Source organism: Mycoplasma sp. AC1221 (assembly GCF_054353815.1).
The window spans coordinates 1-57,671 of sequence record NZ_JBTHHH010000004.1 but is presented as its reverse complement, the minus strand read 5'-3'; the positions used below and the strand labels follow the sequence as shown (position 1 = coordinate 57,671).

The 57,671-nt window shown below is 27.9% G+C and carries 32 protein-coding genes and 1 tRNA gene (1 of these 33 running past the window's edge); 21 read left to right on the top strand and 12 right to left on the bottom strand.

Going from position 1 to position 57,671, the window contains the following annotated elements:
• From ACXYRK_RS01195 to ACXYRK_RS01185, 3 genes are all read left to right on the top strand, one after another.
• On the top strand, positions 1-480 hold part of the coding region annotated (locus ACXYRK_RS01195; RefSeq protein WP_458617666.1) for an IS1634 family transposase (this coding region is incomplete at its 5' end). The annotated region extends 1 nt beyond the left edge of the window; 480 of 481 annotated nt are visible.
• Between the two features lie 331 nt (positions 481-811).
• Complete coding sequence (locus ACXYRK_RS01190) at positions 812-1,441, top strand: hypothetical protein (RefSeq protein ID WP_458617664.1); 630 nt, start codon at positions 812-814, stop codon at positions 1,439-1,441.
• Between the two features lie 43 nt (positions 1,442-1,484).
• Positions 1,485-1,757 (top strand): TaqI family restriction endonuclease, encoded by a 273-nt coding sequence (locus ACXYRK_RS01185; RefSeq protein WP_458617662.1) that lies wholly within the window; start codon positions 1,485-1,487, stop codon positions 1,755-1,757.
• A 31-nt stretch (positions 1,758-1,788) separates the two neighbouring features.
• Here the strand turns inward: ACXYRK_RS01185 and ACXYRK_RS01180 are convergent, their stop codons facing one another.
• Together ACXYRK_RS01180 and ACXYRK_RS01175 are read right to left on the bottom strand one after the other, a co-directional pair.
• The gene (locus ACXYRK_RS01180) at positions 1,789-2,550 is read right to left on the bottom strand and encodes a DNA-methyltransferase (RefSeq protein WP_458617660.1); all 762 of its coding nucleotides are present in this window, start codon (positions 2,548-2,550) and stop codon (positions 1,789-1,791) included.
• Between the two features lie 47 nt (positions 2,551-2,597).
• Complete coding sequence (locus ACXYRK_RS01175; protein ID WP_458617658.1) at positions 2,598-5,042, bottom strand: N-6 DNA methylase; 2,445 nt, start codon at positions 5,040-5,042, stop codon at positions 2,598-2,600.
• Between the two features lie 316 nt (positions 5,043-5,358).
• Between ACXYRK_RS01175 and ACXYRK_RS01170 the strand changes: the two genes are divergently transcribed.
• A complete protein-coding gene (locus ACXYRK_RS01170; protein WP_458617656.1) occupies positions 5,359-10,560 on the top strand; it encodes an MGA_1079 family surface serine endopeptidase in 5,202 nt (1,733 codons plus the stop codon).
• Positions 10,560-16,475 (top strand): beta-N-acetylglucosaminidase domain-containing protein, encoded by a 5,916-nt coding sequence (locus ACXYRK_RS01165; protein WP_458617654.1) that lies wholly within the window; start codon positions 10,560-10,562, stop codon positions 16,473-16,475. Before ACXYRK_RS01170 ends, ACXYRK_RS01165 begins: the two co-directional genes overlap by 1 nt.
• 179 nt (positions 16,476-16,654) lie before the next feature.
• Here the strand turns inward: ACXYRK_RS01165 and ACXYRK_RS01160 are convergent, their stop codons facing one another.
• The 5 genes from ACXYRK_RS01160 to ACXYRK_RS01140 form a co-directional block, all read right to left on the bottom strand.
• The gene (locus ACXYRK_RS01160) at positions 16,655-17,266 is read right to left on the bottom strand and encodes a hypothetical protein (RefSeq protein WP_458617652.1); all 612 of its coding nucleotides are present in this window, start codon (positions 17,264-17,266) and stop codon (positions 16,655-16,657) included.
• A 54-nt stretch (positions 17,267-17,320) separates the two neighbouring features.
• Positions 17,321-18,988: an IS1634 family transposase gene (locus tag ACXYRK_RS01155; RefSeq protein ID WP_458617650.1), complete on the bottom strand. Its 1,668-nt coding sequence runs from the start codon at positions 18,986-18,988 to the stop codon at positions 17,321-17,323.
• A 166-nt stretch (positions 18,989-19,154) separates the two neighbouring features.
• Complete coding sequence (locus tag ACXYRK_RS01150) at positions 19,155-19,493, bottom strand: hypothetical protein (protein ID WP_458617648.1); 339 nt, start codon at positions 19,491-19,493, stop codon at positions 19,155-19,157.
• A 145-nt stretch (positions 19,494-19,638) separates the two neighbouring features.
• Positions 19,639-20,346, bottom strand: a complete 708-nt coding sequence (locus ACXYRK_RS01145; protein ID WP_458617646.1) for a DNA-methyltransferase — start codon at positions 20,344-20,346, stop codon at positions 19,639-19,641.
• Positions 20,330-21,409, bottom strand: coding sequence for a DNA cytosine methyltransferase (locus ACXYRK_RS01140; RefSeq protein ID WP_458617644.1), 1,080 nt, complete (start codon positions 21,407-21,409; stop codon positions 20,330-20,332). Before ACXYRK_RS01140 ends, ACXYRK_RS01145 begins: the two co-directional genes overlap by 17 nt.
• Positions 21,410-21,640: 231 nt before the next feature.
• Here ACXYRK_RS01140 and ACXYRK_RS01135 point away from each other — a divergent pair, with 231 nt between their 5' ends.
• The gene (locus ACXYRK_RS01135) at positions 21,641-28,303 is read left to right on the top strand and encodes a beta-N-acetylglucosaminidase domain-containing protein (protein WP_458617642.1); all 6,663 of its coding nucleotides are present in this window, start codon (positions 21,641-21,643) and stop codon (positions 28,301-28,303) included.
• Positions 28,304-28,366: 63 nt separating this feature from the next.
• Here ACXYRK_RS01135 and ACXYRK_RS01130 read toward each other — a convergent pair whose 3' ends face one another.
• The 4 genes from ACXYRK_RS01130 to ACXYRK_RS01115 form a co-directional block, all read right to left on the bottom strand.
• Positions 28,367-33,550 (bottom strand): hypothetical protein, encoded by a 5,184-nt coding sequence (locus tag ACXYRK_RS01130; protein ID WP_458617640.1) that lies wholly within the window; start codon positions 33,548-33,550, stop codon positions 28,367-28,369.
• Positions 33,551-33,558: 8 nt separating this feature from the next.
• Positions 33,559-37,887, bottom strand: a complete 4,329-nt coding sequence (locus tag ACXYRK_RS01125) for a hypothetical protein (RefSeq protein WP_458617638.1) — start codon at positions 37,885-37,887, stop codon at positions 33,559-33,561.
• A gap of 254 nt (positions 37,888-38,141) precedes the next feature.
• Positions 38,142-39,224 carry a M42 family metallopeptidase gene (locus tag ACXYRK_RS01120; protein ID WP_458617636.1) on the bottom strand — a complete coding sequence of 361 codons (1,083 nt, stop codon included), beginning with the start codon at positions 39,222-39,224 and terminating at the stop codon, positions 38,142-38,144.
• Between the two features lie 38 nt (positions 39,225-39,262).
• A tRNA-Leu gene (locus ACXYRK_RS01115) sits at positions 39,263-39,346 on the bottom strand.
• Between the two features lie 223 nt (positions 39,347-39,569).
• Here ACXYRK_RS01115 and ptsP point away from each other — a divergent pair.
• The 10 genes from ptsP to ACXYRK_RS01065 all read left to right on the top strand — a co-directional run bounded on the left by ptsP (position 39,570) and on the right by ACXYRK_RS01065 (position 50,074).
• Positions 39,570-41,273 carry a phosphoenolpyruvate--protein phosphotransferase gene (ptsP, locus tag ACXYRK_RS01110; RefSeq protein WP_458617635.1) on the top strand — a complete coding sequence of 568 codons (1,704 nt, stop codon included), beginning with the start codon at positions 39,570-39,572 and terminating at the stop codon, positions 41,271-41,273.
• 105 nt (positions 41,274-41,378) lie between these two features.
• Positions 41,379-41,834: a transcription antitermination factor NusB gene (locus ACXYRK_RS01105; protein WP_458614548.1), complete on the top strand. Its 456-nt coding sequence runs from the start codon at positions 41,379-41,381 to the stop codon at positions 41,832-41,834.
• Positions 41,824-42,252, top strand: coding sequence for a hypothetical protein (locus ACXYRK_RS01100; RefSeq protein WP_458607213.1), 429 nt, complete (start codon positions 41,824-41,826; stop codon positions 42,250-42,252). The genes ACXYRK_RS01105 and ACXYRK_RS01100 overlap by 11 nt, the downstream gene beginning before the upstream one ends.
• On the top strand, positions 42,252-43,409 hold the full coding sequence (locus ACXYRK_RS01095; protein ID WP_458617633.1) for an aminotransferase class V-fold PLP-dependent enzyme: 1,158 nt from the start codon (positions 42,252-42,254) through the stop codon (positions 43,407-43,409). Before ACXYRK_RS01100 ends, ACXYRK_RS01095 begins: the two co-directional genes overlap by 1 nt.
• Positions 43,399-43,809: an iron-sulfur cluster assembly scaffold protein gene (locus ACXYRK_RS01090; protein WP_458607215.1), complete on the top strand. Its 411-nt coding sequence runs from the start codon at positions 43,399-43,401 to the stop codon at positions 43,807-43,809. The genes ACXYRK_RS01095 and ACXYRK_RS01090 overlap by 11 nt, the downstream gene beginning before the upstream one ends.
• A complete protein-coding gene (locus ACXYRK_RS01085) occupies positions 43,802-45,043 on the top strand; it encodes a Y-family DNA polymerase (RefSeq protein WP_458617631.1) in 1,242 nt (413 codons plus the stop codon). Before ACXYRK_RS01090 ends, ACXYRK_RS01085 begins: the two co-directional genes overlap by 8 nt.
• A gap of 3 nt (positions 45,044-45,046) precedes the next feature.
• On the top strand, positions 45,047-46,126 hold the full coding sequence (locus ACXYRK_RS01080) for a nicotinate-nucleotide adenylyltransferase (protein WP_458617629.1): 1,080 nt from the start codon (positions 45,047-45,049) through the stop codon (positions 46,124-46,126).
• 1 nt (position 46,127) lies between these two features.
• Positions 46,128-46,871 (top strand): pseudouridine synthase, encoded by a 744-nt coding sequence (locus tag ACXYRK_RS01075; RefSeq protein ID WP_458617627.1) that lies wholly within the window; start codon positions 46,128-46,130, stop codon positions 46,869-46,871.
• A 122-nt stretch (positions 46,872-46,993) separates the two neighbouring features.
• Positions 46,994-49,579, top strand: a complete 2,586-nt coding sequence (gyrA, locus tag ACXYRK_RS01070) for a DNA gyrase subunit A (protein ID WP_458617625.1) — start codon at positions 46,994-46,996, stop codon at positions 49,577-49,579.
• Positions 49,580-49,585: 6 nt separating this feature from the next.
• Positions 49,586-50,074 carry a large conductance mechanosensitive channel protein MscL gene (locus tag ACXYRK_RS01065; RefSeq protein WP_458597411.1) on the top strand — a complete coding sequence of 163 codons (489 nt, stop codon included), beginning with the start codon at positions 49,586-49,588 and terminating at the stop codon, positions 50,072-50,074.
• Positions 50,075-50,111: 37 nt separating this feature from the next.
• Here ACXYRK_RS01065 and asnA read toward each other — a convergent pair whose 3' ends face one another.
• The gene (gene asnA / locus ACXYRK_RS01060; RefSeq protein WP_458617623.1) at positions 50,112-51,092 is read right to left on the bottom strand and encodes an aspartate--ammonia ligase; all 981 of its coding nucleotides are present in this window, start codon (positions 51,090-51,092) and stop codon (positions 50,112-50,114) included.
• A 233-nt stretch (positions 51,093-51,325) separates the two neighbouring features.
• Here asnA and ACXYRK_RS01055 point away from each other — a divergent pair, with 233 nt between their 5' ends.
• The 5 genes from ACXYRK_RS01055 to glyA are packed head-to-tail and all read left to right on the top strand — an operon-like array spanning position 51,326 to position 57,618.
• Positions 51,326-52,561: a replication-associated recombination protein A gene (locus tag ACXYRK_RS01055; RefSeq protein WP_458617621.1), complete on the top strand. Its 1,236-nt coding sequence runs from the start codon at positions 51,326-51,328 to the stop codon at positions 52,559-52,561.
• 2 nt (positions 52,562-52,563) lie between these two features.
• On the top strand, positions 52,564-53,514 hold the full coding sequence (pheS, locus tag ACXYRK_RS01050; protein WP_458617619.1) for a phenylalanine--tRNA ligase subunit alpha: 951 nt from the start codon (positions 52,564-52,566) through the stop codon (positions 53,512-53,514).
• Entirely contained in the window at positions 53,504-54,217 is a 714-nt protein-coding gene (locus ACXYRK_RS01045; RefSeq protein WP_458617618.1) for a uracil-DNA glycosylase, read from the top strand. Before pheS ends, ACXYRK_RS01045 begins: the two co-directional genes overlap by 11 nt.
• Entirely contained in the window at positions 54,189-56,342 is a 2,154-nt protein-coding gene (locus ACXYRK_RS01040; RefSeq protein ID WP_458617616.1) for a phenylalanine--tRNA ligase subunit beta, read from the top strand. The genes ACXYRK_RS01045 and ACXYRK_RS01040 overlap by 29 nt, the downstream gene beginning before the upstream one ends.
• Positions 56,343-56,349: 7 nt before the next feature.
• Positions 56,350-57,618, top strand: coding sequence for a serine hydroxymethyltransferase (gene glyA / locus ACXYRK_RS01035; RefSeq protein ID WP_458597419.1), 1,269 nt, complete (start codon positions 56,350-56,352; stop codon positions 57,616-57,618).
• Positions 57,619-57,671 lie beyond the last annotated feature (53 nt).

Sequence of the window (57,671 nt, the reverse complement as noted above, 5' to 3'; positions counted from 1 at the left end):
AAAGGTGGTAGATATTATGATGCAGTTAGTAAATCCCTATATAGATTGAACACCAAAAAAGTAAAAGAGGATGAATTATTAGATGGGATATATGTATACGAAACAAATATAATGGATTTAGATGCACTAGAAATTTGTAGAGTTTATGCAGAACAATGAAAAATAGAAGAAAATTTTCGTAGTTTGAAGTCTGTTATCCAAATTAGACCTGTATATTTATCATTAGATGAACATATCATCGGACACAGTGTAATTTGTTTTATCTCTCTTGTTATAATGAAATTATTACATTATATGTTGATAAAAATAATCAAAATAACTTTTGCTGAAATGACAAAGGTTTTAACAGAATTAACATCTCTTGTTTATATAGATACAAAATCGAGAAAAATTATTTGAGAAAAAAGAAATAGAGAAGTTAGTGATTTCAATCTCTGAAAAACATATGATATGCTTGAAAAAATTACAAGTAATTTTTAATAATAAAAATTTTTCTTCCTAAAATATAGGGAGAAAAATTTTTTTCTTATTTATTTCCAGAAAAACAGGGCTGAAAATTAATCCATCTAATTTAAATAATGCAAAAAAATATGCTCTAGCACAATTAGAAAAATTAGATGATAAACAAGATTTTGCAAACAAAATTAATGCTTCCGATTTAACAGCTGATAAATTAAGTGAAATTTTAAAACAAATTAATGATCTATATAATGCGCAAGAGACTAAAAAATTACAAGATCAAAGAAATAAAACAAAAGCCTTAATTGATAAAATAAAAGACTTAAAGATAAAATCTGATTTAACTAACCAAATGTCAGATGCTGATAATATTATTGATTTACAAAAAATCTATCTTACAGCAGATGCACAAATAAAAGCAGAAGCAAAAGCACAAGCAGACTTTGATATATATAAAGAAAATATCAAAGGAATTGCAAATCAAATCTTAGATTCAACCAAGAAAGGTCAATTTATCGCTCAAATTGATGCTGCCACTACTAAGCAACAGCTAGATTCACTAAAAACTTTAATAGATAAAGAAATTAATGATGAAAAGCAAGCACAACAAGCAAAAGATGAAAAAGCTAAGGAGCAATTAGATCAAGCAAATTCAGATGTTGATGCATTAATCAAAAAACTTCCTGATAATCTGCAAGTAGCATATCATAATAAACATGAGCAAGTTAAAAATAACATTAATGATGTTAATGCATTAAAAGATGAAGTTCAAAAGAAAATTGATGAAATTAACAAAAATCAAGAATCTAAACCTAAAACACCTGAAAATCCTATACCAACTGAAAAACCAGCAGAGAAACCTAAACAACAAATCAAATCATCTAATGGTTGAAAAATAGCTGTAGGAGTTATAGTAGGAATTTTAAGTTTAGGTATCATTAGTGGGCTAACATACTATTTTATAAAGAAAAAACGTAAATAAAATAAGCATCTATGGATGCTTATTTTTGTGTTAAAATAACAATATGGATAATGCATTCAATGAATTTCTAGAATCGATAAACTTAGATTTATATCGCAGTAGATATAAAAATATCAAAATTATGGAAGCAGATATGCCAAAAGAAATCCAAGCACTTGATACTATATATCAAGTTTATTGACATAATAATAACATACTTGATTTTGATGATTGATATTTAAATTATTATTTAACCGACGATATGAAAGCAAAAATTCTAAATTTCAATAAAAATCATATTGGATTATGCGAATGTTGTTTATTTAAAGGTATATAAGCAAGGATATATCGAACCTGAGCATCAATTATTACACAAATTCAAGCAGGTTATTGTTGTCAAAGAGTTTTTGGTAAAGAAAATGTATTTCAATCAAGTGACTTAGATCGAAACGGTATCGATATTCTAATAGATTATAAAGGTGTCAAAATCGGGATACAAGATTGCAAAAAATATTATGTGTTTTACAGTAAAAATAACGCTCTTGCAACGCTTTTCCGCCTGCTAAAGTGGATATTTCAAAAACATCCTTAGGTAATGCTCCTTTTTCATGTGGGGTGTAATAGGATTGATAATTTGGATCACTATTAAAACGACACTTAGTTGAAGTTCGCTTTTTACCAGCAGAGTTTTTTATAAAATTTTCTGTATATGGAACACGAACATCATCAGTATTAAAGTGAGGTTTATCTTTTCAAAAACAAATTATACTTTCATGTGAACGCTGTCAAAATTTTAAACCTGGAGTAACTTTGTTAGTATAATGTCAAATTAGTCATCGTTGCTTTTTTAGATCTATTTGTGTTGAAATATGTGCTAATATTTCGCTAAAACCATAAATATAACCTAAACCATTTGGCTTTAATATTCGATAACACTCACTAAATCACTGCTTTGCTCAAGTGATATATTCATTAATATCCATTGAATCTTTATTATTACCAAAGTCTTTACCTATATTATATGGTGGATCAATAATAATTATGTCAGCTGATTCATCTGGGATATTTTTTAAACCATCTAAACAATCTTTATTTATAATTCGATTATTAAATTCATAAATTTTGTGCATTTTTACTTTCTTTATATAAATATACAAATTTTAAATTTGTATATTTATTATAATAATTCCGAAATTTTCATTCCTTTTATAAAACTTTGAATATATTCTCAATCTATTTTACCATCGGTTGTTTGTGGTAGCAGCAATATTGTTTCATCAAAACGCTTTGATTGTCAAGTTCTACCATAAGAAAACTTATAACGGTGCTGATCTAAAATTGTGATCAAAAACATTGCAGTATAGATATTTAAGTGTTTAGATCTTCCAATTGTAATAAACGAATTAGCAATAAAATCATCAGGATGATATAAACTATATCCACCTGAACCATCGCCACCAGTGATAAATCCAATGCAATTTCCTTTGGTAACTAATTCTTCATCATATTCAACTTTTTCTAAAACTCCGTTATTTGTCTTTTTAGCAGCTACATAATAAATATTATCGCCTTTTATTAATTGATGAGTTGTTTTTAATCTACCTTTTTCAAGTTTACATAGGTTATCAAAAACTTCTTTGATATTAAACTCTTTTCAACTACTTATATCAATTTTTTCATCTTTTTGATTATTTTTCAAATAAACTAACAACTTATCAAATTTTTGTGATTTAGATATATATCAAATTAAATCAAAATCTGATATTTCCTTTTCAACTATATCCATTTCTCTTTTGATTTGAAAAATCAAAAATTCTTTGATAGTTTTTTCAAAAGAGAATTTAGTTAAATTTGAATAATTTGTTTTTAGATGCGAATGCACATTTCATTCTGAATCAGGTTTAATAGGTACACTGATAGCTTTGGATGTATCAAAATAATTATTGAATAAAAAATCTAATAATTTTGCCTCATTTTCTGCATATTTTTCATATAAATCAATTCTTCCTTTTGCAGTGACAACTAAGCCATCATCAAAGTTATAAAACTTTACATCTTTTTTATAATCATGTGGTAGGTGTGTTTGAAAAACTGCAATAGCAGTATATGTTGACGCATTTGGTTTAAATAAATCAGATGGCATATTAATAACATATTTTAAAGTATGTTTATTTAAAATCATTTGTCTACGATGAGGATCTTTAAAATACATTGATAATGGAGCAATAATTATTCCATATCTGCTGCAGTTATCTAACATCTTAGTTAAAAATGTAATCTCTTTTGGTGTGGGATTACTTGAGCTTTCTTCACCTGAATAAGGTGGATTTATAAAACCAATAGTTGGTTTAACTTGTGCAATAATTTGATCACTTTTTTTATCATTTATAGAATCAATGTTATAAATTCTAGATTTACCATCACCACGGAATAACATATTAGAAATAGAACAAATAAACATTGTCGGATTAATTTCAAAACCCAAAAGTTGATTCTCTTTTATGTTATTTATTTTTGCTTCTTTGTCTGGTATATTACTATTTTCGATTAAATCAATTAATTTATTCATTGCTGCAATTAAAAATGCACCTGTACCACAACATAAATCCATAATCACATCGTTTGCTTTTATATCAACAAGTTTTGTAAATAATGTAGTGATATGTTTTGGGGTTAAAACAATTCCTTTTTTAACATTAGATACACCTGCATATTTTAAAAATTCTTCATAAAATCTACCAATAATATCATAGTTTGATTTAGAAGCAAATTGATTGTTAAACAAAGGGATAATATTATGTTCAATTTCTTCAAGTATTTTTATTAAGATATTAGTTTGTGAAAGTTCTTTAATTTGTTTATATGTTTGTATATAAGTTTTAAAAATTTCTATTTTTTCTTTAGAAATTCCTTGTGATTCTAAAATAGCTTGTATAGTGTAAAATAAACTATTTAAAATATCTATCCCTTGTTGTGCATATTTATATGTGATAGGAAAATTATTAAGGTAGTTTTTAGGTTTATATAAAGATATCATTAACATTGATAAAATTACAGGGCGTTGTTGACTATCGAGATTTCTTAATAATTTATTTATTTTCTTACTTGATTTTGTAATATTTGCAATAGCAACTTCTTCATCAAAATCATAAAATAATGATAAGAATTTTTCTTCACTAACAAAATTATTAATTTGCTTTTGATGTAAAATTTCATTATTTGCTATTTTAAAACAATCAAAATAATAAGAATTTTGAGTTGATAAATCACCACTTACTGCAATACCTAAAATTTTGTAATTGTCAAATAATGAGTTATTCAAGAACTTAGATAAATATCATTTTATCCCTGAAATAGCACCTTTTTTAATATCAGCATCATAATGATCTTTGATATTTGTTTTTTCTTCAACTAAAATTAATAAATTTGTTTTCTTATTAAAATAAATTCTATCCGGATAACCTGGTTGATTATTTTTGTTCTTTGACGCAGTATTAAGAACAAAAAGAATGTTTTGATCTAATTTTTTGTTAGTCTGACTATCATCTCAATCAGAAAGATTGTATCCAAGTTGCTGTAATTTATCAGTTACTGATGGTGTTATATTTTTATCTTTTCGCATTATTACCTCATATAAGTCTCATATACAATTTAGATATTAATTATACATTATCTAACAAGGATATTTTCATATTCTTATAATTTATTGTTATTTAGAAGATGAAGATATTCAAATTTACATCATATATTTAATAAAGATAATGAAAAAAATAAACTAAAAAAGGAATAAAATTTTATCAAAATTTGATAAAATAAATGTACTATATTTAGTTTGCTAATGTTATATTATGAATGAATAATAACCATAAATAACTACATAAATTTTTTATGAATTTATGTTTATTTCTCACCTAAAAATATTTTAATCGGAGATATCAATGAAAAAGAAATTATTTTCTATTTTAGTTCCCGCTTCTTCGCCTGTTATCTTTGTTGCGGCATGTGCAAATAGAAATAATAATGATGATTTCCCGAAGCAAAAATTTTATTTTTTAGATTCAGATGATTTTATGAATCTAAAGAATAAACTACAAAATGATTATCAAGCAAATAAAGAATTAATAACAAATAGAAATTTTATTGATAGTTTGTCAATAAATGTAATTTATTTTAAGGAGCTAAAATCACAAAAAGATGATGAGAAGTTAAGAGATAGTAATGATGTTAAAGATATGTATTCAGAAATTATCAAATTTCTTAATTCTTCTTCTTTTGATTATAAAAATATGAATAATTATTTTAGTAATTTACTTAGTGATTTAGACAATTTAATTAGGAAAATTAATAATGATAATGCTCAATCAGAATTAAGAAAGCAAATTACTAAAATTTTTAACGAAAATAATAATGATTCATTTAATAATATCAAACAACAAATTTTTGAATCTATGCCTGAAAATATTATCTTTTTTTCAAATAATAAATTTCAAGATGAACTCAATGAAAATTTAAAAACTTTTAATTCTAATTATAAGAATTTACAAAATTTAAGTAAATATAGTTTTCATAATGAAGAACAAATAAGTCAATCTGATTTTAATATTAATAATTTTATAAATTCTAAAAACCTTGATTTTAATTCACTTAATCAAAAATTTAACCAACTAAATCATATTCTTAGTAATCAATTAACACAAAAACAGAAGATATTAAAAAATAAATTAAAAAATTATGACAACTCAATTAAATCAATTAATATTGATTATAAATTTGATGCAAATTTAATCAATTATTTAAAAACTAAATCTAGTTCTTTGTTTGTCAATGCTCAAGATGAACAATTTTTATCAACTGTTAATTATATTAATCAGCAAATCAAAGAAATAGAAGAATTTCAAAAACAAAATTCCATTATTTTTAGTGATGAAATAAAAGACATTGTTAATAAATACTTTCTTTTAAAGAAGACTAATTTTGATTCAATACCTACATTAAATGAACTAAAAGATGAAGTTGAAAAAGTTAACAAATTAATTACATCCTTTATTATCTTAAATAACTATCGTTCTAAAGATATTATTAAATATGCTGAAGCATTAAGTCAAAAAATAAATTCAAGTAAATTTCTAACATCAAAACAAAAAGATGTTTTATTAAATCAAACAGAAAACCTTGCTAATACCTTACAAGTCCAATATTTAACAAATGAAATAAAAGCCCAAGAAAGTAATTTTGTTCACTTAAAGAAAGGTCTTATTAAGCAAATAAATGCAAATAACCAATTCAGTCCATCGATAAAAACTTATTTTAAAACACAAGCATATAGCAAAGATGGTTTGCAAGAATTTAATGAATTCAAAGATTATCCATTGCAATTTATATCGCTTTTAGCTAATCTTAAAAGAGAAATACAAGAAACAAATGATGCTATCGCTGCTAAACATGTAGATGCTAAAAAAATATTAGATTTCTTTTTATCTGATTCTGCAATCTTATTTAGCAAAATTTATAACAGTGAATCAAATACCTTAGAAGACTTTGATATTGAAAACATTGATACAAATGTGTTAAGATTAAATGATTTTTATTACACTTTAAAAAGGTTTAATGAAAAAAATATAGATGTAAACAAAACATATGATAATTTATCTTCATTATTATTAGATGAGATAGCAAAACATAACACTGTTTCGCTTGCTAAAGATCCAAATGGATATGATGTTAATCAATATTTGCATTCAGGTTCAATAAACTTAAATAACTATCGTGTCTTCTTAAACGAAGGTGATGATGATGTTTTTGATTTTGATGTAAGTAATTTAGAATTAAAACAAAATAATCCGAATATCCTTATAGTTACATTAAATGTATTTTTAAAAAGCAATCGTTTTATTAAAGCAGAAATTAAAAAAGAAATACCTTTTTCTAATGATATTAAACCTTTTATAAACAAAATTATATTAAACAATCTCGATCAATTTTACAGTGTCGATTATGAATCATTATCAAAATTATCCTTGGATGAATTTATCAAACTTACTGATAAAAAGGTGTTTTTTAAACCCAGAATCAATGGGATCGAAAACTTCTTTAACTTTGATATAGAAAGTTATCAAAAATATCAAGACAAGCATCTATACTTTAAATTTAATGTACTTTTTAATAAACAAATCATTAAGACTGCTATTATCCCAACATTGAATACTGTTGATTTTCTTGAAAATAATGCACCCACATCTCAACAAGATGCTAAGGATTTAGCAGAAATTCAAAAGATATTAAAAGGAAGCAAAGAATATTTTTATAGCATCTTGAAATTTAAACCTAATGCATATTATACACATGCACAATATTTAGCTTCAGATGCAATAAAAGCTTTTGATGATGTTTATGATTTACCAAAATTTGGTAAATATCAGATTTTTATCAAGGATGTAATCAATGTAGATAATTATAATGCAACTGCTGATTTAATTTTATGATATAAAATTAATGGTAAAGAAGCACCAATTAAGTTTTTAGGTGATTTATATGCAAATCCGATTCATATGATTAACTTTAAACTACAAGACTTTTTTGATATAAAACCCAAAAATGGTGACAATTTTACAGAAAGTGATTTTGATGGATATAAAGCAATTGATGCAAATGATGCCAGAATCTTCGATAACTTAAATGAAGCCAACATTCAGCAAGTAAGAGTCAATGGACAAGTATGAGGTAATGGTAATGTAAGTAATTATTTTAGTATCATCAATGCAAGAGATTTTATACAACAAAGACACTTTTTAGCAGCTAGTTATTTCTTTAAAATTGAATCAGGAAGTGCTTCAAATAAAACAGATAATAAGGATTTATCGACATATATTCCATTTGGAACAGGTAATTATGACAAAGATGTAGTTATATATCCGATTAACAATAATGATATCAATCGCATAAGAGATAGATATTTTACTTATTATTATGACTTTAAATTAGTTGGAAAAAGAGGTTTAAGTTTTAGAATCGGTTTTATTGATAAGCAACATCAAGATCGCAGATATTCACCAAATCAAACTTTTACCTTAATAAACTTTGTCAATGATTATCAACAACTGCATTATCCACAAATAATGCTTAATAACCTTACTTATGATGATATATCGGTTGATAATAATAAACTTGTAAAACACACTATTTCATACTATCAATCACACCTAGATGATTTAAATCAAATTATCAAGATTAAAAGTAATAACGGAATTTTAACCTATCGCAACTTTGATTTACCAGCCTCAGAAATAAGAATAGATGAAATTCAAGCAATTGATGCAACATCTGCTTATATTCGCTTCGGTGTTAATACTTTCGATGGAAGCAATGCTTCTGGTCATGTAAAATCATTAAGTTGATTTAAAATAAACGGTTTTCAAACAGAAAATCCAAGAAGTCCACATCAAAATCCTGTTTATTCAAATAATGATGCAAATTCATTAAGAACAATTTATAATGCACCTAATAATGTTCATCGCGAAAGGGTTCTTGAACTTTATTGAAAAGATGCATTGTGAAGTATAAATAAAGATACAAATACAATTTTTTGAACACTACAACACAAAATTCTTGATCCGATGTTTACGCAAAACACATCAAATCGTAAATTAATTCTTAGTTTCAACGGTGGAGCAATAATACAAAATGGATATAATATTAGTATTACAGAAAATCCTGCTTTTGATGTTGAATTTGATTATGATGAAATTAAAGAAAAGCAAATTGTAAATGTTGCTGTAGATGTAACTAAAAATAAAAAGAAATTTACATTTATGGTGCAAGCAAGTTGAAATAATAATAATATCGATTTTGCCTTATGAACCAAGAATCCAGCAAATAAAATTATAATTGATCCCAGAAATGCAACATCATCGGTAACAAAAGAGCTATCTGGATACAAGTTTTTATTTGCTAACGGTGCTGCTACTTTAAAAGTCAAATATGATTCAACACAACAAACTGAAGATTTTCATTGAAATACAAATGCATTTGATTATTCTAAAATAATGGCTAATACTTTTAATCAACCTTATTTATTCTATAACAAACCTGAATATCTTTTTGATCATAATATCTATAATCCAAACCAAAATGTTAGCTTTAAATTTCATGATGGGTATAAAATGCAACTTGAATCAATTCGATTAAAAGAATATGGAAAATACAGTGAATTAGTTCGTGCAATTATCGGTAGATCAATTGCTTATAGTCCTGGAGGAGCAATTGCTACTGCATCAATGCTTGGTAAGGTTAATAACGATCCAAACGATGGAAGATTTTATGTAATCACTAACCATCATGCCCAATCAAGTGGGATTTGAGATTTTTCGCTAATATCAGGTAAAAACTTATTCTTTAGAACTAGTGATATCACAATATCTGCTCCATTTTTACAAGAAGTTACATATGCAACACGTGGTCGCTATGGGTGAACCGATTATACAAGTGCAGGTGGTAATGAAGCAACCACCATATGAATTGGGATTCAACAATATAACAATAATGGTGATCCACTATTAAACACTAATCGTACCCCTGAACGACTCGATGCTACTATTATTATTGTAGATATTAATAAACAAATTGCAAAAGCAAGAAACGAAGGTAAATTTGATTTAGCCTTATATTTGGAAAACTGATTTAAATTAAATAATGCAAAAATTGATTACACCTGAAAATATAACAATATGAATTCACCTGTAACAAAAGATGTTGCATCAATCGGTTATCCGAGAGCAAATCAAACAGCTATTTTAGATCACCGTCCGGCTCGCTACTATGTTGATTTAACACTAGGAATGGATGTTGGATACCAACAAAATTATGCTCCATTTTACTCAGGTGCTGGAGCATCAGGAACTGGTAGATATATCGGTGATGATTCATTTGCTACCTTATGAAATTCTGGTGTTGGTTTTCTCTACTCGGTAAGTTGAAACTATGATGCATTAAATTACAACTATTTTGGGGTTAACTGAAATGGTGAACACCCATTTGAACTTAAAAACAAACACTCATTTGCTTCTCAAATTATTCGTGCAAATGCAGTGAATCCAAACAAATATGCTTTGCCTTGGTTTATGAAGCAAATAAAGGAGAAATAATGAAAATTCGTAAATTTAAAAAACTATTTCCATTTCTAGGACTTTCTTCTTTATTTTTTGTTTCTGCTTCGTATACACAAAATCATACATCGCATGTTAGTTATAACATTGAACCAGAAGTTAAAGAAATTAATTATTTATACAAAAATTATGTTTTGAACAATCAAATCAACTTGGTTGTTGAAGATGGTATTTCTAATGGTGCTATTGATTTATTGCAAAATTCTTTTAAAACTAAGAATTTTCAAGTTTCCTTAAGCAAACAAATTGAAGTTGGCAAAACTAATATTCTTATCGGAAATTCAGGTAATTCTGATAAATTAGTAGATAATATGATTGCAAATGATATTGATTTTAACAATGATATTCAATTTAAAAATGATGCGTATTTATTAACAAGTAGAGATAATATCATAACTGCTTTTGGTTTTAAACAAGGATCAGAATTTTATGCAGCCGCAACATTTACTCAAATCTTTAACCAACTACAAAACCGCACCATCGAAAGTTTTATCATTAAAGATTATTCAGATTACAAGGATCGCGGAATCATTGAAGCTACAGAAAATAACAACTGAAACAATAATCAACGTTTTAAATTCCTTGATTATGGTCAAAAACACAGACTTAATAAGTATTTTTATGGTAATTATTACGATCAATACCTTAATTCAGATTGAAAACAATTATATGATGATAAACAACTTAATGAATTTTTAATTCCTTTTGTTAACAAGAGTTTACAATCTAACATACAACCTGTTTTTGCTTTCAATATATTTAAAAAAAATAAGATGACTAGTGAATCATTAAGTAGTGATTTTGAGAACTTCAAAGCAAAAATACAGCAACTAATTGCTAATAAAATAACTAAATTTGGTTTTATTATTAATAACAGCAGTGAGATAAATTTAAATATATACCAAGAGTTCTTTAGTAGATTTAACGATTGATATCAAGGCTTACAGATAGATAATAGAGATATTTATATCTTACTTGATAACCTTAATATCATCGATAACTTTGCTAATAATGTTGCAAATTCTGCAGCTGATGTAACAAACTTTTTTGCAAATATTCCGAATGATTTTAAGATTATAACGACCACAAAAGATTCATATGATAAAGATTTTATTGATAATCTTGCTAATTTAATAAATAACAAAAATATTATTTTATGAAACAATTCTCTTAATTCAACATCTGCTCAAAATAATTTTGATCTAAGTGGATTTACAGGTAATATTGATAAATATAAAAATATTAAAGGGATTTTGTTAAATCCATCATTATTTTTTGAAAATGCACAAATTCCTTTATATATGTTAAGCAACTACTTGTGAAATGCTAATAATGCTGATTTTAAACAACTTTATAACACTGCTCTTGATGATATCATCGGTAATAAATTAGAAAACAAAGAACTTATCAAATTATTTAAAGATTTTGTTACTAATATCTTTATAAAAGATTGAAGCGATAATACTGATATAGAAAACAAACTAAAAAAATTTAAAAGTTTATTATCTTCTCAAAAATACAATATTGAAGATGTTTTAGATATCCAAAATTATTTTAATTCATTAAATGACAATTTAAAAAAATTAGCAAATTACTATTTTCAAAATTCTTTTATCACAACTTTTTCTCCTTGAATTAATGCATTTATCGACTTAAATAATGCTCTTATAAATGCTTTAAATGCATTAATTAATCTTAAAACTAATTCAGATAACCAGTTTGCTAATAACTTGTTTTTAGCACATAAAAACCTTATTAAAGCAAATATTAAACATCAAATTAATATAAATCAAACAACAATTAATCCTCAGATTAGTCCTAAAATTTTACAACCTTTTATAAATTATCTTTTATCTACCTTAGATGATATCCAAAATCAAAAACTTCATTTTCATCAAACAACTATAAATGATGTACAACAAACATTTATAACTAGTCGAACTGATACTCCAAATACTGGTGCTGGAAATATTTTTGATCCACAAAACAAAGATCAAATGTTATTTACTAACCCTAATAGAATTAATAAAAATGACTATTTTGGTGTTGAGTTCTCTAAACCATTAACTTTAAATTCTATTTATATACAAATGAAAGATGGTCGCGATCATTTCTTTTATTCTAAATTACAATATCGATCAATTAATGGTATCTGAACAGATGTTAATAATCAAATTTATCAAAGATTTCATGATAACATCGAACCTATTCAGTTAAATAACTTAAATATCAAAAATGTAAGTGCTGTAAGAGTTATTGCAACACAAAATAACCCCGAAGAGGCTTGATTAGGTATAACAAACTTTTTAGTTAACCAAGAGCAACTTGATGCAAATAAAAACAATCACAATGATTATACTGAAGATACAGCCGATGAATCAAGTGATTTATGAAAACGTGAAGGAAGCATCGATTCAATTAAGGATGATGATTTTAATACAAACTGAGCATTTTCGGCACATAGTAATACATCAGCATTCTTACAAAATCAATCTGTTGCATTTATGCTTCCAGAAAAAAGATTAATAACCAGAATCGATTTAATCCAAGGACAACCTAACGGTAGAGATCGTCTAAGTAACTTTAAAATAGAATATTATGATGATGCATCGCATTCATGAAAACTTTTTAGTTCAAAAAATGATTATGGTAATTCATTTAACATCCACGCTCACGGATATGCAATAACTAACAAATTTAGATTTGTAAATAACACTACTGTTAATAATTCTTGATGAAGAATTACTAGATTAAGGGTAGGTTATGACGACTCAAATCAAAAACAAGTTTTAACACCAGGATTCGAAGGAACTAGAATTTTAGGTCGCGAAAATGTTAGAAGTTCAAATCAAAACAATTCTATTGGTTTTATTACTGATAACACTGAATTTACTTCAGCTGTTTTAGCAAATGCTACAAATAATGGTTATATAAATGCAAATCAAGGTTTTAAAGTAGATTTTAAATATCCAAGCAAAGTTGCTTCAATAAGTATCTTACAAAATCCTAATAACAAACTTTCAAATGTTAAAGTTCAAGGGATTTTAAATGGAGAAACTGTTAATATTTTAGATAATGTATCTTTAAATGATGATTTGACAAAAATAAATTTACCTATAAATACAGGTATTTTGACTGGAATCAAAGTTTTATCAACTCAAAATACACAGAGTTTTTGAGAAATAAAATCTTTTGATGTCGAATTTCAAGGTGATAATACTAATCAGTATTTATATACATCATTAAAAAATTCTAATAATATTACAACTTCCGAATATAATGGAACATTTAGATTATTTTCCTTAGATACTCAAAGTCAAAACCATAATTATCAACTTAATAAAGGTGATTATATCGGAATTGACTTAAAGAAAAATTACCAAATATCAAATATTAATCTATATTGATCTGAAAACAAGGATATCAGTTTACTTACATCGGTTAACGGTATTGATTGAACTGAATATAGACCAAATACTGCTGCTAGATATATAATTTTATTTAACAATAGCGATAAAATTGCAACTGCAGCATTTAATCATATGGTTATTTACACACAAAACCAAGAACCTTTTGGCAGATTAATTGACACTAACATTAGCAATAATTCAACCGATACTTTCAAAACTAATGCTGCCTTTGATTCTGATTTTAATTCTGTTGTTAAAATTAGCAAAAACTTACGCAGACGCGACTTTTTAACCTATGATTTAGGTTCAAACATTAATTTACATTCAATAAAAATCTTTTCAGATTTGAATAATATCAACTGATTAAGAAATGCAGATATCCAAGTGTCAAACGATAATATAAATTGAACTACAATCTATTCAACACCAACTTATGATACTAAATTTACCTTTAATAAGTTATCTGATACAGATTATGGGTTCTATGATGCTAAATATCCAAATTATCGTTATTGAGGTGTAGATAAATTAAATATAAATGCCCGTTATATCAAAATCTTTATTAATGATAACTATCCAGAAAATCACGGATTAAACTTTAATGAAATAGTTATTAATGATGGTAAAAATATTTTAAATAATAAAATCGAGGGTTTTTCTGGAACAAATATAGATTCACAAAAAGATTATGGTGTTTTAAATCTACTTGACCAAAATTTAGATACTTTTTATAAACCTATTTCTGAAAATGGCAGCTTAACATACGATTTTAGTTATGATACATACACAAACAAAAATCTTGAAATTTTTGCTTTAACCCCTGCAAATGCACAAGTATCAGCAACCATTTATGATGAGCAAAATAAAACTAAAAATACGGTTATTTTAGGCAATTTACTTGCTTATAGCACCGGATTTATTTTACCTACTAATGAACATCATAAAATAATTTCAATCAAGATAAGTTGAAGCAATTTAATACCACAAATTTCTCAAATTGTCTTTGTCGATAAACCCGATACACCAATCAATGTTGATAAATCCAAGTTAGAAAAATTACTTGCAGCAAAAGATGTTAATTATCCAAAATGAACTAATGTAGATATGCAAGCATATGATGAAATATTTGCTAAAGAACAATTGGCAAATGCTTCGGAATACCTAAATCAAGATACTATTAATTATATGATTTTGAAACTTAATAATATTATTTCAAATGCTCATACAAAAGTGGATTTAAGCCAATTATCAACATTAATTTCTAATAAAGTTGATAATAACCAGCATCAATATACAAACTTATCATATGAGCAATATTTAACTATCTATAACAAAATTTTGGATATTATTAATAGCAAAACTGATATATCAATAAATGCAGCAAATGATTTGATAAATCTATATAATCAAGCAAAAGATAATTTAAAAAACTCCATTTATAATCAAGAAAATGTTCGTTTAGATTTAAGGGAATTTAAAAATTTAAATACCAATATTTATACAAAAGAAAGTTTAAATGAACTTAAGGATGTTGTTGATAATATTAATCAACAATTAAGTTTAAATACAAGTGAACAAGAGTATAAAGAGTTAAATAATACGTTTATCGATAAATATCAACAACTTAAATATAACCAAAATGGTAATAGTATTCAAACATATCAAAACAGTATTAAAAATAAATTTATTGATATTTTAAAAAATCAGTGACCAAATTGAATGCAGTTATCAAAAGATTTAAATAATGAATTTATAGTTAAAGATGCAATAATAACTGATCCAAATACATCACAAACTGCAAGAGATATTAATATCAATTATCTAAATAACTTGTTTAACAAATTTACACTAGATAAAAGTAATCAAATTCATTCATTGCAGCAAAAGTTATTTATCAATCCGAACTATAAATATATTTTTTCAAATGATGTAATAAAACAAATGGACGCTTTATCAAAAGATACTGATAATAAAATTAAAAATAATACCTTAAAATATGATGATATCGAAAAGATACTAAAACAATTAGATGTTTATAAAAGTAAAATAGACAAAGATGGTATAAATAAATTAGTAGATGAAATTACTTTTTCAGATGAGAAAAAACTTTATCATGACATTGTAAAAACTAAAAATTCATCAGAACAATTACTCGGGATAATAGATGCTATTAAAATGTCAATAAATACAGACAATAAAATGATGAATAATTTAGATACTCTAATCAATAAAGTAAATGATTCAAATAAAAAATCAGAATTTTTAAACAAAAAAGCTAATATACATACTGAATTACAATGAAATAACCTTTTAAATGATGTAAATAGCCAAATTATCAAAGAAAAACCTAATAATTTCTTGGATATTGGTTTACCAATCATTCTTGCTCTAATAATTACACCAACTATTTTATTTACCTACTACTTTGGTTATAGATATTTTTCAAAGAAAAATAATTCAAAATCTAGAAAATCAACATCCTAGGATGTTGATTTTGTGTAATTATCTTATGCATTAGCAAAGGCTTTGATAAATGTAGTTGATTACCTTGTCTATATTGCTTGTATCAAAGAAATTAATTGCAAATTCTTTTAAATTTTCAGCATTTTTAAGAATACTCTTGATTATATTTTTTTGTTCTAACTCAGTTCCGACATTTTTCTTTAAGCAACTGTGACAACAGGACATAATTTCACCAGATTATCTATGTTATCTAGCATCTGATTATTTGAAAGTGAAATATTATGATGAATTTCAAAATAATTTCTGCCTGTTTTCTTATGCATAAAAGTTCTATGTTCAAGTGGATATCGATTGATGCACCCATAACAAACATCAGGAGTATTCAACAAAATGTAAGATACTAATTGTTTGTTACGGTTTACTTTTATATCTAATGATTCGGTTTTAAATAATTCATTTCTTAGTTTTTTAACATCATATGATGATAAATCTTTATCTAAAACCAGAGAAATAAAGAAATCAATTACAGAATTTAATTTATTAGGTTTATTCTGATATGACAACTGACATTCAATAAAATTTAATTCATCTATTTTTATAGCTTTACCAAACGAATAATTACTTAAAATGATTTTAAATTTATAGTTATTTATAATCCTGATTTGATTTATATATCACTTTAAATTAATTCTTAATTGTGTGTTTCGTCGATTAATATTTTCAACAAACTGCTTTTGTAGTTGTCTAAAATTTATGTTTAAAACTGATATCGGAATATTAAATACATCAGTTAATAATCCTGAATTTCCCACTTTAATGTATTAAAAAATCGTTTAAGCCTTAAACATAGGCAAAAACGAATTTTTTTAATAATTTTTTCTTACTGTTTCACAGTAATCATTAAAAAGTGTTCAACCTTCTTCGAAATTAAATCCTGTAATTTCGTTTCTTATACTTTCTATAACTTCATTTGTGTATATATCAACTTTGTTTGAAATCGAAACATTAGAAATAAGATTTATTAATTTTTCTTCTGTTATTTCATATGAAATACCTGTTTTCATATGAAATTCTTTGAAAAGATAAACAAGAAATTTCAATATTACTAATGATGCAAAACATATTAACATATGTCCGATGATATGTTCTTCAACTCAAACATAAACAGGTCTTATTTCTAAATAAGTCTTTAAACTTCTAAAATTTTCTTCAATTTTTCATTGATTTTTATAAATATTCATTATTTTATCTACTTTTTCATCCATTAAGTTAGTTTCATAAACATAAATTCCATCAAATTCTTTATGTCTGTTTACTTTATCTACATCAAGTTCAAACTTTAGATTTGATACTTGTCTGAAAAACTGGCATTTATAACTTGAAATCATTTTACTTGGATCTATATATCCATTTTTATCAAGTTTCTTTTGAAAATCTTCTATCATCTTGTCTCGGTCAACTTTATCTTTTTTAGCTCTTTTTATACTATATGTAATGATTTTTCGACGAAGATGTCCATTAGGTCGTTTTTTATGAAAAGTTGAAATTGCTATTTCTTCTTTATAAACAACATCATTATTTAGTTGTATATATCCACTTTTTTCTAATAATAATTCTTTGAATTTTTTACCCCCTTTTCTTGCTCGATACGAGATAACAAACTTAAATCCTTTTTGTTCCAAAAATCTAATGTTAGAATTAGTACTCATTCCGCGATCGGCTACAACAGTTAAATCATTAACATTATAAGTTTTTTGAACTTCTAAAATAAAAGGGATAAATGTTCTAGGATCAGCTGTATTTCCACGATATATTTTGATGTGATATGGTATTCCATTTCGGTCACAAGCCAAACCTATAACTATTTGATCTTCTTTAAATTTGCCATCCTTAGAATAACCATTTTTCTTGTAACCTTTTCTTTTAAAGGTTTCAAAATAAACAGTTGTTGAATCAAAATAAATTTCACTCTCGCTTCTATTTGTTTTCTTTAAAACCATTTCATTTAATTTTTGTAAGAGTGTATTTTGGTTTTCTGCAACAAAATCTAAGGTTCTATAGAATGTATTTTTTGAAACTTCCTGACTTTCTATATATTCTTTTTGAGAAATAAAACTTCGTAAAATACTTGATGGTTCGGTAATTCTACGAGAAATCAAATAATAGAAAACATATTTAAGTTTTTTATGCTTTTCTTGCTGTGACATGCAGTTAAATATATTGTATTCATCTATCAATTCGTATATTAATTTATTTCCCATTTTGATATGTACACCTTTAATTTGGTTTTCTCTAAGCGAACTTAGCAATGCAGCCTTTACAAGATCTGGATTATCATTTTTTGAAAATTTCTTTACTCTTCTTTTTAGTATATTCATTGCATCCTTGTTAATTTTTTCAAGTTCGCTTATCAGTCCTAGACTAAATCATCGCACATAATTTCTATCACCTTCCCCTTTGTATCAACCTACATACTTATAGGTGATACCTTTTTTATTTCCTGATACATTAAAAACTTTTAATTCATTTTTCATAATAAAATTATAACATAACAGTAAGAAAACGTAAGAAAAAAATAAAATAATTTTCAAGTTTCTCTTATATATTTATATATAAGAGAGTTAAATAATCAAATAAAAAATCCCACTTAAGTGGGAAATGCAGGTTAAATACATCAGTTAATAATTTGATCTTATTGAGCTAAAATTTACTGTTATAAAATAAATCAATACTTAAAAAATTCAGCGATGTATCTATGCTACCTCTACTTTCAAAAAATCCTCTAATAAATCATTTTTTAGGTCCTGTTATACTTTCGCTTTCATTAAAATCTGATGTTTGAAAAATCTTAGAATATAAACGATTAAAAAGATTATTTTCAGTTAAATTTAAATCGTTTTGTATTAACAAAATAGCTTTTTCTTTTCCATTGAAAGCAAAATTAGTATATTTATAGTTTTGTGTATATTCATGATAATCAATTCAGTTGTATCTAGTATCTAGGTTTTTAATGAATTGTAGATATTGATTAGAATACATTAAAAATTCTTGCTTTGACGAATTAATTTTCTTAGATTCTTGATATTAACTAACAACGGCAAAGTATTTATTATCTTTTGAAACTAAAATTCTACTTATTAACTCCCCGTATAAAAAAGAATGAATATTTTGATCCAATAACTTACTAACTTTTATCATCGAATAATCTCTTTTCTGCTATCTTATAATATTTTTCATCAATTTCTACACCAATAAATTTTCGATTATTTTTTATCGCGGCAACTCCTGTGCTCCCACTCCCCATAAATGGATCTAAAATAACATCATCTATATTTGTATGAATATTTATAATTTCTTGCATCAATGCTAAACTTTTTTGAGTCGGGTGTTTACTTCTTTCATTCCCTGATACAATTGGGAAAGAAAACAAGGATCGTAAATAGACTTTATCATCAGGTTTATTAAAAACCCATTTTGCACCTTTTTTGACGGCTCAGATGGCAAATTCCATATCTTGCACATAGCGACGTTTGATGTTTCTGGGCATCGGGTTATTCTTTTGTCAAAATAAAACATCTTTAGTTATAAATCCTGCCTCTTCTAATTCTTTTATGATGAAACTTATATATTTATACGAACAAAAAATAATAAAACTTCCATTTTTATCAATTAACTTTGAATAAGGTTTAATTCAAGAAAACAAATCAAAATTAATATCTCATAATCCAAAATATACACCTTGTCGTGGGTTATTTAAGGTATTAAAATTATGCTTTGCTGAAATATTATAAGGTGGATCACAGATAATGTGATTAACTTTAATATTCTCTTTTTTAAACTGATTTATTATCTCATATGCATCAGCATGATGGATTCTAATTTTTTCTTGCATTAATCTCTTCCATTTCTAAATCAATATGATCCGCTATTGCTTTAGCAAGCATTGGAGGAACTGCATTACCTATTTGTCTGCAGATACTTGTTTTAGGACCATAAAAAATAAAAGTATCTGGAAAACTTTGGATTCTGGCTGCTTCTCTTGAAGTAATAGCGCGATTTAATACCGGATGTGAATTTCTTCCATTTGATGGAGTATCAAAACTGGTATCGATTGTAGGGGATACATCATCTCATTTTAATCTTGCTCATGTAGTGTTGAATTGTTGTTTACCTCATAGGTGTTTAGGTAAAAAACTTTTATCCCCTTGCTCTGGTATCATAGCAAGTTTTTCTAAAGCGATATTTGAATGTTTAGTTGCAATATGATTATACAACTTATCTCCTCTTAGATTTTTTTGGTAACTACTTAGTGGTTTATATAGATACTCGCTTTGAAAACTGCCTTCACCAGAATTCAGATAATTTAAATCAGAAATAGCATCATAAACACTTATGTGTTTATCAATATTAGATTTGGGGAGCATAATCTCTTTATCTTTGCATCCAATAATAATTGCACGTTCACGATTTTGTGGAATCCCAAAATTCTTTGCATTTAAAACTCCATAAGAAACTTTATAACCTAAATCTGTAAACATTTGATAAATTTGTTTAATAAAATATCCTTTTTGTGCATTCAGTAGATTCTTAACATTTTCAATGATAAAAATCTCAGGACTTATATTTTTTACAATATCAAAATATTCTAAAAATAAGAAATTTCTTTGATCATCAAATCCTAATTTTTTTCCTTTGAGACTATATCCTTGACATGGAGGGCCACCAATAATCATATTAATATTAACATCTTTTGATTTTTTGATTATCTGTTTTTTGATATCTATATTAGATATATCACCACAAATAACTTCTGAATCAGGAAAATTATTTTTAAAAGTATTAGTAGCATTTTGATCAAAATCTACTGCTATTAATGTTTTAAAATTAGTATTTTGTTCAAATCCCAATGAAAATCCACCTGCTCCACAAAATAAATCTAAGATTCTATACTTCATTTTTTTCCTTTATTTTTAATTATATCTTATTTTAATCATTGATTCTTATAAATAAGATAAATTGCTAAAATTTATCATTTTTTATGATAAATATTTTGCTGCTAATATAGATATTATTTCAAAAATGCTATAATTAGTCCGTATATATATATATATATATATAAGTTGAGTAATTTTACTTATATATAGTTTCAATATATTTATATACCTTTAATATTTATTCGAGGTAATATGAATTTAAAAAAGAAAGTTAAAACTTTACTTGCAGCAGCCGGTAGTGTCGGTTTGATAGCAAGTATCTCAGTTGGTGTGTCAGCTGGTTCGCCCGCAACATCAAATAATACTACATATGAAATTTACCCTGGAGTACAAAGCATTACATATCAAAATTCAGATTTTTTAATCTCTAATGATGTAAATATCGTTTTTGAAGACGGTATTGATAATGCAACCATAAATCGCTTCAAGGAAGTTTTAAAACTCAAAAATCTTACTTATAGTCAAACTCGCAGAGTTATCCCTGGTAAGACAAATATTTTAGTAGGAATCAGAAATGATTCTGATAACTTGGTTGATAACCAAATTAAATCACTTGGAATCACCTTTGATACTGTATTAGATTCAAAAATTGAATCATATCAATTAGATACCAAATCAGTAAAAGATAGCAACTATACCACTAATTACATTGCATTAGTTGCTAAAAATACCGAGGCAGCCTTTGATGGTGCTACCACCTTGTGACATATCTTTAAACAACTTGATGGAAGCAAAATCAGAGACTTTGAAATCAAGGACTGAGCTGATGTAGCAACCCGTGGAATTATCCAAGGATACTATGGTGATGGATGATCATTAGATGCTTCTAAAGATTATATGAAGTGGGGAAGTTACTATAAACTTAATGCATACTTTTATGCACCTAAGGATGATTTAAAAACAAACAGTCAATGATTTACATTAAACACAGAAGAAGAATTAACCAAAATTAAGGATTTAGCTTCTACATCTGCTGCAACAAAGGTAAGTTTTATTTATACATTAAATCCTTTTGTAGGAACTGATGCATTTACCAAAGCAAACTATGCAGAGAAATTTGAAAAACTTAAAGCTAAGTTTAAACAAGTTATCGATGCTGGTGTACGTCAAGTTGGATTAGTTGCCGATGGACCTAATAAACCGTTTGAAAGCACCCAAAGTACTAATACTCTTAGTCCTGCTCCTGCTGCACAAGCAACAGACAATGCTTCTGAAAACAGTTCAGGGCAAGGTGCATCTGGTACTGGAGCAACACCAGAAAACAACGATAGTCAAACACAGCAAAAAAAATTACTATCAGATTTAGTTGCTTGATTGAAATTAGAAAAACAAGTTTATCCAGATTTAAAAGTTACTCTTCCGTATTTAGTTAATGAATATTCTGGAACTGGAGAAGAATATTTTAAAGACTTCCCATCAGAAGTTCAAGTAATTATGGGTGGTGGAAGTGAACGAACTGTAGATGATACATTTACTAACTCATATATCAACCATACTAATTCTTCAGAATCATCTAAATCTTATACATTGAACAGTCCGATTCTTTGAGTTAATTGACCGTATACAGAAACTACACAATCTAAATTAATATTAGGTGGTTATAAAGCATTTTTAAAACCAAATCCAGATACTACTAAATTTACAGGATTATTTTTAAATGCATCTCCATATGAACAAGCATCAAAGATTGCAATGTTTGGTGGAGCAAACTATGGATGAAAGAAATGAAAAACTGATGATGAAATTAATAAGGTATTATCTGCAGCATTTAAACATTCAATTAATAACTCAGAGCAAGATTCACCAGTTTCTTTAGCATATAAAGAAGTAGCTAAACACCTTGTTAACAAAGGACAAGTTTTTAGTCCAGAACCAGATTTAGATGAATCAGCAAATATCCAACAACCTATAAATACATTAGTTCAAAAACTAAATAATGATACTGTGACAGCAACAGATGTAAATCCACTGATTCAACCTTTTCAAACTATTTTAGATTCTTTAAACACTTTATTAACATCAAAAGATATCCAGCAACTTTTAGTTGAAATCAAACCATGATTACAATCTTTCCAACAACTTACTAAAGGAGTTTCTTCATTATTACAAGCCGTTATTGAATTTAAAAATAATAACAAGGATGAATTTGTACAACTAGTGCAAGCAGCAAAAGATGTAATTTATGATGCTCGTAATCATTACAAAGTAGTGTTATCTGGACAATTAATCCAAGTAGAACCTGCTGTTCAATACATCCAACCACTTGCTGATGTATTAATGAACTGAGCAGACAGTAAAATTGATGGATATACTTTACAACCAACTACACATACCACTACATTTATAACTAATATGCAAAATCCATTTGGTTCTACAAACCTACAAGATGCTTTCAAACCATTTAATACTAACCAAATTATTTATAAAAATTCACATGATGGAACAATGTCGACTCTAAAAACTGGAGATTACATCGGTGCTAAGTTTAGTGAACCAACTACATTATGAGGGGTTCATCTAAGATTCTGAGCAAATAATCAAGATTATTTTCTAACTTCAAAATTACAATATCAATTAGCAGGTTCTACTGATTGAAATTATATAACATCATATACTTCACCTAATAATCAAACTACTAATATTTCTTATACAAATAATGATGTATACGGAAAAGATTTTATTTTTAGTCCAATTGATAATGTAATTGCAGTGAAATTAGTTAATCAAGAAACAGGTAATGGACAAAAAAAATGGATGCGTTTATTAGAATTTCGTCCAAACCCACAAAACCCACAAAAATATTCTAATGTAACATATAATTCTACCAATACCACTTTAATTAATAAAAATAATAATACTACTAATTTATTCGATGGAATGAAGACAACTGAATCACAATTTTCAAACCCACAAACTAACACTGGTTCAAATGATGATAAAATTTCTGAAGGTAAAACCTTAGGTTTCTCTTTAAATGAACAACAAGTTGTTACTGAAATCCAACTACAACAAGGATGAACTACTAATACCGATGTCGTATCATCAATCACTGTTGAGTATAAAGATCCATCTGATTCTAATACTTCTACTCAATGAAAACAATTTGGTTCAACTACATTAAATACTAATAATAATAACTCTAATATCCTAGCAATCAGTGGTTATGCAAATGCACAAGATTTTAGATTTAAAGTAAATTCAACTACAAATCATTGATGAAGAATTAATGATATCGCTGTTTATGGACCAAATTATAAGGCTAAACCACAATTATCAATTTCATCAACCTTAACACCAGATCGTTCAAGTAGTTTTAATAATGCACTTGATTCAAATCCAAATACTGTAGCAATTATCGATCATGCTGCTAGTGATAAAAACATCCAAGCAAATGATTATTTTGATATCGAATTCACCCGTCCGGTGCAACTATCTACATTGAATATCAAACAAGACCCAAGTGGTTTAGTTCCAAATCTTATTATTCTTCCTAAGATAAATGATCAAACACCAGATACTAATAAAGTTGAATTAACATCAGTATCTGAAGACCAACAAGTATCAATCCCATCTGCATGAGGACTTGTTATCGGTGTACGTATTAAAGCAAATAAAACTATCGATGCTCCTTGGAGAATTCGTGATATTAGTTATACTGAAATCGAACAACCTACTGATAAGTATCTTGGATCACATCCAGCATCAAATGATAACTTCTTAACCAAAAGAAATGGTGATACCTTTGAATTATTTAATAAAACAACACCACAAACCGCAACTGCTGTTAATTTAAATAAAGATGAAAGTGTGGGATTAGATCTAGGAAATATTTATACTGTTGATACTATTAATAAAGACATCGGAACATCGCCAGATTCAGCCTTAAAAACACAATACTCAACCGATGGATACATCTGAACTGATATGACTTCCGATACTTTAGCATCTCCAACACAGATGCGTTATGTCCGTATCAAGAATACCAAAACTGATGAATCAAGTAGTGTTATATCAATGCAATTTAAAGATTTAAAAGCACATATTGTCGAATATAAACCATATGGAAGTTTTGTTTCAGGAACCTTAAATGCTGATTTTGGAACCTTAAAAAATGCTTTTGATGGAGATTATAATAGCAAAGTTATTTTTGCTAAACCACCTGTTAAAGATGATAATCTAATCTTTGATTTGGGTCGCGAAGTAACTTTAAAATCATTAAAACTTTTTGCTGATAAATATACCAAAGACTATCCGAGAGATTTGGTTGTTAGTGTAGCTACTACTAATTCTTCTTCTTCTTCATGAACTGATGTGTTAACCATCGGTGATTCTACTACTGATACCGATTCAAATTCGAGATTAGGTGAAACTACTAATGCAACAGATGATCCAAACCATCCAGATGTAAAATATTGAGCTTCATCTAATATAACTGAAAATACTAAAGCTAGATACATTAAATTTACTATTAAAGCAAATTATCCAGCAGATCGTAAATTAACCTTTAATCAAATTTTAGTCAATGATGGTGAATATGTAGCAGCTGATAATGATCCAAGATTTACCGGAAATTCATATTCAGAAACTTCACAAAATACCACACCTGATAAGATGTTAGATGCAGACATCCATAGTTATTATGAACCTAAATCAGATAATGGAAATATTAAATGATATGTGGAAAAAGATTATTTCGACCGTCGTGATCTAAGAATAGTAAGCGAAGGCGTTCCTTCAAATGCTGAAGTATATGCAAATATCATTGATACTTCTAGCACATCTGCTGCTGCGACACAAACTAAATTAGGAACTTTATTTAATAATGTAGTTGAATTTAAAGTACCAAGAGAAAGTAATAAAGCAATCACGTCAATTGAAATTAAATGAACTACTAATAAACCTAAGATAGCTGAAATTATTGGATTCTTCAAAAATCAATCTAGCAATACATCTAAAACTGATTTAGATACCATTAAAACTAATCCAGCAGAATATGATAGTTGAACCGATGCAACCAAAGCAAGTTATGATAAAGTTAAAGCATTAGCTACAACTGCTGCTGCAACTGATGAATTATTAACCCAACAAACTGTTAATGAAATTAAAGCGATGGCAGATAGTATTAAAAATTCAGCTGTTACAAAAGCAACTAATACATCTGATTTAGAAACCAAAATAAAAGAACCTGTAACAAATACTGATAATATTTTATATACTCCAGATTCATTTGCTCAATATGATGTAGCATTATCAAATATCCAAAATGCTCTTAAAAATAAAGGTAATATTTCTACTGCTGATGCAACTAATCTTTCAAGTGCATACGATACTGCTAAAAATGCATTAGTAAAATCTGATCTTCCATATCAACAAGCATTGCTTAATGTTAATAATTTTGGAACCTTAAATAAAATTAACTATACTAATGAATCTTATCAAGCTTTAAAAGCAATTGTAGATCAAATTAATACTAAGTTAGCAACTGATGATCTTGATCCACTTGGATACCGCGATTTAAATAACCAATATAAAACTAAATTCACAGAACTAGTTGCTTCGAATCGTTCTAAGATGCTAAAAGCATACAATGATTATTTAGAAAATAACACCTATGCATTTACCGATCGCTACCAACATCGCTTTAGTTCACTTGCTTCAGCATTAAATGACTTAGTTGATTCGCAACATTATACTATTGCAAATCCTAATGTAACAGCAGATCAAGTAAATAATGCTTTAACTAATCTAAAAGCATTAACTCAAAAATCAATTGCAGAACGTAATCGTTTAATCTACTACTATGAACAACTAACTCAAAAGCAAATTGAAAATACTAATAATCTTTATACACCTGATTCATATGATAACTATCTAAGAGTCTTTAATCAAATTAAAAACTCACAACAAGATATTAACCGTGTTAGTGAACAAGATATCAAAGATGCACAAGCGCGAATGGAATTAGCACAAGAAAGTTTGGTAATTTCAGAAAATCAATTAGAAGCTGCTAAAACCCTTGCTAATTCATTGCTTGCTAATTTAGATGATAAAGCTGATTTTGCAAGCAAAATATCATCTGCAACCAAAGATGATATTAGCAACATTATCAAACAAATCCGTAGTAATTTAGCTAAGCAACTAGCAGATAAGCGAGCAAAAGCTTACGCAGATGCTTCTGAAGCCGTAGCTAAAATTAAAGATGTTAATACACGTAATAATCTAATTAAGCAATTAGAAGCTGCTAAGGAAGTTTCAGAGTTTAATACTGTTACAGCCAATGCAAATAATGCTTATGATCTTGAAGTTCAAAACCAAAAAGCATTCGATGCTGCTAAGGCAGAAGTAGTTGATTTAAATAAACAAGTAACTGACACAAATAAACAAGAAGCCTTTAATTTCAAAATTAATTCAATCACTGATATTAATGATTTTAAAGCAGTTAAAGATGCAATTAATAAACAATTAGCCCAAGAAAAACAAGATCGTGATGCACAAGCTGAAAAAGAGCAAAAAGAACTCGATACTCTTGATAAACAAGTGCAAGATATGCTTGCAAAACTTCCTGCAAATAATGCACAAGCTCAAGATTTGAAAACTAAATATCAAAATCTTACCAAAACCTTACAATCACTTAGCGACTTTAAAGCAGAACTTACAAAGTTTGAAAATGATCTAAAAACAAAAAATGAGCAAGAACAAGCGCAAAAAGATAAAGCAAAAGAAGAAGAAAATAAAAAACCTGTTGGTAAATCAAGTAATAGCGTTGCTATTATAGGTGCTGTTGTTGCTTCATTAGTTGTTTTAAGTATTGTTGGAATCTTTGTATGGTGATTTATGAAAAAGCGTAAGAAATAATCTCTAAGTAGCCGTATAGGCTGCTTTTTGATTATAAAAACACCACAACCAATGTGGTGTTTTTTAGAATAAATCAGCAGGTTGCTCAGAAAAGTTTTTTGCTCCATAGCGTTCAGGGAATAAGTAAGAAAGTAAACGTATTTTTTCATAAAATGAATATGGGTTTTGTGGATGATGTCCGTTTCCGATATATCCAATTCTTTGGCCATCAAGTAGCATAATTGATGCAGTTCCTTCTTTAGCGGTAGCACCATATTGATCTTGGGTAACTAAACCAGCTAAATTACCTTGACTATCAAAAACATTTGATCCAGATGAACCAGCAGCTAAATCCACACTGTTTCATCCATACACAATGGTATCATTTTGATGGTTTAAAGAACCGACACTGTTAATTTTTCCTTGGTATCTAAAATTACCTAATAAATACTCACGAAAGCGTGCTTTACCAGTTCCTGTTGGTGAATCAGGGTTTTTAGAATTTTGTCCGGGCATCGAACCGACAATTCAGTTTAAATTATTATAAGCATTTTGATGTAATAATTCATTTGAGATTTTAATTGGTTTAGCATTCTTTCAATCTAAAAAGAATTTGATAATTCGCTTTTGATCCTCGGTAAGTTTTTGTCCTTGGAAAGTAAAATTAGTATCATCGATATTTTTACCTGCAAAGTTATTTTCAAATCATGAAATATCAATAATAGCTACATCGACATCGGAATATTTTTCTTCTCTTTTAAGTTCATTACCATAATTATCTCGAAAGTCTTTAAAATATGGATCTTTGTATGAATCTTCAATATCTTTACCATTAGCAAAAAAGTGTGAAACAATTTCTATACTTAAATTGCTGATCATATTTTGTCCTAAACCAAGACCTTCTAAAATTGGTTGTTCCTTTTCTTCTGTTGAAGTATCAGTCGGTTTTTTTATAAAGATTGGAGATAATATATTATTTCTAGTTCTACGTTCAATATCTAATCCATCTAAACTCTGTCCATTTCGCACTCATGATGCATTAGCATCGTCTAATAAATCGATATTATGTGAGTTGGATACAATATAGTAGCGATGATCACTTGCATCATCAGGTTTTACCTTATTAAATAATCCTCAGGTTCCACGACCATGATAATCAAAAGCAAAAGTTCTTCGACGTACATCAGTTAATACATTAAAGGTATCATCAGAATATAAACGTTTAACTATGCCATCTTCACTTTTAAGTTTAGTTGTTTGTTGGAATTTATCGTATGAAGCAACAGTTTTTGCCTCTTCTTGTGCTTGTGGACGTGATTGAATAGTTTCAGTTAATGATACCGACATTGAATCTTTAAGTGGTTTTCCTTGATAAGTTGGATTTTTAGTTGGGTTATTTTTATCATCAACATAATTCATTGTTAAAAAGACATTTCCAACAAAAGCAGATGACTTATTAGCCAAAATATGTTCTGATAAAATATCGGTAAAATAAATATCTGAATGTTTTGGTATAACTTCTAATTTTAACTTCTTACTTGATTCATCATAAATTACTTTAAATGAATAACGATCTTTCATCATTGCAAATAAAGTTTGATTAAACAATGCATCTTCATTTCTTGGAGTAATTGTAAAAGTAGCATCATTAATAGTATGTTTTGCTAAAAGTTCTTTAAAAGAAACTGAAACATTAACAAACGAAAGCAGTCCTCTTGGAACTGGAACAGATGAATTACGGTTAGTTTTACTCATAATAATTTTAGTATTTTCTAATTCAAATCTAAAGGTAAAATATACATCATCTTTAAAGTTTTCTCAGTTTTTATATTCATCTAAGTCTTTTTCAATTCAAATAGAATGATGGTTATTACCAAAATTAAAAATAGTATGAGAAAGAATTTCACGTGGTGTAAAGAAGAAAAAGTCAAGTTGCTTACCACTATCATCAACTAAAATAAAGTTCTTTTTTTCTTTTGTACTATCATCTTCTAATTTACGATATTTTCACATTCGCTCAAATTCAACCAAAGCAAAATGATTTTGCAATGAATAAGGGATTTTGTTTTTTGTTTCATCTTTCATTCAATAACCAATTAAGTCATCAACGGTTAAGTTTTTATTTTGAGTGATTAAATCGTTATCTGAATATGTTGTTGTCATAGTATTTTCAGAATTATCAGTTAATAAATAAGGACTGCTTCCGTTTGATGAATAATTAAAATGATATCTAAATGATTTTTCGACATTAGCAGGAATACTAAATTTATCATAATACATATCCATTCTTTGTTTCTCGGTTGCATAAATTTTTGAAATAGTATATTTAGCATTCTCAAAGTATCCAGAAATTTGGAATTTTCATAATTTTTCAAATGGAACAATCAATTTTAATGTCGGCGGTAAAACATACTCGTATGCTTCAGTACTTCCTGTTTTAATCTCGGGATTTAGTTCAAAAACAATTCATTTGTTTTTGAACAACTTTAGATCCTCATCAGCAAAATCAAATTTTGCTGATCCGTATAATTTTTTATTACTTTCATCTAAATATGTTGTAAATTTAGATAAATTAAAGGTTTTAGTTGAAACACTGGTGCTAAATTTATATTTATCTAAAAATGAAAATCCTGTTTGTTCATCTCCTACTTGTGCAGCAGTAATGATATATTTAGAGATGTTTTTAGGTAAGACTGATGTATCAAATGATGCAGTTTTTTTATTTTTATCTACTGTTGCTTCGATAAGTTTTGAATATGGATCAAAGGGGTTCAAGTTTTTTACCAAGAACTTAATTGAACTTATAGTATCATTAACAGTTTGTGAATATGTAACAACAACTTTATTATTTTCTACCTTAGAAGATAAAATATCTAAAACAGGATTTTTATAGTTATTTGTAAGTGTTCCTGATGAATTATTAAATCCAGGAAAACCTTTGACATCGTAGTATTTGCTATATCCACCAGTGTTTTTTTGTAAAACTAAGTCAACATAATTATCAAAAATATGTGCATTATTTGGTGGTAAATATACATTGTATTTTTTAACATTTGGTAAACCATCGATCGCAGATCTTCCGAATTGTTTGTAGTTAAATGTATTATTATCTTTATATTTAATAAAATATTGCGGAAAATCTACATTTGAACTATCAGATTTTTTTGCTGCAGTAAATTCGAGCAAAACACCACCATTAGAATATCTTTTTGCTTGAAAATCATTCTCACTACTAAAACTAAAAGCACTTGATTCGCTTGTATAGTTTTTATTTTCATAAATAGTATTTAATCCACTAAAATGGTTAATAGCAGTTGAACCATTACTTAAACCTGTTATTTTTACAAAATCATTTGTAGTTAAATTTGATATTGTAAAAGTAACTAAATTATTATTAACAGTTCCACTAACAGTTGATTCACTTGCTGAATCAAGAGAATCCTTGCTTGCTTTTTTATATTTTAAAGTAAGTGATGTATTATTTGCTAAATTAACAGTCTTGATTTCTAATTTAATGGTATTATCAGCAATAGTAGACTTAATTATTTGAGTTGTTTGTGGTGGAGTTAAAACATCTTTATCAACATGTTTGTAATCACTACCATCGATGAATGAAAAATATTTAGTTAATGAATTATCTGCTTTAATTTCTGAATCAGTTGTGTTTGTATATGTATTTACATTTATTAAATCTTTGCTATACATCCCAAAGATATGTGAATCGTTAAAAACTTTTTTAAAGTTATCACTTACGAATGCTTTAGCATTAATATCTAATGTTTTAAATGTTGGATTGATGCTTGGTAAATTTAAAGCAACATTATTTAATTTTAAGGATATAAGTTGATAAGTTGTATTGGATGATAAATTTGAAAAATTCAAATACAAATTATTACCTTCGGTATAATTTGTAACTTGTAAACTTTTAGAATTAGATAATGATGCATCAAAGGTATGCACATTCGCATCATGTAATCTACTATTTGATGCGAATGAGATTCGCAACGATGCTGATGTTTTTGAAATATCAGTTACATCAATAGAATTAATGGTAAATTCATCTTTAATTGGCCTTGGTTTTTCGACAGGTTTACTGTTTTCATCAGGGTTAGTAGTTGATGGATTTTGATTACCTGGAGCATTTTCATCAGATGGGTTTTGTTCACTTGGATTACTTGGATTTTGTGGTTCACTATTCGAACCACCTTGACTTGTTTGTGAATTATCTTGTCCCCCTTGATTTTCACCACCTGGTTGATTATCTGGTGGTGTTATAGGATTTGATGGTTTGGTTTCTTGATTATTCGAGGTATTAAATGTAACGGTTAAATTACTGTGATATTGAGTTGATGCAATTTCTAAATATGAAATACCTAATTTATTATTATCAGGTTTTGTAATGCTTGAAATATCAAAAGTAAGTAAATGTGTATTTGCATCATATAGTTTCGATGTAAGAGTGCGAGCAATATTTTTAAATTTAATTTTTGCTTCATTTGCAAACATTGATGCATCAACATTAGCAAGTTTTACATATAATTTGCTATTATCATCAGAAAGAGATAATTGAGTAATCTGTGGATCAGTACTTATAGATGCTGTATGAAAGAACAATTTATTTTGATCATTATTTGATAATTTTAAAACTGTATTATCAATATTAAGTTGGGATAAATTATAATCAGTATTAGGAGTAAGGTTGGTATATTTAATAGTAATTACATCATCTTTTGATGTAATTGATGCTGGTGCAGTAGGATTTAAAGTAGCAGATAATTTACTTGCATCTAAATTTTTGTTTGTTAGTTTTAATGTGATTGTTGCAGTTGTAGAATCTGAATCAACACTTATGATGTTTGCATCGGTTTTTACATCTTGTTGATTTTTAGGTGTTTTAAATTGTAATTTAGCTTTATCAGAATCTGAAAATTTTAATTCATTTCCATTAGCAAAAATTTGGTCAATTTGATATTGTGTATCTGCTTTTATGTTTTCAAAAGTTACAGTTAAAATATTAGATAAGATGCTGATATTAGGCATATCATATTGGGTTGGTTTACTTAAATGTAATGAAATATCAGTAGCTTTATAAGTTTTAAATAACTTTATTTTTATTACTGCTGAGTTGTTATTCACATTGACTGTTTCAACATTTCCATCAAAACTTTGCTGATTTTTGGTTTCAGGATTTCCACAAGCAATTGTTGTAGCAGATACACCTGCACTAACAAATACACTGGAAATAAGTAGTTTTTTTATCTTTTTCATCATTACTCCTATTTTTTAATTGGATTTTCAAATTCATTGAAGATATCAAGCATTTTATGCTTCTTAGGATACAAACGATTCAAACGTTGTACTTTATAAGCAAATGAACCATTATTATAATCATTTAATTCACCAAAGAAATTAATTCTTTGTGAAGATAGTAAATATGAAGATGCTTCACCATTTTCTTCATTAGCATGAATTCCTAAAAAGTTTCCTTCATGATCATATAACCCTGTCCCTGATGAACCACCTGTTAGTTGATAATTAGCATTAACATTAATAATCTCACCACTAGAATTTTTAAAACGTTTAATAAATCCAACTTTTTCTGTTTTAGCATTTGGAACTTTATCACCTGGATAAAACAAGATGTCACCAATAAAATTTTGACGAACTTGGATATTCTTTTTAGTATTATATGTAGTAGAACCTGGGAAAGAAGACATATACATTGTATAATACATATATGGGTGGATATAACGGCCCATTTTAGATACTTTATTATGTTTTAGACTCTTTCATTTGTAGATATGTTCAGCTGTTTTAAATTTCGGATCATTTTCTTTATTTGGATCACTTTTATGTTGATTATAATAATTTATCAATTCAGTAATATCAATGATGTGAATTTTAAAATCAGTTCTGTTTTTAGCGGCAACATTTGATAAACTACCATCCATACTCTTGTTGTCATTATTATCAGATGTCCAAAAAATTGAATTACCAGTATTAGATCAATAACCACCTAAAAATAAGCTAACATCTTCTTTAGAAGTATGTGGTTTTGGAGCAGATATATATCCAGGATTTAATACAGGTACATGGATATTTGTTCCAAAATAATATCGATTATCATTTTCATTATCTGGATCTACTTTACCAATCATCCAAGCTGTCCCCCATCAAGTTCCAAAAGAACGTGTTATAACATCATCTTGAACTGTATTTCGAGGTGAAGAATTTGTATATCATGTTGTAACTTCGATATTAACAGGTCCAGAAGAATCATCATTATAACCAATACTTTTAAATTTTGTCTCTTTATCAAATTCAAATCCATCTATTTTTAATTGATTTTTTGCCTTTGTGTGTTCATTTGTAAATGAAAGTGGTTGTCCATTTTTTAAATACATAATCGACAAATAATTTCAAGTTTTATCAACAAATGTTGAATAACTTGAAGAAAGATTATGTATATACATATCTTTATTAATATGCCCTTCGCGAGCTATTAACGAGATTTTTAATTTATCGCCACTTAATGATACTTGTGCTTTAAGATGTTTATTCATCAAATCTTCAAGTTGTTGGTCAGTCAATGTTAAATGATAACTGTCATTTGAATCAATTTTTCTACCAATCTTCTTTAATAAATCTTCGGTTTTTCCTAAGAATTTTATTTTGATATCAGAAATAGTTTTGTTAGCTGCTGCATTAAGTTTATTTCAACTAAAAGATACTGCTCAATCAAAACTACCAAAAGAAAATTGTCTAAAATTAACTTGTTTTGGACTTGCCACAAAGCTAAAATTAATAATTGCTTCTTTATTGCTATCTAAATTTTTGAAATTTCGGATGTCTTTTTCAACATAAACTTCAGTTCTATTAGAATTTTCATTCATTTCTTTATCTAGAACACTTTCTTTCATTGCAGCAAAATTATATTCTTTATGATTATCAAATTCTATAACAGGTAATGGATTATTGTATTGTGTATAAGCTGTTGCTACATAAGTATTAATATCACTGCTATAATGTGTTAAAAACAAAGTGTTCTTTAAATAAGCATTATTTAATGTTATATAGTTATGTCAATTAAAAGGGATAGATTTTGGTACATTTCCACTGGTATTATCTGTTAACTGTGATTCTTGATATTGCGAATTATTAGTTATATTTAAATTAGTTTGACTAAAAGATGTTCCCAAAGCATCTGAATAAGCATTTTTAGAAACATCTAAACTTGGTTTTAACTCAGTTGTTCCACTTTGCTGAATTAAAGATAATTTACGATGTTTGCTATCACCATCTTTTCCTTCATCATCATAATCTATAACAGATGATAAATCATATTTATTAACAATTTGTACTTGATTTAGTTTTCAAGTAATTCCTTCGGTTAGTCCAGTGAAAGAAAACTTTTTAAGTTCATCAAAGTTTAAAAACACTGATTTAGTGTTTTCTTGGCGAAATTGACGTTGAAATCAATCTCCACCGTCTGATGAATACCCATAACTGCGTTTTTTATCGTCTGTATCAGCCGGAGTATTCTTTTGCACTAAGTCTACAAAAGTAAGTTTAACATATTTGTTTTTAAATTGCTCGACTTCTGAATCGGTAGCATTAAGGTTGATTGCTCCTACATATGTATTAGTAGAAGCATCTGAAAGAGCAAATTGTATTTTTGTAATAGTTGGATTAAAGGTTTGATTTGAACTTCAAGCAACTTCTTCGGGAACATTAAAAGAATAATTGTTATTTAATGCTGTGACATCAGTAATAATGTATTTATTGTATCCTTGATTAAAGTTAATAATGCCTTCAGATTCAATATGTCTGTTTTTATAAGTTCCAACAACTGCTATATCTGCATCATAAACATTTACATCAGGTTTGATAGTAATAAGATATTTATCATTGCTTTGATTAGGTAAATAACTTACATTAACATTAACTTTGTTATTGTTAATACTAAATGAACTTACATTAGATGTAGCAGTTGTTCCTGTTTTATTTATAACTTTAACACTACCACTAAACACTACTGCTTGATTTGCATACATTATGTTAGAAATAGTATTGTTTGAATTACCATTACTTACATCAACTAAAATATTTTGTGATGTTCCATTATATTTAGTTGTGTAATTTTGTCCGTTAAAGGTAAATTTGAAATCATTGTTTTTAGAAGTTGGTAAATGGTCAAAAGCAAACCACAACATTTTATTATTAATCAATGATATTTCTTTAATATGTAAGTTATCCTTAACATTAAATTTACTTACCTGTTCATCGTATTTAGTAAATGAATCTAAAAGACTATAGTTCAATGCATTAAATTGCACACTGTTATCACTAGTAGTAAAAGTTTGATTATTTAAAGATATATTTTGACTTCCAATTTGGATGTTATCAAGATAATATGTTGTATGTGATGCAAGATTGTAAACATCAAAAATTAGATTAGTATTATTTACAGCTGGATTGCTAAAATCTAAACGACGTCCGTTTGCATCCTGTAGTGATAATGTGACATTATCTGATGCATCAAGTGATGTATCTAATGAAACATTGATGCGCGCTTTATCGCTTTGGATATTAGAAATACTAGAATTTTGCACATGATATGTTTTTTGTTCTTTTGTTGGTGTATTTGGTTCAATTTGTTGTTGCGATGTTGTAAATGATAAATTACTACTTGGTAGAGCTAAAGAATTCCCATTTAATGATACGGATGTTAAGGTATAAGTTGTATTCGGTTTAAGTGAATAAAAAGTTGTAGATAAAGTGCTAGATTCAGTTATTAAAAGATTTTGAGTATGATTTTGTCCATCTGAAATGGTTATTAAAAGATTGTTTTTATTTACATCAGCAAGTGTATGATTAGAAAAATTTAAATTTAATGTAGCATCGGTTGCATTAACATTACTTCACGATACATTTGAGATACTAAAATTATCTTTTTTAGGATTTGGGTTATTTTCTTTTTCTGATGAATTATTTGGTTTTTGATTACCATCTAAATTAAGGTTACCTGGTGGTGTGGTCTGTTCGACATCTCCTGGATTAGGATTTGTTTCTTGTGAATCACCAGGATTTTCTGGATTATGTTTTTCAGGATCTGATGGATTAGGTGTTGATGGTTGGTTCCCTGGTGTTGTTTCCTCACCTGAAGTTGGGGGGGGAGTTTGTTCATTATTTTTAGGTGTTTGTGGTTGTTCTACATTATCTTGTGGTTTAGTTTTGAATAAAAATTGGTTTTGTAACTTTGCTGTTTTCAATGATTTACCATTGTATTTAATATCAAAGGTATATATTTTATTAGAAAATAAACCGTTTATGATAAAAGTAACGGATTTTTTATCGACTGATAAGGTTCCGTTAACATTTTGATTATTATAAACTAACGAAAAATAACCATTTGAAGAAACTGGATGATCTAAAAATGCTTTAATTGTAACTGAATCTGATGTACTTTGAGTTTGTACACTTTTAAGATGTATCTGTTTTTTTTCATATACTTCTGTGTTTGGATTAGTGCAAGCTACAGCAGAAACTGTTGTAAAACCTAAAAAAGTAGGAACTATATATTTTCTAAATTTCTTTTTTCGCATAATGATTCCTTTATAATTTAATGATATCAAAATCCTTATAATTTTTTTGTTTTTATAGCATATATAGATATTTTAATAACAATTATGTGCAATTTTTCATTAAAATATCATTTTTTATTTGCTTTTATTTTAGATATATAAGTGATAACTTAATATCTAAAAACAAATATTGAAATTTTGTATAGTATAATACTTTTTTATAAAAATGGTTGAATTTTATTTGATATGCATATAAAAAGTCGGATATTAACCGACTATTTATATGCTAATTTTTCTGAGTGTATTTTTGGTGAATAAGATTTTAAGAATTCTGTCATTAAATCAATTGTTGCTTGGATATCTACCAAAGATGCAACACCAATAGGACTATGTAAATATCTTTGTGGAATTGAAATAGTCATTACAGCAGATCCACCTAGTGCAAATTGTAATTCTGCTGCATCGGTTCCACCACCACCTGCTACATATTTATATGCAGGTATTTGTTTATTTTTTGCAACTTCAAAGAGATATTCAATTAATTTAGCATCTGGTAAGGTTCCAGAATCTTTTACTAAAATTGATACTCCGTTTCCACAAACTGGTGTACCAGATTTAGCACCAGTTGTATCGTGTGCAGCACCTGTATCGACTGCAAATGCTACATCTGGATTAATAATTGATACGGATGTTCTAGCTCCACGAGTTCCAACCTCTTCTTGAACTGTTCCGACTAAATAGACATCACATTCTAATTGTCAATCAGCGATATTTTTAGCTATAAATTCTAATGCTGTAACTCCAGCACGATTATCCATTGCTTTACCACCAACTAAATCATTTGCAAGTTCTACATATTCACCACTAATGAAAATTTTATCTCCAATATCGATTTTTGCATCCAAAACTTCTTGCTTACTTTTAAAACCTAAATCTACATATAGATCATCAGTCTTAACTGCATTTTTAAGTGATTCGTTTGTTTGGATATGGATGCTGGTGTGTCCAAAAACACCTGTAAATCTTTGATTTTGCGAATTCACCACAATTGCTTTAGTTCCAATTACAACAGAAGGTCATAGTCCACCAATTGCTGTTACCATTAAATTACCATTATCAGCAATTAAGCGAACCATATATCCTACTTCATCCATATGTGCAGCAATCATTACTTTTGGAGCATTTTCTACTTTTGATTTTTTGTAAAAAATCACTGAACCTAATTTATCTCTAGAAACTTCAAAACCCTTTATATTACTTTTGAGTTCATCTACTACCGGCTCTTCAAATCGAGACATCGCTTCAATTGACATATATTTTTTTAGTCTGGTAGATAATTCTTGATATTTTGCTTGCATTTATTCTCCTAATAAAAAAATCAGCAATGCTGATTATATGGTGCCTTAGACAGGACTTGAACCTGCATAGATTTCTCCGGCGGATTTTGAGTCCGCAGTGTCTGCCATTCCACCACTAAGGCAACTAACTAAATAATACACTTTTTTAGCAAATTTTAAAACAAAAGTGATGATTTTTCATTTTTATCATTTAGTAAATATAATATTTAGAATATTAAATAAATATATTTATATTAATATTGGAATTATTTACATACTTTTTTAAAACTACAAATTAATTTAATATAATCTTTTTTTTAAAAGTATAAAATATCAACATCATATATCAAGCAAAAAGGAGATAATATGAAACTTACAGGAATCGGAGCATCTCGTGGAGTTGCTATCGCTAAGGTATTCAAAATCGAAGAATTACCTGTTGAAATTACTAAAAATACAAATAATATAGATTCAGAATTAAAAGCATATGCTAATGCAACTGATAAAGTGATTGCAAAACTTGAGCATACTAAAAGTTTAGCAAGCGATCCAGAACATGCGGCAATTTTTGATGCACATATTGGATTTGTAATGGATCCAGCTGCTAAGGAAAGTATTGAAAATAAAATCAAAAACGAATCATTAACTGCTGAATATGCTGTAAATGAAGTATATACAGAGTTTGCGAATATGTTTGCAGGTATCGATGATGAATATATGCGTGAGCGTGTTGCAGATATCAAGGATGTGCTTAAAAAGTTATTATTTGCTTTAAACAATATCGAAGAACCAGATTTAACATCAATTAATTCTGAAGTTGTAATTGTTGCCGAAGATTTAAGCCCATCACAAACTGTACAATTAAACAAAAAATTCGTTAAGGGATTTGTTACAAATATTGGTGGACCTACATCGCATACAGCAATTATGGCTCGTAGTTTAGCAATTCCTTCAGTTGTTGGAACAAATTCAGTAATGGAATATACTAAAAACGGTGATGTAATTGCTTTAGATGGATCAAAAGGAACTGTTATTATTAACCCTACTGAACAAGAACAAAAGGTATATTTAAAAGCACAAACAGAATATCAAGAATATTTAAACAAACTTAAAAACTTAAAAGGAAAAACTTCACAAACAACTGATTTTCACCATGTTGAACTTGCTGCAAATATTGGTTCTCCAAAAGATTTACAAGACGTTTTAGATAACGATGCTGAAGCAATTGGATTGTTTAGATCAGAATTTTTATATATGGATAATGATCACTGACCAACTGAAGAAGAACAATTTTTAGCTTATAAAGAAGCAGTACAAAAAATGAATGGTAAAAGAGTAGTGATTAGAACACTAGATATCGGTGGGGATAAAACTTTAAAATACTTTGCTTTCCCGAAAGAAATGAATCCTTTCTTAGGATATCGTGCAATTCGTTTTTGTCTACAAAATCCAGATATTTTCAAAACTCAACTTCGTGCATTAGTTCGTGCAAGTGAGTTTGGTAAAGTTGCAATAATGTTTCCGATGATAACTAATGTTGATGAGTTTTTAGCAGCAAAAGAACTTTATAACCAAGCATATGATGAAGTTTATGTAACTAATAAAAACATTGCTGCAAAGGATAAAATTGAAGTAGGTATGATGATGGAAACACCTGCTGCAGCAGTACTTTCTGATATGTTTTCAAAATATGCTGACTTTTTATCAATTGGAACAAATGATTTAATTCAATACTCAATGGCTGCAGATCGGATGAATGAAAATATTTCTTATTTATATCAACCACTTAATCCATCGATTTTGAGATTAATTAAACATATCATCGACGGTGGACATAAGCACGGAAAATGAGTTGGTATGTGTGGAGAAATGGCTGGTGATCGTAATGCTTTACCTATTTTATTAGGTTTAGGCTTAGATGAATTCTCAATGTCAGCAAGTAACATCTTAGCAAGTAGAGAATTAGTAAATCAACTTTCTTATAAACAAATGCAACAACTTGCTCAAAAAGCAATTGAATGTGAAAACCAAGAACAAGTTCAGAAATTATTAGCAGAATCTTTATCATAATTTAAAAGTTAAAATCAAGCACATAAGGTGCTTGTTTTCATCCTTTTATACCAAAAATCAAGTAAATTATGATATAATAGCAAAATAAAATCATCCGAGGTAAAGATGGCAGTAAAAAATATTTCTAGGCATGCATTAAGAATAAAAAACATCGAAATTATTTATAAACATGAATTACTTGATATTCCTTATAACCTTGAAGCTATTATTAATGAATTTCAAATAAATTTTGAACAAAAACTTTTCTTTATCAAAGTCAAAAATTCAGTTGTTTTTGTTAAAAAAATACTGCAGAAGTTATTAAACGAGGATTGACCGTGACAACGACTTAGTCCACTTATTCGTGCAATATTAATAAATGCATGTGTAGAACTTTATTCTATACAACCAAAAATTGTAATAAATGAAGCCGTGATTATTACTAAAGAATATTTTGGACAGCCATCTAAGTCATACAAAACCTCTAATGACGAACTTTTATATCAATTTGTCAATGCTATTTTAGAGAATTTTTATAAAGCGGTCATTGTACTCGATTCTGAAAGCAGAAATGCAAACTAATGAAACTTTATTAAAATATATTTTTTTAAAGCATCAAAGTTTATTTAATTTTATATTCAAAACCTTTATTGATTTAGATGTTATTGAAAAATATGATTTATCGAAAATACAATGAATTGAAATTAAAAATAATTTTAATGGTTTTAATGCAACTATAAATAACTTTTTACAAGGTTTTATAGTTAAAAACACAAATAAATTAATGCTTAAAAACTTTTTTATCTATATGTTTTTACAACTTATTTATAGAAACAAAAAGCATAAATTTATTAAAACATGTTCGTTTTTTGATGAAATTCAAAATGAGATAGCTTTTAATAATAAAAAACGCAGTTATTACTATGATTTTTTAGATGAATTTAAAAAAATACCTAACTATAATATATTTTTGATTAAGATATTAAGGAGGTTGTTATAATGAATGACTGGATTCGTAAGCAATTCCCAATCCTTAATAAAATTACTTATTTTGACAGTGCTGCATTGGTTTTAAAACCGATTTCTGCAACAAATGCAATTTATAACTATTATAAAAATATCTCAATTTCTTCAAGAACAGCTGACACGCCACTTGGAAATTTAGTGAATTCAAAAATCGCATCTGTTAGAAATAAAGTGGCGAAACTAATTGATAGTAAGGATCATGAAATAATCTTTACCAGTGGAACAACTGAATCGATTAATTTGTTTGTAAATATGTTTTCGCATATATTAAAACCAAATGATGTAATTTTATTAAATGCTTTTAATCATTCTTCAAACCTTATTCCGTGAATTGAAGTGTCAAAAAAAATAGGATGCAAAATCCATATTAGTAATAATTTACTTGAAGATTTGCAAACCTTTAAAAATATTAAAATTCTAGCATTCGCTCAAGAAAATAACACATTTAATCAAAATTTTGACATCAAAAAAATATCACAAATAGCACATTCAAAGAATATTTATGTCTTTAACGATGCTGCACAATCAATTAGTCATCAAAAAGTTTCATTAAATGATTCAGATATCATTGTTTTTAGCACAAATAAGTTTTACGGTCCTACCGGTATGGGTGTTTTAGCAATTAAGGAAACACTTTTAAAGAAGTTAAAACCAGTAAAATTTGGTGGTGGTAGTGTTACAGAAGTTCATAAAGATGCATCATGGGTTTTAAAAGATACCATCAATGCATTTGAACCAGGAACCCCTGATATTGCAGGTTTTTTTATGTTTGATAAAGCACTTGAGTTTTTTGACAAAGTAGGTTATCAAAAAACTCAAGAAATTTTAAAAGATCTATCTTTTTATTTACACAGAAAACTGATGAATTTACCTAATATAACTGTTTCAAGTAAACCAGGTGATTTTATCGCATTAATTAATGTTAAAGGAATTAATGCACAAGATGCTGCAGGATATTTGGGAAGCAAAAATATTTATACAATTGCTGGGATTTTTTGTGCTCCTTATATAAGAAATATCATCAAAGAACACTCGTTTTTAAGAATTTCTTTAGGTATTTATAATAATTATTCAGATATTGATAAATTAATTGATGCTTTAGCAAATGGAGGTGATTTTTATGCATTTTAATCCGAATATAGCACGCGAAACGATAATGAATCACTATCTTAAACCAAAGAATAAAACAAAACTTGATACATCAAATGTTTTTTATAGCACTAGTTGTTCGGATAAGTTATTAGTTGATTTAAAATGGGATCAAAACATCCTAATAGATGCAAGTTTTGATGGGCTCGGATGCGCACCTTTTTTAGCAGGTGCTGATATGTTTTTAGATGCTGTTAAAGGCAAAACAAAAGAACAAATCGACTTACTAGTAGATATTTTCACCAAATTTGTTAATGGTGAAAATATCAGTGATGAACATATGGATTTATTAGGTGATTTATGAGTTTTTTATAACATCAAAAGTCAACCAAATCGCATTCATTGCACATTAATGATAACTAAAGCATTTAAAGATGTCTAGACCTTATATTTTTCACATTGATTTTGATTCATATTTTGTTTCTGCTATTAGAACTTTAAAACCTAATTTGCTTAATAAACCAGTAGCGATTGCAAATAAAGGAATCCATTCGGTTGCTGTTTCAGTGAGTTATGAACTTAGACAACTTGGTATCAAAGCGGGGGCAAAAATATCAGAAATATTAAAAAAAGAACCAAAAGCAATCATTGAACAACCTCGTTTTGATTTATATATTGCAACTTCAAATACGATTTTTAGATATATTAAAAAGTTCTATGCTGCTAAATTTGAAGTCGGGTCAATTGACGAATGCTACATCCAAGTTCATAGCAGCATTGATAGCGATGAAAAAGCTTTACAACTTGCTAAAAGATTGCAAGATGATATCGAAAACAACTTTAAAATCCCTATTAGTATTGGAATTTCTAAAACTAAGTTTTATGCGAAAATGACAACTAATTTATTTAAACCAAAAGGAATTGCTGTAACTAATAGCAAAAACTATCAAGAACGCTTCTTTAGTCTACCGATTACTAAATTTCACGGTATCGGAGAAAAACTTGGTGATCACTTTAAAAACCTTGAAATAAATACCATTGGGGATTTAGCAACATTAACTTATAATGATATAAGACTGACATCAATTCTTAAAACATCCGGATTTAAATTCATAGATGCTTTAAATTATTTTGCTGATTCAGATGTTAGTGATGAAATTCCTGAAGTCAAAGGGATTAGTCACGATATCACCTTTAACAAAAAAGACATAAACACTGAAGATATTTTGCAAAATATAGCAATACAAGCACAAAAAGTATCAAGAAGGTTGCAAAAATTATATAAACTAGGTAATCAAATTAGCTTTGGTGTACGAACATTTAGTGATGGTTGAATCGCAAAACATATGGTAGTTGAAAAATTTATCAATGAAGCAGATGAAATTATTAAATATTGTAAGCAACTTTTTTATGATAATTTTTTAGATACCAAAATCATCGGAATCAGCATCCGTGTATCAAACTTAATCAATTCCTTTGAAAACTACCGTAGTTTAAGTATTTTAGAAACACCAAAAGTATGTAAATCTAACTACATTGTAGATCAAATTATTAATAAAGTGAATACAAAAATGAAAATGAAGAGTTTAAAAACTTTGGCGGACTATAACATCGAACGAATTAAAAAAAGAAGGGGACAATCTGATTCAATTGAAGTAGGTGTCTTTAAGAGGTAAATTATGAAAATAGGTATATATGGTGGTTCATTTGATCCAATTCACATTGGTCATATAAAGCTTGCAAAATATGCAATTAAAGAACTTAATTTAGATAAACTACTATTTGTTCCGACTTTTACATCACCGTTTAAGTCTAAAACAAAATTAGTTAAACCATATCAAAAAGCAGAAATGATTCAGCTGGTTTTAGAAGAGAAAATGCAATTATGTGACTTTGAAATTAAGCGAAATAATGTCTCATATACCATTGATACAGTAAAATATCTAAGGCAAAAATATCCTAATGATCAACTTTTTTTATTAATTGGTAGTGATAATTTACCAAAATTAAATAAATGAAAAGACATTGATATTATCTCTCAACTCACACAAATAACCGTATTTCGTCGTGATAAAAACATTAATAAAATTAACTTAAAAAAATATAATGGAATTTTGTTAAATAACCCTCTTTATGATTTTGCATCAAGTGATTTTAAAAACGGAATGCTATCGCATGTAGATAAAAAAGTTTTAAACTACATTCAAAAAGATGGTTTATATTTAGAACAAATTATTCATAATAGCCTTTCTGCTTTGCGTGCCAAGCATTCTGTAGCAACAGCTGATTTTGCTGTCAAACTTGCTAAAGCTCATAATTATCCTGCTAAGGATGCTTATATTGCAGGATTAACACATGATATTGCAAAAGAATGGGATGTTAAAAGATCGCTGCAAGCAATTAAAGAGTTTGAACCAGATATTAAAGAAGAAAATCCAGCATTTTTACACCAAATCTGTTCATACATATGATTAAAGCATGGATATATGCTACAAAATCAAGTGATTTTACAAGCTGTTCGTTATCATACCCAATTACATCCGAATATGAGCAAGTTAGATAAAATTATTTTTATCGCCGATAAAATTTGTCAAGGACGACGTTTTGCCGGAATTCAAAAACTACGCGATCTTGCGTTAACTAATTTAGATGCTGGATTTAAAGAAGTTGTAAAACAAACCTATGATTTTAATATTTCAAAAGGTGTAAAATTCTCTAATGAATCACTAAATTTATACAACTTATATATGAAAGATTAAAATGGAAAAAATTAGATTACAAAAACTACTTTCACAAGCCGGAATCGCATCAAGACGTGAAGCAGAAACATTAATTGAAAAAGGTTATGTAACAGTAAATGGTATGGTAGCTAAATTAGGTGATAAAGCAGATTTTGGCGATAATGTGTTTGTGAAAAATAAACCTATATTTCAACAACAAAAAGTTTATTATGTTTTAAACAAACCGACTAAAACTATTACAACTTTAAAAGATAATTTCAATAGACCTTCTGTGATAGATTTAATGAATGTTCCTTATAAAGTGTTTCCTGTAGGGCGTCTTGATTATGATACTACTGGGGCACTAATAATGACAAATGATGGTGATTTAGCAAATAAATTAATGCATCCAAAATATCAAATCCCCAGAGTGTATCGAGCGAGAATAAACGAAAAACTTAGTGTAAAAGAATTAAAGAAACTTAATTCAATAGTTAAAGTTAATGGAGTTAAAAGTGTGCAGGATGTTATCCCTTGTGGAAGCGATTCACCAAAAAGTTATTTTGTTGTTTTAACACAAGGAACATATCATCATGTTAAAGAATTATTTAAATTGGTAGATAAGTTAGTTATCAATCTAAAAAGACTTGAATATGCAGGAATCACAGTAGAAAAAATGCCAATTGGAACCTATAGACCACTTTCTTTAAAGGAAGTTAAGGATTTGAAAAATTTAGTTAGATTACAAGAAGAAAAATTGCAAAAAAGAGAAAATAATTCGTAATTTTCTCTTTTTTGCTTGTTCACAGGGACAAAAAAATACTTAATTCTAGCTGCTTATAATAATTTTAAACAAAAAATTGTGTATAATTTAATAAATTTTTAATTTATTAAATTGGAGAGGATATGGCAGAAGATCAAGAGAAAAAAACAAAAATTAAAGAATATGACTATGAAGAAGATAACCACATCGTCTTTAAGAAAAAAGAACCAATAATAGAAGAAGACGAAGAAGAAATTCCACAAAATAATGCAGAATATCAAGTTTCATCACAAATCATCAGCGAATCAAAAGACGGTTTGCATCCAATTCTAGTCGATGATGAAATGAAAACATCCTTTTTAGAATATGCTATGAGTGTTATTGTTTCTAGAGCGCTCCCTGATGTTCGTGATGGACTAAAACCAGTACACCGTAGAATTTTATATGATATGTCTGAATTAGGTATTACTCCTGGTTCACAACACCGCAAATCAGCCCGTATCGTAGGAGATGTACTCGGAAAATATCACCCTCATGGTGATTCATCGGTTTATGAAGCAATGGTTCGTATGGCACAGGATTTTTCAATGCGTTATCCGTTAGTTGATGGACACGGAAACTTTGGATCAATCGATGGCGACCAAGCTGCTGCGATGCGTTATACCGAAGCTCGTATGTCTAAGTTATCTGCTGAAATGCTAGAAGGAATAAAAAAAGAAACAGTTGATTTTGTGGATAACTATGATGCAAGCGAAAAAGAGCCTGCTGTACTTCCTTCTCGCTTTCCAAACCTACTTGTATCTGGTTCATCTGGTATTGCTGTTGGTATGGCAACCGAAATCCCTCCACATAATTTAGGTGAAACTATTGATGCTACAGTTGCTTTAGCCAAAAATCCTAATATTAGCACCAAAGAGTTAATGCAACATATAAAAGGTCCTGATTTTCCTACGGGAGCAATAATTTTAGGCACTCGTGGGATTATTGATACTTATGAAACAGGACGTGGTAGCATTATAGTTCGTTCTAAAACTAATATTATAGAAAAAGCGAATGGTAAATCACAAATTATAGTTTCACAAATACCATATGCGATTAAAAAAACCACTTTAATTCAAAAAATTGTCGAACAACATAAGAATAAAGAAATTGATGGAATCGCAGATTTACGCGATGAATCAAATCGCGATGGAATTCGCATTGTGATTGATATTAAACGTGGATTCAACCCACATATTATTTTAAATAAGTTATATCAAAAAACTTATTTACAGACTGCATACAGTGCTAATTTAGTCGCATTAGTCAATGGTGAACCGAAACTACTTACATTAAAAACTGCTCTTAATGAATATTTAAAACATCAAAAAGATGTTGTTACCCGTAGATTAAAATTTGATTTAACCCGTGCTGAAGAACGTGCACATATCTTAGAAGGTTTAAAAATTGCTATTTTTAATATTGATGAAGTTATTGCAATCATTAAATCATCCAAAACTGATTTAATTGCACAAGAAAAGCTTAGTATGCGTTTTGAGTTAAGCGAAAGACAAACTAAAGCAATTTTAGATATGAATTTGCGTCGTTTAACAGGATTAAGTATCGAAAAGATGCAAGAAGAATTAAAAAATTTATTAACTGAAATTGCTCATTATAAAAATATATTAGCACACGAAGATAAATTAATTGATTTAATTATTAGTGAACTACAGGAAATTAAAGCAAAATTTAATGATGCTCGTCGCACACAAATTGATATTTCTGGTGCTGGTAAAATAACTGAAGAAGATTTAATCCCTGAAAATGATATTGTAATCACAACGTCAGTAAATGGTTATGTAAAACGTATTAACTTAGATGAATATAACACACAAAAACGTGGTGGAGTTGGTTCGGTTGGTATGAAAACATATAAAGACGATGATATCGCAATGATTATTCAAGCAAAAACCCATACTGATTTATTGTTATTTTCAAATTTCGGTAGAGCATATAAACTTCGTGGACACCAAATTCCTGAAGGAACCAAACAAAGTAAAGGTGTTCCTTTCATTAATGTTTTAGAAACCTTAGATGTTAATAATGGTGAGAAGATTATTTCTATTATTAGTGTTGATGATTATGAGCAAAATCAATATTTAACTACTGTAACAAAGTTTGGTATCTTTAAGAAAACTGATATAGCTTCTTTTAAAGTTGTTCGTCGCAATGGACTTATTGCCTTCAAACTAGTTGATGCAGATGAATTAGTATGTGCATTCTTATCATCTGATGAAGATCATATTTTAGTTGCAAATAACTATCGTAATATTGCAATCTTTAAAAATGATGATATTCGAGCATTAGGTCGTAATAGCATCGGTGTAAGAGCAATAAAACTTGAAGAAAATCAATATGTTGTATCTGCTTCATCGAACCGTGATGGTAATTTAGTGCTTTCTCTTGGTTCAAAAGGTTATGGAAAACTTACTGATGAAGGTGAATATAATTTAACTAAACGTAATGTTAAAGGTCTTGTAGGAATTGATAATATAAAAGCTGGAAATCTTATTTATGCAGGATTTGTAAGTTTAGAAGATGAATTATTGATAATTACTTCACAAGGGATAACTATTAGAACACAAATTACACAAATACCTAAATCATCACGTCAAACTAAAGGTTCTCGTATTATTAATTTAAAAGACAATGATGAAATAGTTGCAGTTGATGTAATTAAATTAAGATAGGAAGCAATGAATAAAAAAGATAATAAGAAGTCTTTACTTTATGAATCATTTACAGAAGCATCGAAATTCTTTAAAAAAGGTAACTTAATTATACTTGCCGTTGGTTTTTTGGCTGGGACAGTATTTAATGCAGTAGTTTCTTCATTAGCAAACGATGTTATTATGTCTGCAATTGCACATAATATCCTTGGTGATAAATTTAAAGACTTAGAAAGTTTAGTGTGAAAAGGTATTAAATACGGGAAATTTTTAGGTGCAATTATTAATTTTGTAATCATTTCATTCACCTTATTTATTATGTTAATGTCATATTTTATAATAAAAGCTGGTATCAAAAGGTATAGATTAAAGAAAAATCCACCTGTTGCAGTAGAACCTGATGTAGTTAAACCTACCACAGATGAATTAATTTTAGAGCAACTGAAATTAATTAATCAAAATTTAAACAAAGAACCACAAAATCAACAATCAGATGTCGACGATCAATTAGAATAAAAATGTTTTTACCTATATCATAGGTAAAAACATATTTTTATAACAATTCAATACCTTTGTCTTTCATTTCTTCGATGTGTTCTTTTGGTCAATAACTTGACTGAACTTCACCGATATGTGCTTTTTCAAGCAAGAACATACTTAAACGACTTTGACCGATTCCACCACCAATAGTTAATGGTAATTGATCGTTAAGAATTTTATAATGAAATGGTGACAGTTTTAACAAGTCTTCCTTGTGCATATTCGATTGTCTTAACATCGATTCAGCATCCACACGTATTCCCATCGATGATAACTCGATTGCTTTATCTAAAACATAAGAATACACCAACAAATCACCATTTAATTTTCAATCATCATAGTCAAATGCACGTTTTGAATGAACTATACCTGATTTAAGATTTTCACCTATGCTATAAACGAAAACAGCTCCCTTTTCCTTTACAATTACATCTTCACGTTGTTCAGGTGATAAATTTGGGTATAAATCTTCTAAATCTTGAGCACTAATAAAAAATAAGTTTTCAGCAAGTTTATCAGTAAGTTTTGGAAATTCTTCTTGCAATGCATACTTAGTAGCTTTAACAGCATCATAAATTTTACTTACAATCATTTTTAGAAAATTTAAATTACGATCACTACGGGAAATAATTCTTTCTCAGTCTCATTGATCTACATAATATGAATGAGTCGAATCGAGCTCTTCCTCACGACGGATTGCATTCATATCAGTATAAATACCTTCACCATCTAAATATTGATATTGTTTTAATGCATGACGCTTTCATTTTGCTAACGAATGCACAACTTCTAAGCGAACATTAGAATCTTTTGGATTAAATCAGACTGCCTTTTCACCTGATAAACCATCATTTAGTCCTGTTTTTGCATCTAAAAATAACGGTGCAGTTGCTCTAGTCAAGTTTAATGCTACCTTAATATTTGCTTGAAAAATTTGTTTAAGATCTTGAATAGCTATTTGTGTTTCTTTAATGTCTAATTTTGATTTATACATAGCAATTTAATTTTAAACTAATTTATTTTTGTTGATAATTTTTTCTTTATTTATGAACAATTTTACATCCATCGTTTTTTTAAAAAAACTAAAAATATACATAGTATGGCAATAATAAGTTCTATTTATACATTCGTTTTATTAAATTATCCACAAGTTTATACACAAGAAAAATAATTTTGTTCTTTAACACCTATAAAAATCAAAAAATCGTTATAATTATAAAATAATATATGAACAAAAATTTAGCAAATTTATTGAGACCACAGAAATTAGATGATATTGTCGGTCAAAATCATATTAAAAAATTGCTTAAGGAAGTAATTGAAAACAAAATTACTTCTAGTTTTTTGTTTTTCGGTGAAAGTGGAACAGGTAAAACAACAACTGCTTTTATTTTAGCAAATGAGTTAAATTTAAAAGCGGGGTATTTTAATGCATCGATTGATAATAAATCAGATTTAATAAAAATTTTAGATGATTGCGATGTTATAATAATCGATGAAATCCATCGTTTGAATCGTGATAAGCAAGATATATTACTATCTTATTTAGAGTTTGATAAAATAATTGTTTATGCTACAACAACAGAAAATCCTTATTTTAAAGTTGTTCCTGCTGTTCGTAGCAGAATGCAGATTTTGCAGTTTAATAAAATAGATGTTCAAGATATCGCTTTAATGCTAGAGAAAATTATAAAAGAAAATTATCCTTATTTAAAAATAAGCAAGGAAAATTTAGTCAATTTAGCAGCTTTTTCAAGTGGTGATTTAAGAGCAAGTATAAATAACTTACAATTACTTGCACTATTAAAAAAAGATGGAAAAGAAGTTAGTAAAAATGACTTAAAAACTATAATACCAAATATCAATTTTTATAGCGATAATAAACAAAGTGCTCACTATAATAACCTTTCAGCATTTCACAAATCACTTCGTGGTAGTGATATTGATGCTGCATTATATTATGGTTTTTTAATTTTACAAAGTGGTGATAATGATGGTTTATTTCGAAGGATGCTTGCTGTTGCATACGAAGATATTGGATTAGCAAATCCAATGGTAGGTGCAAAAACTGAAGCAGCCATAAGAGTTTTTGAAAGACTAGGTATCCCTGAGGGGGAACTTGCTATTACATCAGCAATAATCGAACTTGCTTCATCTCCTAAAAGTAATTCCGTTGTTTTAGCACGTGATAAAGTTAAGCAAACCATTTTAAATGGTAACATTTACCAGATACCATCTTATTTAAAAGACTCACATTATAAATCTGCAGTAAAATTAGGTGATGGAATTGGTTATCAATACCCACATGACTATTTTAAACATTGAAATAATCAACAATATTTACCAAAACAACTACAAAATACTAAATTTTACATTCCAAGCAGCAACAAAAATGAACAAAACATTTTAGAATATTGAAACAATTTAAAAGCAGAATGAAAAAAACACTATAAAAAGGAGTAATAATGTTAAAACTTGAAGATATAAATACACTCGAAGATCTTAAACAAGCAAAAGCTAAAATTTATTCATCAGATGGACAAATATATCAACTACAACAAAGTCTAAAAACTGCACCAGTTGAACAAAAAAAACAAATCGGTAAACAAATTAATGATTTAAAGAAAACATATGAAGAGTTTTTTAAAAATGCTGAAGAAAGATTGGAAAAAATAGAAATAGATCGTAAAATAAACTCAGAATTTATTGATATTAGCAAACCTGTCTACAAAGCTGGTAGCTTGCATCCGATAACATTAATCGAAGAACGCATTATGACTTGGTTTATTCAGCATGGTTATTATCAGCAAGAAAGTGGTGAAATAGTTTCTGATTTATATAATTTTGAGAAACTTAATATCCCCATCGATCATCCGGCTCGAGCAATGCATGATTCACTTTATTTAAATGCTACAACATTATTAAGAACTCATAATACTGGAATTACTGCAAAAGTTCTACACGAAAATAAAAATATCGAAATTTCAACATTTGCATTAGGTAAGGTGTATCGAAATGATGAAGATGATGCTACTCATTCACATCAGTTTACTCAACTCGACTTTGTTTGTGTTGGTAACGTTAGTTTTCCAAATCTCATATGAACTTTAAAATCCTTTCTATCCTATGTTTTGGAAGAAGAAATTGATATAAGGTTGCGTCCTAGTTATTTTCCATTTACCGAGCCTAGTGTGGAGGTAGATATGTTTTATAAAAATCATTGAATAGAAGTTTTAGGTGCTGGAATGCTGCATCCGAAAGTGCTACAAATGGCAGGATTTGATGCTAAATTTAATGCTTTTGCTGCTGGTGTAGGAATCGAAAGACTTGCGATGATTAAATATGGATTTAATGATATTAGGGATTTATATCGTAATGATTTAAGAATTTTGGAGCAATTTAGCAATGAAAGATAGTTTTTTACAAATCTTACAAAAAGAAGGTAAAGAAAGTTATTTTGATAATATTTTTCATTCTTTAAAAGAAGCAGAATTAAATAACCAAACCATCTACCCACACCAAATCGACATATTTAAGCCTTTTGAATTTTTTCAAGTTAATGAAACTAAAGTTGTTATTCTAGGTCAAGATCCTTATTATAATGATGATAGCGCAGACGGATTGGCTTTTTCTAGTTGAAAAGACGAAACACCAAAGAGTTTAGCAAACATTTTTAAAGTCCTTAAACAAGATTATCCAGATATTGTCATAAAAACTAATTCACTAGTTAATTGAGCTAAGCAAGGTGTATTATTGATGAATACAGTTTTAACAGTTATAAAAGGTAAACCTAATTCACATAAATATATCGGATGACAAAAATTTACATCAGTAATCCTAGATAAAATCATCGAGGCAAATAGTGATATAATTTTTGTTATACTAGGCAAACAAGCAAAAGAAACTGTATATAATTTATCTAACTTCGATAAAATTAAACAACAAAATATCATCAAATCCTCACATCCTTCACCGTTGTCATTTAATAAAGGATTTAATAATTCACAAATATTTTTAAAAATTAATCATCTTTTAAAAACACAAAATAAAACAGAAATTGATTGAAATTTACCACATGAGGAGGTTTTTAATGCTCGTTTCACTAAAACATCTAAATAGTTATTTACCAGATATCAAACTTACTGCAGAAGAAACTACAAACGCATTAAATGAAATAGGTTTTGAAGTTGAGGATGTGAGAAAATTTGCTAATATAGAAGGTATTTTATTTGCAAAAGTTATTAATGTCTTCAAAAATCCAAATTCTGATCGTTTAGATGTTGTTGAATTAAAAACTAAAAAAGGACAAATTACAATCCAAACAACTAATCGAATCTTAAAGGTAGGTGATTTAGTTGTTTGTTTTCCTGTTGGTGCAAAAAGAGGTGAAATTATCTTTGGTGAAAAAACACTTAAAGGTTATCCATCACAAGGGATGTTAGCATCTTGATCAGAATTAGGTTATAAATGAGACTTACTGTCAAAAAAAGATGAGTTGTTAGTCTTACCAAATGATTTTGCAAGCATAAATGATGATCCAATGCAACTTTTAAATATCGATGATTATCTAATCGAAATAGCAATCAATGCAAACCGCAATGATGCAAATTCATATTTTATTCTTGCTAAAGAACTTGCTGCATATTTTAACACTAAATTTGTTTTTGAATCAAAAGAACAAGAACCAAATTTTATAAGTGATTTTAAAGCAGCCAATGGAATGGCAAAAAATCTTAGTTTTAGTGAAATAAAAGGAAAATTAAAAACAAGTATTTACGAAAAAACTTTATTAGCAAAACACGATATTTCTTCTTTATTTGATTGAAGTGTTAACCTGACAAATTTAACATTAATAAATATCGGTGTTCCAGTACACGTTTATAATGCTGCAAAACTACAAAAAAATATTACTGCAAAATTGTATTCTGGTGAGATTGAGATATTAGGTGGTAAAAAAGTTGCTGTTGATAATGTTTTAGCTATTTCAGATGACAGCAATATTATTTCACTTGCTTCTGTTATCGGTCTAGAAACCACAAAAACTGATTTAGATACAGAAAACTATTTATTTGAAGTAGGTGTTTTTGATCCTAAATACATTCGTCACAGCACAAAAGAAATAAGGATAAGCACAACTGCATCAAGTCAAGGTTCAAGGGTTATAACTGCTTACCTTGCTTCAGTTGCGATGGAATTTATTCGTTTTTATTGCAAAAATTTACAGATTTCACAAATAATTAACCCTATTATTTATCATAAGCAAACAAGCATTATATATAATGCAGAACTTTTAAAGAAATATGCAGGTATAAATGAAATAAATGTTTTTGATAATGCTTTAAAAAAACTAACTTCGCTTGGATTTAGATTTGAAAATAATAAAATAACTACCCCTGAATATCGTTATGATATAGAAGTTTTTGAAGATATAATCGAAGAAATTTTTAGATTTTATTCATATGCAAAATTCAAACCACAACCAATTAAAACTGTTCCTGCTCATATACAAAAAATTAATAATTCTAAATCATATTTTCAGCACCAAGGATATAATGAAGTACGAACCTTTACTCTTGTTTCAAAAGAAAAAAATAAATTAAATCCTTTTTCATTTGAAAAACAAATCAATTTAATGACTTTTATTTCAAAAGAACGCGAATGCATTCGTAATTCGATTATTACATCACTTTCAGAAGTTGTAGCATACAATCAAAAGCGTAAAATGAGCAATATTAACATTTTTGAATATGGAATGATTTCAGAAAATATAATGGTTTGAGGACTTGCGAGTACAACAAAGACTTTCGAACAACTAAAACAAGATGTTATTAATTTCTTAGGTTTTGATGTTAAATTTACTGCACTAAAGGATAATGATTATATTCATCCAAATGTTTCTGCTTATATAAAATACAATAATACGATTATCGGATGAATTGGAAAAATCCATCCCAAATATGATCAAACAAATGCTTTTTATGCAGAATTTATGGATATAAAAGCAAATAATAAGATTAAATATATCCCAGTAGATTTAAGACCATTAAAAACTCTTGATTTAACTTTTACACTTAAAAATACCAATTATATAGGTAATATTGTTTCAAATTTAAGATGTCTTGGTCAAATTTATGACATCCAACAAATTGATAATTATCAACAAACAAATACTCGCAATGTTACTTTAAGAATTAGTGCAAATGATGAAGTTATACAAAGATTAAATGAAAAATTTAATAAGTAGGTAAAAAATGTATTCAAAAATTAAACTACATGATAAAGTTGTTTCCGATGCGATCAATAACGAACTACAAAGACAAGAGGACCACATCGAATTAATTGCAAGCGAAAACTATGTTTCTGAAGATGTCTTAAAGGCACAAGGAAGTGTGTTAACAAACAAATACGGAGAAGGATATCCTAACAAACGCTATTATGGTGGATGTGAAAATGTAGATGTGATCGAACAAGCTGCTATTGATCGTTTAAAACTATTGTATGGTGTTAAATATGCAAATGTACAACCTTATTCTGGTTCAGTTGCTAATGCTGCAGCTATTGCTGCTTGTGTACCATCAGGTGGGAAAATTATGGGATTATCCTTAAATAGTGGTGGACACTTAACTCACGGATATAAAATTTCTTTTAGTGGGATTTTTTATCAATCAGTTTCATATGATTTATCCAAAGATGAATTATTAGATTATGATGCAATCGAAGAATTAGCTATTAAAGAAAAACCGGATTTGATTATTTGTGGATATTCATCATATTCAAGATTAATAGACTTTAAACGTTTTCGGCAAATTGCTGATAAAGTCGGTGCCAAGTTGCTTGCAGATATTGCGCATTTAGCAGGATTGATAGCTGGTGGAGTATTTCCATCTCCGGTTAATTATGCACATATTATTACATCTACAACTCATAAAACTTTACGAGGTGGTCGTGGGGGAATAATTATGACTAATGATGCTGAATTGGCTAAAAAAATTGATCGTTGAGTGTTTCCTGGTTATCAAGGTGGTCCATTGTTTCATGCTATTGCTGGTAAAGCAGTTGCTTTCTACGAAGCATTACAACCACAATTTAAGCAATATGCTAAAGATATCATTAATAACTCGAAGCGTTTTTGCGATGCATTCAAGCGTCGTGGAGCAGTAATTATTAGTGGAGGAACCGATAATCATTTATTTATGATTAATGTATTAAAAACCTATCAAATAAACGGTTTAGAAGCCGAAAAAGTATTACATAAAATTAATATTACAGCAAATAAGAATACTATTCCATTTGATACTCTATCACCTTTTTTAGCAAGTGGAATCCGCCTTGGTACTGCTGCTATGACTAGTCGTGGTTTTAAACAATGAGCATTATTAGCAGACATTATTGATACAGCTTTAAAAAATATACACCTTATTAATTCAGATACCAAAGCAGGACAAAGACTACTTAGTTCATTAAAAAACAAGGTTGTCAAAATTACTAGTGAGCATCCGATTAAAAAATCGTATTTATAATTTAAACTTTTAATGATTTTTTATACTAACAGCAAAATTTTCTTATTTAGTGA